Raw genomic sequence first — 57,671 nt, 5'->3', positions numbered from 1 at the left:
GCAGCGGACGCCCACCACGGTGGTGGCGGCCACGGCCGTCAGCGCCGGCGGGGTGTCGGCGTCCGAGCGCCACCGCCGCCGGTTGCCGAGCAGGCGGACCAGGAATTCGCCCGCCAGCAGCACCCAGCCCAGTCCGGACAGGGCGAACAGGACCAGGGAGACGGCCTCGTGCCCGGCCAGCCGCAGGCCGATCGACAGGGTGCAGGTGGCCATGACCGCGGCGCCCGCGGCGGGCGGCAGCTCAGCCCACCACGGGCCGGTACGGTCGTACATCCCCCCAGCGGACCCCACCGCACCGGCCTGCGCCACCCGAGCGCCGCCCCCGACCCGCGCACCCCCCGGTAGGCTCGGCCCATGGTGCGGAGCGAGAGCGTGGACGTCGACGGCTACCTCGCCGAGGCGGCCGGACAGCGGCAGCCGGCCCTGGCACGGCTGCGCGACCTGTGCAGGGGTGAGCTGGCCGGGTTCACCGAGGTGATGAGGTACGGCATGCCGGTGTACGAGCGGAACGGCACGGCCGAGATCGCCTTCGCCGCCCAGAAGCAGTACATCTCGTTCTACCTGATGCGCACCGACGTCCGGGACGCCTTCGCCGAGCGGCTCGCCGGACACGACATGGGCAAGGGCTGCCTGCGGTTCAGGAAGCCGGAACAGATCGACTTCGACCTGGTGCGCGACCTCCTCAGGGCGACCGCCGCCGCCCCGGGGAACAGCTGCTGACGGTCACCCTCCCGCCGGAGAGCAACGACAAGAGGGCCTGCCGGCGCAGTGGCTCCGCGCCAGTCCACCTTTCGCGAATTGGCCTTGGTAGGGCGTGCCGGTGCATCCCTACGGTCCTGACATGCGTATTCATGTCGTCGATGCCTTCACCGACCGTCCTTTCGCAGGGAACCCGGCGGCCGTGTGTCTCCTGCCGGCCGGGGAGTGGCCGCAGGACTCCTGGATGCTCCGGATCGCGGCCGAGATGAACCAGTCGGAGACCGCGTTCGCTCTCCCGCTGCCCCCGGCAGCCGATGCCGCCGCCGAGTGGGCCATCCGATGGTTCACCCCGCTCGTCGAGTCCCGACTGTGCGGCCATGCCACGTTGGCCACGGCACACGTGCTGCGCGTTGAGCGCGGAATCATCGGCACCGTGCGGTTCATGAGCCGGCAGCACGGCGTCCTCGTCACGCACGCCGACGAACGCGGCAGCATCACGCTGGACTTTCCCGCAGGGCCCAGAACCGCCGTGCCCGTGCCGACCGGGCTGTTCGAGGCGCTGGGAACCACCCCCGAGGCCACGTTTCGTTCCGATGGAGTCGGCGATCTGCTGACCGTCCTGTCCGATGAGGCCGCTGTCCGAGCCGTGACTCCCGACATGGACGCGGTGGCGGCTCTGACGCGCCGCGAGGGCCTGCGCGGCGTCATCATCACGGCTCCGGCGGCCGAGGGGGGTGGGGAGTACGACTTCGTCTCCCGCTTCTTCGCGCCGGCCAGAGGCATCCCCGAGGACCCGGTCACGGGCAGCGCCCACACCGTGCTCGCCCCCTTCTGGTCGGCGCGGCTCGGCCGCAACGAGCTCACCGGCCTCCAGGCGTCCGCGCGTACGGGCCTGGTCCGCACGGCCGTGCACGGCGACCGCGTGCACCTCACCGGCAGCGCTGTCACGGTGCTGGACGGCACCCTGCACGCCCACCAGGGCTGGCGCTCCGGATCATGAACGAAGCTGCCTCGGGTGGTCGAGCACGGTCCTCGTCGCACGCGCCGGCCGGGGCAGCAGCCGGGCGGGCACGCCGGTCGGCGCGACCGCCCCGCTCCGGGTCGTGGGGTCAGCTTCCGGGGCCGTCCGCCTCGCCGTTGGAACCGCCGATCAGCCAGGCGAGCATCGCGGGGGTGGCGTCGAAGTGGCCGCCGTGCCCGGCATCGGCCTGTCGGGTCAGCGTTGCCGTCGGCATGCGTGCGGCGAGCCACTCGCCGTGCGCAGGGGGCACCAGGGTGTCGAGGCCGCCGTGCCAGATCCGCGCCGGGACCGTGATGTCCGCCGGGTCGAATCCCCATTCCGTGCCGAAGAGCGCGGTGACGTCGTCCACCCAGCCGTCCAGTCCCGGCCGGACCGCTTCGGCGAACGCCGGGCCGATCATCGCGCTGATCTCCGGTCGGGAGAGGACTGCCTGTTCGATCTCGGGCAGCGGCGGAAAATCGGCCGTTCCGAGGTTCGCCAGGTGCTCGTTGACGGCTCGCCTCCCGGTCAGTGCCACGGCGGCGCTGTGGCGGTTCCCCTCGCTCATGTCGGCGGTCCAGTCCAGCCCGGCCGCGTCACGCGGCGCCAGGCTCGCCAGCGCCCCCAGCCGTGTCACTCGTTCGGGATACCGGGCAGCGACGGCCAAGGCGTGCGGGCCGCCCCCGGACACCCCGAACACCGCGAAGCGCTGCATGCCGAGTGCGGCCGTGATGGTGGCCACATCGGCGGCGGCGTCGACGACCCGGCGCCCCGGCCTCGGCGTGGAACCTCCGAACCCGGGCCGGTCATAGGTGATCAGCCGGATGCCGAGCTCGTGGAACAGGGAATCGTCCGGGTACCGGGCCAGTCGGCTCATCGGGCTGCCGTGCAGGTAGACGACCGGTATCCCGGTGGGGTCGCCCCATTCCTCCACCGCCAGTGTCCGACCGTCGTCGGTGATCAACTCGTGCATGGCGGCAAAGCTAGCCTCGGCGCTGATCGACGGCCAACGCATTTCATCCACAGCGCAACATCCCCGGACCGCACTGCCGTTGGGACGTCAGCGCAGTCCACCGTAGGCGGCCATGATGATCTCCATGCCGCGGTCGTCCTCCCGCCGTTCCCTGTCGATCATCTGGTTCATGACGTAGGCCACCGTCATGCGTGAGTCGGGATCGCTCATGACCAGAGAGCCGCCCCAGCCGCCCCAGCCGAAGGTGTTGCCGAACTTGCCGAAGCCCATGGTCCAGGACATGGGCGTCCGCAGGACGCGGTCGTCGCCGCGGAACACCTCCTGCCACGCGGGCTCGCAGCCCTGCGGGGACAGCAGTCGCACACCGCCGGCCGATCCCCGGTTGGCCAGTACCGAGTGGGCGAGGGCGACCGACCGGGCGTTGCCGAAGCCGTTCACCGCAGGGATCTGGGCGCGACGCCAGGCCACGGAGTTCACGTCCCCGACGCTGATCGCGGCGCCGGTGTACTCCCGGCGAGCGCCGTCCGGTCCGGGCGGCGCGCTGGAGGCGTACTCGGAGGTCAGTGACGGCGGCGGGATCAGCGGCGCGACGCGGTGGTCGTGCTCCGCGGGGAGCCCGACGTGGAAGTCCGCGCCCAGCGGCTCGGCCACCTCTTCGGCGAGGAACTCGCCGAGACTGCGCCCGGTGACGCGGCGGACGATCTCACCGACGAGGAACCCGAAGGTGAGCGCGTGGTAGCCGGCGGCCGTTCCCGGTTCCCATTCGGGGGCCTGCGCGGCCAGCCGTGCCGTCACGCTCTCCCAGTCGTACAGCTCCTCGACCGCCGTCAGCCCGGACAGGTCCGGCAGTCCCGCGGTGTGCGACAGGGCGTGCCGCACCAGCACGTTCTCCTTGCCGGCCGCGGCGAACTCGGGCCAATAGGCGGCGACCGGCGCGGACAGGTCGAGCCGGCCCCGGTCGGCCAGGATCAGCGCACACAGGGCGATCATGTTCTTGGTCGTCGAGTTCACACAGGCGAGGGTGTCGCGCTCCCAGCTGACGGAACGGTCCGCGTCGGCGTACCCGCCCCAGATGTCGACCACCGGCTCGCCGTCGACGAACACGGCCACCGAGGCACCCACATCGTCCTTGTCGAGCAAAGCCGCGAGTACCTCGCGGACTGCGGCAAACCGCGGCTCGCACACTCCTGCAATATCAGTCATGGGTGTAAGCCTCGGGCAACGCGGGGCTTCCGGCCCGACAGTTCCCGCACCGGTTTTGTCGGGTGGGGCGCGATCGAATTCTGCCGACTCCGTCAAGGACGGCCCCGTTGCGGCTCCTGCGGCTCTGCGATTGCGGCCGGTCGGCAGGGTGGGCGTTCATGTGGTGGAGACACGAGGAAGAAGGACGGATACCCGTGCTGGAGCGGCTGAATCAAGCGCTAGACAACCTGGAGACCTGCCTCGACCGGGAGGTCGACATGGCCGAGGTGGCCCGGATCGCCGGGGTCTCGGAGTACCACTTCCGGCGGCTGTTCTCCGCGCTCGCCGGGATGACGCTCCCGGTCTACGTGCGGCGCCGGCGGATGACGCTCGCCGGGGCCGAGGTGCTGGCCGGGGAGCGGACGCTGCTCGATGTCGCGGTGCGGTACGGGTACGGCTCCGGCGAGGCGTTCGCCCGGGCGTTCCGGTCGGTCCACGGCATCGGGCCGGGCGAGGCCCGGCGCACGGGTGCGGCGCTCACCTCACAGCCGCGCATGTCCTTCCGTGTCGTCGTCGAAGGGGGCACGACCATGCGGTACCGGATCGTGGAGAAGGAGTCGTTCCGCGTCGTCGGCAGGAGGGCCCGGGTCCCCCTCGTGCACGAGGGGGTCAACGCGGCTGCCGCGGAGCACCTGGCGAGCCTGGACGAGCGGGCGATCGTACGGATGAAGGAGCTGGTCCACCGCGAGCCGGAGGGGGTCCTGTCAGCGGTGGTGTACCTGACGGACAGCCGGGAGGAGGGCGCCGAGGTGGACTACTGGATCGGCGTGGTGACCGGTCCCGAGGCGGCCGCCGAGGAGCTCGACGCCCTCGACGTGCCGGCCGGGACCTGGGCGGTCTTCGACAACCACGGGCCCTATCCGAGCGCCCTCCAGGACCTGTGGCGAGACGTGTTCACGCAGTGGTTCCCCTCGAACCCGTACACGAGCCGGCCGGGTCCGGAGCTCCTGCGGACCCAGCCGGTGGAGATCGGCGCGGAGACCGGCTCCCAGCTGTGGATCCCGGTCGAGCGGGGCGCCAGCGGCAGCGCCGGGGCGTGAACTCCGCCACCCGGACGTCGGCTCCCGCAGCGCCTTCTCTGTCCGGCCCTACCCGGCTCCGCCCGCTTCAGGAGAGCGGCGGCAGGGTGTCGTGGATCTCGCGGACGGTCTCGTCGAGCCCGTGGGTCTGCGTCTGCCCCGATGCGCCGCCGCCGCGGTTTCTCATGGCCCTGAGATAGCGGGCCGCGGCCCAGTCACCGGTGTCGGGCGTCGACTCCGCGAACACCCGGAGCGGTACGTCCGGGATGTCCGTGTCATAGGGGGAGCCGGGGTGCTTGAGGTAGAGGGTGACATCGAGCGTGTACCTGTCCGCCGCGGGGTCCGCCTCGGTCCAGGTGGGCTGGGTGATCCTGATGGACTTGATCTGGTCGAGGCCGGTGGCTTCGAGTGAGTACGTCGCGCTGTTCGCGGGGACGGCGCAACTGGCCCCGTGGTAATCGGCGCCGCTGTACAGGGTGATCTCTCCCGGCTTTCCCGGCTGCTGCATCGTGCGTCCGTTCCCTCGGTGTCTCTTCTTGCGCGTCTCTTCGTGTGGTTGTCCCGTGCGTCCGTCCATCTGATCGCGTCCGGACGGATCCGAGGGCCGTCGTGTTCCGCACGGGCGGATGGCTCACCCGATCTGATGAGCGCGGCGGAGCCCACGGCCCAGCGCGCCCCGGGCCGCGTCGCGCGGGGGCACCGGCCCCCGCGCGACGGAGGTCAGGCCGGCGGGCACTCCCGCCAGGCCAGGTGGTACACGGTGCTGATGTCGCCGTCCGTGGAGTCCATCGTCATGTAACTGACGGAGCCGGGGGCCGAAGTGCCCGGACGGACGCGCAGTTCGGTGTTGATGTTGAAGTTCCGTTGGACCCCGCACGGCGCCCACACCAGCTGCGCCCAGTCGGTCGAGTCGGTGGCCTGCCAGTTGTCGTCGTACGGTCCGCCGAACGGGTGCTCGCGGGACGCCGTCTGCGGGGAGCCCTGGAAGTAGTACGAGGCCTTCGCCGTGCCGTTCGCGCCGCGCGCGAGGGAGGCGTAACCGCGGTAGTCGGCGCTGGCGATCGCGTAGGTGAAGCCGTGCGGTACGTGAACGACGAGGTTGAGCTGGCAGTTCCGGCGCGCGGCGGTGGCCGGGACCCCGCCGCCGACCTGGGCGAGGTACTGGCTGTACGTGACCGTGAAGGCGGTGTTGTCCTGGGAGACGGCCACGGCCGCGGTGTCCCTCGGACAGCCGGATCCGTTGACGGTCGCGATGTCGATGACGATCCGGTCCGTCGGCGGGTCCGTGATCGCCTCCGGGCCGTGCTGCGTGGGCAGGGCCGCTGTGAGCAGCACGGCGATCGCGCCGCTCACCATCAGTCCTCCGGCCATGATTCTCCAATCCGCTGCTGTGGGAAGCCGGGTGCGGCGATGTACCGCGTCCGGCTTTTGATGCGGGGTGGGGGGAACCAGCCGGCGGGAGCTGGCGGAGCTGCGGGTGGTGGGGAGCGAGGTACGGGGGAGCCGGGGCAGAAGGTCGTACGCGCACCACGCGGGCCGGCCCGCCGATGACGGGCACGTTGCGGAATCGGTGGGTCCGAACAGGGGGAAGCGTAGGAGCCGGTGGGTGGCCGGGGCAGCTCGCGGTCCGGCCATTCGTGCGGCACGGGTCTCGGCCGCGCTGACCGGAAGACCGCTCCGCCGGGGCGTCGACGTGCCCCTCGTCCGCGGGCCGTTTCCGCAGCTCCGCGCCGGCATCCCGGCCCGCGTGCCCGGCCCGGGTCCCGCGTACCGCTGCCGGGGTACGCCGGACTCGGCCTCGCCGACGCCCTTTCGGACACCGGCGCGGATGACCGGAGTCCGTCCGGCACCCGCCCTCCCGATGCCGCGGGTGTCGCCCCCTCGCCCGGCCGGGGCCTGCACACCAGCGTGCCCGCCTACGCGGACCGGATCCGGAAGACGAGCAGGCGCAACGCCTGACCGCTGACCGCCGCCACGTCGTACCGCGCCCTGTGCGACGTGGCGGCGACCACGCCGGATTCCACGGACCCGGCAACCTCCGGACCCGTCGGACGTCTGTCGGATCGAAGCCGTCGTCCGGCGCCCGCCGGCGCGACCACCCACCGCTCATGGAGACCGTCCTTGAAGCACCACGACACGCCCACACCCACGGCTGCTCGCCGCCGCTCGCTCCGAGCCTGCACACTCGCCGCGTCCGCGGTGGCCCTCCTCCTGCCGCAGGCCCTGCCGGGGGGCACCGCCTCCGCCGCGACCCCCGACGCCGGGGCCCGCGAGCTAGGAGCCCGGGAGTCGCAGGGCGTCGCCGCCGTCACCTACAACCTGGGCGACCAGGCCTACCGGCTGCCGGGAACCGGGGAGCCGGTCGAGATCGCCGCGATCGTGCACTACCCGAAGGACCTCGGTGCCGCGCCGCGGCCACTCGTCGTCCAGCTCCACGGCTGGCACGAGACCTGCGCGGACCGGGCGGCAGCGGCGGCCCGCAGCGCCGCCGAACGGGCCCAGGACTGGGAACGCGTACGAGGCCGCCAGCCGGAAGCTGTTCAGCTGGCCCTGCGCCCCCGGCACCCGTCCCATCGCCAACGAGCGCGGCTACGACTACCTCGGCAGGCAACTGGCCGCCCGCGGCTTCATCGTGGTGTCCATCCGTGCCAACGGCATCAACGCCGCGTCGGTGTGGGGCGACGAGAACGCTTCCGCACGGTCCGACCTGATCAACAAGCACCTCGCCCTGTGGCAGCGGCTCAGCACCGCGGGCCGTGGCGGTCTAGTCGGCGCGTTCCGCGACGCGGCCACGGGCAAGCCGCAGCCTGTCGACTTCAGGCGCCGCGTCGACCTGAACAAGGTCGGGACCATGGGCCACTCCCGCGGCGGCGCGGGCGTGACATGGCAGGCGGCCGACCGCCACAAGGCCCAGTGGCCCGCCGGGGTCAAGGTCAGGGCGGTCATGGCGCTGGCCCCCGCGTACAACGTCATGACCGAGGACGTGTCCGCGTACGAGATCACCCGGACGCCCGTGGCCGTGATGCGCGGGACCTGCGACGGGCAGGTCGGCCGTGAAGCCCTCTCCTTCGCCGCCGACGCGACCGCCAAGAGCACCGCCGGGTTCCACCAGGTCGAGATACACGGTGCGAACCACAACTACTTCAACACGCGGTGGTCGCCCGCCGGCGGAGAGGTCGCCGCCCGCGACGATGCCGGTCACGACGCCGACCACCCCGGCCAGTGCGCCGAACCCGGTGGCTCCGCCTACGAGCCCCAGCTGACCGAAGCCGGTCAACGGCGGGTCGGCGCGGCCTACATCGACGCCTTCTTCCGTCGGTACCTCACCGGCGACGAGCGGTTCGACGGAGTACTGACCGGCAAGCGCCACCCCATGGCGCACATCGCCCGTGTGGACGTGACGGCCCGCCGTCGCTGATCGCGCGGCGTCCCTGCCACCGCCGGGGCGCGGCGAAGTCCGCGCCGCGCCCCGGCCGGCGCGGCACCCTCCGATGTGGGGAGCCGGCGGCCTCCTTGGACGTCCGTGAGTCACCGCCCGCGGGGGAGACCGGCGACGAAGAGGGCCCCCGACGGGTTGGCGGCCGCGTGCAGGCTGCCACCGTGCCGGGCTGCGATCTCACGGGCGATGGCCAGGCCCAGCCCGGTGCCGCCGGTGCCGCGGGCTCGGGCGCCGTCCAGCCGGGTGAAGCGTTCGAAGACCCGCTCGCGGTCGGCGGGCGGGATGCCGGGGCCGTCGTCCCGTACCTCCACCCGGGCCAGGCCGTCGGCGCCGCAGGTGACGGAGATGTCCGTGACCGTGCGGGCGTGCCGCGCCGCGTTGTCGAGGAGGTTGCGCAGCAGCCGCTCCAACTGCACGGCGCTGCCGTGCACGACGACCGGGTCGTCGGCGTGGAAGGTGAAGCGCAGCGATTGGTGGATGCGGAGGTGGCGGAACTCCTCGACCAGGTCGTGGGCGAGCGAGGCGAGGTCGACGGGAGTGCCGGCCGGCGGGGCGGCGCCGTCCAGCCGGGCGAGCAGGAGCAGGTCGTCGGTGAGGTGCTGGAGCCGCTCGATGTCGGTGAGCGCGTCCCGTACGGTCTCGGGCCAGTCCACCCTCTCGGGGTGGGCGAGGGAAGCTTCGAGGGAGGTGCGGAGGTTGGCGATGGGGCTGCGCAGTTCGTGGGAGGCGTCGGCGATGAAGCGCTGCTGGCGGGCGACGCCGGCGAAGACGCGGTCGAGCGTGACGTTGATGGTGCGGGCCAGCCAGGGGACCAGCGCGCCGATCTCGGGGACCGTGATGCGCCGGTCGAGGGCGCGGCTGGTGGTGATCTCCTGCAGTTCGCGGTTGAGGGTCTCGACCGGGCGCAGCGCGATACGGGTCGCGACCCGGGCGGTGGCGCCGACGGCGAGTCCGCCGCCGATGGTGACGAGCCAGCGGGTGAGCGCGCCCGTGGAGTTCCACCACCAGGGGTGGGGCTCTCCGATGAGGACGATGAACCAAGCGGCCGCGGCCACCAGGGCCGTTGCCGCGGCACCGGTGACCAGGAGCCGGAAGGGGCGGTCCCGGTCCGTGGCCGGTGCGCTCTCCTGCCGCGGCGGCGCGGTCGCCCAGGCGGTGGCGCCGACGAGCAGTGCGGGAACCGGGACGGCGACGCTCAGGGCCAGCCACGGCAGGTAGGAGTACGCCCGGTCGGTGCCGGACATGACGACGCCGGGAAGCCAGCGCGCGTTGGCGAAGGTCACCAGCAGCGCGGTCGCGGCGGCGGCCGTCACCGCGCCCCGGCTGCGCGCGCTCCCGCCCAGCCTCCAGGTGGCGGTGGCCACGAAGGAGGCGGCCAGCAGCGCGCAGGTCGCCGACGCCTCTTCGATGAGCGCGAGAACGCGGTCGAGGAGACCGGAGTCCGAGTGCGCACCGGTCGGCGACGGCAGCATGCAGCTGATCAGCAGGAGGGCCGCGAGGCCCGCGCCGAGCACGGCGAGGGTGGCGAGGCCCGCTACGGCGGCGAGGCGGTCCCGGCCCGCGCGGGTGTCACCCACCGTCGGCCGCCAGCCGGTAGCCGCCGCCGCGCACCGTCTCGATCGCCGTGCGCCGGAAGGGCGCGTCGATCTTGCGCCGCAGGGCGCTGACGTAGACCTCGACGATGTTGAGGTCGCCGTCGTACGACACGTCCCACACGTCGTCCACGATGTCGATCTTGGGGACGACCTCGCCCGCCCGCCGGGCCAGGCACTCCAACACGGCGAACTCCTTGGCGGTGAGGGAGATCCGGTCGTCGCCGCGTCCGCAGATCCGCGCGGCGGGATCGAGCCACAGGTCGCCCAGGCGCAGCCGGGCGCGCACCCGCGGGCCGCCGCGGCGCAGCAGGGCACGGAGCCGGGCTTCCAGGACGACGTAGGAGAAGGGCTTGGCCAGGTAGTCGTCGGCGCCGGTGTCCAGCGCCTCGGCCTCGTCGTACTCACCGTTCTTGGCAGTGAGCATGAGGATCGGGGTGTCGACGCCGTCGGCGCGCAGGCGGGCGCAGACCCGGTAACCGTTGAGGCCGGGCAGCATGATGTCGAGGATGACCGCGCTGTACGCGTGCTCGCGGGCCATCCACAGGCCGATCCTGCCGTCGTGGGCAACGTCGACCGCGTACCCGGCGGCCTCCAGGCCGCGCTTGAGGGACGCGGCCAGCCGCTCCTCGTCTTCGATCACCAGCACTCGCATGGTCGCCAGTATCCACGGGCCGCGACGACCTCCCTGAAACGATCTTCAGGGAGCTTCAGCCTCTTCTCAGCAGGTCAAGGGCACTGTCAGGGCGTGATCATCACGACCCGTACCTCTCCCGACGTCTCGGACCCGACACGAGGTCCCCTGGGTGACCGCCGCGGCGGCCGGGGCCGGCAGCGCGTTCCCGCGCGTGGGCCGACCAGGGCGCGCACCTCCGAGGCGGGGCTGCTGGTCCTGGCCGTGAGCATCACCTTGTACGGCTACGCGTACCAGTCGCTCGCCGTCACGGGGTCGGTACCGGATGGCATGGCGGTGTTCTCCGTGAGCGTGGCGGGCGCCGCCCTCGTCGCGCATCTGGCGGTGCGGCGTTTCGCGGCGCACGCGGATCCGCTGCTCCTGCCCGTCACCGTCTTGCTGTCCGGTATCGGGCTGGTGCTGCTGCACCGTCTCGACGCGGCGTACGCGGTCGCGTACAACGCGCCGGCCGTGGCGCCGGGGCAGCGGATGTGGTGCGGGGTGGGAGTGGCCGCGTGCGCCGCGGTCGTCGCGCTGCTCAAGGACTACCGGCGCCTGCAGCGCTACCTCTATCTGACGATGGCGGCGGCGCTGGTGCTGCTGGCCGCTCCGGCGTTCTCGTCCGGAGACACGTACGGCGCCAAGCGGTGGATCGTGCTGGGGACGCTGTCGCTCCAGCCGGGCGAGTTCGTGAAGATCATGATGGCGGTGTGCTTCGCGGGCTACCTCGTCACCCACCGGGACGCGCTGGCGCTGACGGGGCGCCGGTTCCTGGGGGTCCGGTTCCCCAGCGGGCGGCAGCTGGGCCCGATCGCGCTGGTGTGGGTGGCATGCCTGTTCGTCCTGGTCTTCGAGCGCGATCTGGGCACCGCGCTCATCTTCTTCGGGCTCTTCGTCATCACGCTGTACGTCGCCACCCGGCGGACCGGGTGGGTCGTCTGCGGCCTGCTCATGGCATCGGTCGGGGCTGCCGTGGTGGGGTCCTTCGAACCGTACGTCCAGAGCCGCGTCGTGGCGTGGCTGCATCCGTTCGACTTCTTCCTGCCCGAAGAGCAGCGTCCGGAGGGGCTCGTCTCCGGCCAGTTGGCCCAGGCGCTGTTCAGCTTCGGCTCCGGCGGGCTGACGGGCACCGGCCTGGGGATCGGCCACCCCGAGCTGATCGGATTCGCCGGGCGCAGCGACTTCGTTCTCACCACCGTCGGCGAAGAGCTGGGGCTCGCCGGGGTCATGGCGGTCCTGCTGCTCTACACCCTGCTGGTGCAGCGGGGACTGCGGACCGCGCTGGTGGCCCGCGACCCGTTCGGCAAGCTGCTCGCGACGGGGCTGGCCGCGGTGATGGCCCTCCAGGTGTTCGTGGTCGCGGGAGGCGTCACCGGGCTCATTCCACTCACCGGCAAAGCGCTGCCGTTCCTGGCGCAGGGCGGCACCTCGCTGGTGGCGAACTGGCTGCTCGTCGCGCTGCTGATCAGGATCAGTGACGCGGCGCGCCGCCCGCCGGCCGAGGAAACCCATGCCCCTCAATGCCGCTAGTCGGGGAACTCCCTCCATGGGGCCGTGTCCAGGACGGTAGAGGTGCTCGCCCGCCTGCCGTGCACGAAGAATAAATTGAACGCGTTCAGCGCGGCTGGCAGAATGGATCCACACCGCCGGCCGGGCGGACGCGTTCATCTCGCCGTGCCACGAGGGGGGTTGGCCGTGCATCAGAAGCGGTCGTACGTCCGGATGCTGCTGGTCTCGGTGCTGGTGGGCTGCCTGGAGGTCGCGCTCGCCGTCGTGGTGGTCCTCCTGTACGTCCGGACCCAGCCGCCGCCGGACACCCCGGTCGACCACACTGCCCTGGTGGCGGGCCTGCTCTCCTTCGGCGTGATCGTCGGCGTGATCGCGTTCCCGCTGTCCCTGGTCTTCGTGCTGCCGGCGGTGGCGCTGGCCGACCTGCTCGGCCGCCGGATCGGCGGCCGCGAGGCGTGGTGGTGGGTGCCGCTGACGGTGGCGGCGCTGGTGGCCCCGCCGATCGCGGCATACGCGGCGTACAACCACGTGGAGACGCGGCGCGGGCTCGTCTTCTGGGCGGTGGCCACGGCCGCGCTCTCGGTGGGCGGCCTGGTTGCCCGGCCCCGACGCCCGGGGCTGGCCCGGCAAGTGGCCTTGTGGGGCACGGCGGTGGTGGCGGGGACGGGCCTCTTGGGCGCACTCGGGCTCTCCGTCGGCCTGCTGCCTGCGTACGCGCCGCCGGCGATCGGTCCGGCGACGGTGGCCGGCACCTGGGTCGACCACACGAGCGGAACGCTGGTCTTCACATCGGACGGCCGGGTCACGGCCTCCGGCGTCGGCCGGCACCGCCCCGACGACCACCCCAGCGGCCCGTCCCTTCGGTGCTCGGGCTCCGGTACCTGGTCGTACGAGCCGGGGCGGGACGTCTGGACCCAGGAGGTCCGCATCAGCGTCCCCGGGTGTTCCTGGCCGGCGTGGAGCGTCGGCGGCACCGACCGGACGCCCCGGATCTACCAGCACGTCGGTCACCCGGATTCCGGGAAGCTGTACCAGCTGCGGAAAGTCGCCGACGGCTCCTGACACCGGAACGCCGCGTCAGCGTCGCCGAGATGAGGCCCGCCTGAACCCGGCCCTGGACGGAACGGGCCGCCACGCTGTTCGCGGCGGCTCAGGATCGATCCTGGGAGCGGGTGTCGCGGGTGCCGACCGGGGCCAGGGCGTTCATCAGCGAGAGCAGCACCAGGTCCGGGTCGGCTTGAGGCCCTGTGCCGGGAGTGCGCGCGGCTACTTGTAGGCCGCCTTGCAGGCGGCCACCGCGGTCGCCCTGGTGACATCGTTCTCCGTCAGACCGGACACGCAGTGATCCTGCTCGCCGATCACCCCGAGGTAACAGGCTGCCCGGACTTCCTCCGGGGCATCGCCACCGCGCAGTTCCCGCTCGACCAGGTTGATGCAGGCCGAGACGTCCGCGTGGGCAGCGGGAGCCGCGAGGGCCGCGCCACCGAGTGCGAGGGTCAGTCCGGTGAGGACGCTTGCGATACGGGTCGTCATGCGCATGGGACGTACCTGCTCTCCGGGATCGCTGCGCGGTCCGGTCCAGGAGGAGGGTGCGTGCCGGACCTGCGCGGGACCGGCGCCTGCGTACGGTGCGGTCCTACGGCCGTGCCGCCAGACCGGGTCTTCGAGCCGGACCGGCTCGGCAGGGTCTTCCCTCACCTTTGACGCTAGATCAGCCGGCTGCCGCGCGCACCTGCGGCGGGCGGCAGCCATGCCGGGGGAGGAACCACTCGACGTCGGGTCGCTCCGATTCGAGGGTTGGAGGGTGGGGGAGCCGTCGCTACCTCCCTGCATGGGCACCGCCGGTCGGTTCATCCACGCCGGGCCCGACGGCCGGGTGCGCACGGCCACTGGTAGACGCCTTGCGGGGCTGTGGCGGGCGGTTGGGAAAGCGGTGTTCGATGCGTCGGTTTCCTTCGATTCTGGGGGCGGAAGTGGGCCGGGACACACCCCTGAAAGGGGTACGGGCGGTCACTCGGGGTGAGATCGGGGGCCTGTGGCGGTGAGGCGGCCCACAGGACCCACGTCACATACGAGCCGCGGTAGTAGCCCCCCGGCCCGCCGCCGGACCCCCCTTCACGCCGGTGCCGACCTGCGCGGATGCGGCCCCGGCCCGCGGGGGGCCGTTGGGCGGCGGCTGCGATCGGGGCTAGTACCGGGCGTCGTTGCCAGGCCGCCGGCGGCCTGGCTAACTGGTTGATGTCGCCAGCCGGCCCGGGTGCAACACCCGCCGCGGACGAACCCCTCTCCTTTGCGTGAGTGGCTCACGCATGTCTTCGGCATGCGGCGACCGCCCTTGTTCCCGATGGAAGGCTTTCCGTGTCCCACGCCGTCATCCGCCGTATCGCCGCTTCCAAGAAGGCCCTCGCGGGCACCGTCGTCGCTCTCGGCGCCGCCGGTTCCCTGCTTGCCGCCGTTCCGGCGCAGGCGGCTCCCATGGACGCCAAGGCGATCGCGCACCGGATGATCCCGGACGCGGCCCAGTTCCAGGCCTTCAGCAACATCGTGTCCCACGAGAGCGGCTGGAACCACACCGCCACCAACTCCGCCTCCGGCGCGTACGGCCTGGTCCAGGCCCTCCCGGCCTCCAAGATGGCCTCCGCCGGTTCGGACTGGAAGACCAACCCCGCCACCCAGATCAAGTGGGGCCTGGACTACATGAACGACCGCTACGGCAGCCCCGTCGGCGCCTGGAACTTCTGGCAGCAGAACCACTGGTACTAAACCACCAGCGGCAGCAGCCACCACACGAAAACGCCCGGCCGGGGCTTCCCCGGCCGGGCGTTTTCGCGTACCCGGCCGGTGACACACGTACGAAAACGCTCGGCCGCTTCCCGGCCGGGCGTTTGTGCGTATCTGGCCGGATCCACCCACGGGCGGCCCCTCGTTCACGGGCGGGGAGGCAAGGCAATCGGGCCTGGTCACCGGCCCCGCTGTCGGCGGATCTTTCGCATCGCCACGCCGTGCTGCTCGTGGTGTGATGAAAGGGGGGCCGAGAAGGAGAGAGCGATGTCCTCACCGGCAGCGGAGCGGAAGACCGTCACGGGCCCGGTGTCAGTCCGCCCGTTGGCCGAGGCGGACCTGGATCGGGCCGACGAGATCTTCCGGGTCGCCTTCGGGACGTTCCTCGGGGTCCCCGATCCGAAGACGTTCTTCGAGACCGCCGATTACGTCCGCACACGCTGGGCGGCCGATCCGCACGCGGCCTTCGCTGCGACGATCGAGGGTGAACTCGTCGGATCGAACTTCGCCGCCAACTGGGGCAGCGTCGGGTTCTTCGGACCGTTGACCGTGCGTCCGGACCTGTGGGACCAGGGCGTCGGCAAGCGCCTCATGGATCCGGTCATGGACTGCTTCGACACCTGGGGGAACCGCCACCTGGGCCTGTTCACCTTCTCGCACAGCCCCAAGCACCTCGAGCTCTATCGCAGGTACGGCTTCTGGCCCCGGTTCCTGACGGCCATCATGAAGAAGCAAGGGGGCGCCGCGGACAACTCCGCGGTCCCCGGCCGGGTGATGTACAGCGAGCTGCCCGCCGCCGAGCAGCCCGCCTGCCTCGGTGCCTGTCGCGCACTGACCGGGGCCGTGTACGAGGGCCTGGACCTGGAACGCGAGATCGTCGCCGTGCACGCGCAGGGACTCGGTGACACCATCCTGCTCCAGGGCGGCTCCGAGCTCGACGGCCTGGCCGTCTGCCACTGCGGAGCGGGATCGGAGGCCGGCGAGGACGTGTGCTTCGTCAAATTCGGCGCCGTACGCCCTGGCCCGCAGGCCGCCGACCGCTTCGAGCGGCTGCTCGACGCGTGTGAGCAACTGGCGGCGGAGCGCGGGCTGAGTCAGCTGGACGCCGGGATGAACCTGGGCCGCCCGGATGCCTATCGGCGCATGATCGACCGCGGTTTCCGCACGGGGTTGCAGGGCGTCACGATGCACCGGCCCAACGAGCCCGGTTACAGCCACCCCGACGCCTATGTGATCGACGACTGGCGCTGAGACCACCGCCCGGCCTGGTCACCCGGGGGGTCCGGGCGCTCCCACGACGGAAACTCGGATGCGGGTGTCGCACGGCCGTCCTACGCTGCGCCCGCGGGGACGGCGGGCGCCGTATCGACCGCCGGTGGATCGGAGATGCACGCGGTATGACCAGTCAACTGTTCGCGATCTGCTTCAATGCGACCCGGCCGTCGGGCCTGGCACGGTTCTGGTCCGGGGTCCTGGGCTGGGAGTTCGCCGACGGGCCGGACGACGACGTCGCGATCCTGCCCCCTGATAACGCCGGGTTCCGCATCCGTTTCCTGCCGAGCCGGGAGCCGAAGACCGGTCGGAACCGGGCGCACTTCGACCTGACGAGCACCTCCCCGGAGGATCAGGTGCAGACGGTGGCCAGGGCGCTGGAATTCGGCGGGAGACACATCGACGTGGGCCAACTCCCGGAAGACGGGCATGTGGTGCTCGCGGATCCGGACGGCAACGAGTTCTGCGTCATCGAGGCGGGCAACGAGTTCCTCGCCGACACCGGCTTCATCGGAGCGCTGGCCTGCGACGGTACTCAGGCGGTCGGTTACTTCTGGAGCGAGGCTCTCCGGTGGCCGCTGGTCTGGGATCAGGACCAGGAGACCGCGATCCAATCGCCGAACGGCGGCACGAAGATCACGTGGGGTGGTCCTCCGGTGGCGCCGAAGACGGGCGAGAACAGGCTGTACCTAGAGCTGGTGCTGCCCGCCGGCGCCGACTGGGAGGCGGAGGTCGACCGCCTGATCTCCCTCGGCGCGACACGCACCGACATCGGCGAGGGCGACGGCGGCCGGGCGCTGATGCTCGACCCCGACGGCAACGAGTTCTCTGTACAGATCCCCCGGTAGCGGGCTGTTGCCGGATGGTCCTGAAACCCATGGCGGCCACTGACCGGCGCTGGCGCCGACGGGGCGGCCGGGCGGATCAGCGGATCGGCTGCTTGTTGTACTTGCCGCCTTTGCAGGTCCACTGGCCGGTGTCGGAGTCGTATTCGACGGTGCCGCCGCCGGTGACGCACTGCTGGGCGTCCGTGGTCGAGCTCGGCTTCGGTGACGGGGCGGCCTGGGCCGCGGGGGCGGTGAAAGCCAGGGAGGCCGCGAGGAGGGCGGCGGCCAGGCCCGGAAGGCGGGTGCGCATACGGACTCCTGAGGGTCGGTCCGGGGCGGGTCCCCTTCCATTACCGCGCGGGGGCCGCGGTTCGGCCACTCCGGAGGCGAGCAGCGGACGGCGGCAGCAGACTGGGGGCATGGAGCACACCCCCACGGTCGCCGTGGGGCCGCCGGATGACCTCGGCTTGCGGAAGGTCTCCGTCGAGGGGAAGACGCTGGGCACGGTGATGTCCGCCGGCGAGCTGCAGAGGCTGCTCCGGCGTCACGGTCTGGCCTTCGAGCACGACGTGCAATGGCACGGCGGAGACAGCACCGTCTGGCCGGATCGCGCGTGGCCTCGCCGCGTCACCGGCGCCTTCATGGCACTCGGCCTCCTGGCGACCGCAGCACTGCTCATCAGGTTCGGCATGGCGGACGCCTCCGGCGCCCTCACCTACGCCGGGCGCCTCGCGGGAGCGAGCTTCGTGGCCGCGGGTGGCGTGGAGGCGCTCGGCGCCGTCGCCGCCTTCGACTACTGGACCAAACGGCAGTCGCGGTTCTCGGGCGGCGTCGTCCTCCTCGCGGTCTCGATCTCGCTGGTCATCAATGTGGCGCTGCTGGTCGTACAGATCGCCGGCGGCATCTACACCCGGTACCTGTGGGTCTGGATCACGCTCATCGTCTGGTCGGTGTGGGGGCTGTGCGTGCTCGTCCGCGCCCGCGCCTGGAAGGGGCTTCACCATCCGCAGCGCATCGCGGTAGGAGCCGTGCTCTCCGGTGTCCTCGCGGGCGCGAACCTGCTGTATTCGCAGGTATACGTTCCACAGGCGACCAAGCCCATGGTGGAGAGCAACGCCGCATTCCAGCCGACCAGCTTCAGCCAGGACGGGAAGAGGCTGTACATGCCGGTGCACCTCACCGTGCGGAACTCCGGGAACATCCCGGTCTACGTGCTCGGCAGCATCTACTGGATCCACGGCAAGCTCAGGAACAGCTCCGAGTACAAGCTGATCACGTCCCTCGAATTCATCGCGCCGCCGGGACGGGCCCTCAACCCCGGAGAGGAGTTCTCCGGGGACGCCGTCGTGCCCATCAACGACCCCGTCCACGCCCCGTACGAAACCGTGCGCGCCCAGACCGAGGTGTACATGGTGAGGCAGGACCGGACGACCATCGACCCCGCGTTCGAGACCTCCAAGCGCTTTGCCGGAGGGCTGAGGGAACAGGGCCTGGACAAGGACCCCGAAGGGCCTCCCGGAGACTACTTCCGCTATCAGGCCACGGTGTCGAACAGCAACGAGATCCTCAACGCGACCCGCGGCCGACACCGGGTGACCCTGTGGTGGATGTACAACGCCAAGAGTCCGTACCTGTACGTGCACGTGGGGCCGTCCGGGGAGAAGAAGGCGTTCGACCCCGACCACCCCAACGCGAACAAGGAGGAGAACGACCGTTACGGGCTCACGCGGGTCCGCGGCTCGAGGGCCGAGAAGCCTCTCGCGGAACTCCTCGACCACGCACAGGACGAGCGGCAGCGCTGATGACCGGCGCCCCCGGCCGGGCGCGTTCTCGGAGGTCGGAGCTGCCCACAAGCTGCGATCATTGCCTGCATGGACCACTCCGTTCCCCTCAGCAGTTTCGGACTGCGGGTCGTCGTACCGCACGCTCAGGCGATGGAGCAGTGGGCGGAGGTACGTCCGTTGGTCGAAGGCCGGGACCTGCTGGCGGACGTCCACCCGGGCGGCACGTCGAGCTGCTCGCGCCGGCACTTGCTCGGCCCCGCCGAGACGTGGCCGTTCGCGGCCTCCGGCGAACCGCGCCGGGTCGAGCTGTCCAACAACGACTGCGTCACCGCCTGCTGCGGAGGCATCTTCGTCACCATCCGACGCCACGGCGACCGGGTGCTCTGGACGTCCTGGGAGAACACGCACGACATCCGGGTTCCGGTCCCCGCCGACGTGCACTTCGACGCGGACCGGTACGACGCCGAACTGGCCAGGGCAGCGTCGGACGTCAGCTGGGAGCAGCCTGTGGACACCGCTGCCCGACTGCTGGCGGAGGAACTCGCCGCCCACACGGGCACGGAGCACGGGGCCCGCGTAGTGATCGCCGTCACGCCCGAGCGCACGGAGCCCGCACGCGTGACGGTGCGTTTCGGCCGCCGCGGTGTTCCCTCGGCGCCGGGGGAGCGTTTGGTCCGTGAACTGCTCGTGGCCGGTGAGGAACCCGTTCGGGAACTCGTCCGGCGGTTCGCCCTCCGGATCCTGGCCGAGGACCTCGGCGCCACGCTCGGCTCGCGGTGAGTACCGGGTGGCCCCGGCCCGAGCCCGGCCCGAACCCGGCCCGAACCCGGGCCGCGGCTGTCGGCAGTGCTGCCGGCGACCGTGAACGACCTGTTCCGCCCCTCGCCTTTGGTGCGCGCCCGGACTTCGCTGCTCAGCTCTTGCGGGCCAACGGTTGTCCGGCGAAGCGCACGCCCGCGAGGCCATGGGCCATGAGGTTGCGAATGTTGCCGTGATCAGTGTCGTTCGGCGTCGCCAGCACACTGCGATAGTGCTCACCGAATGCCAGCAGCGCCTCTTGGTCGCTCAGCCCTTCGAGGAGGGCCAGTCCCAGCGTCTTGCAGGAACCCTCGTTCTCACCTGCGGCATTTTCCAGTTCGCCGTTGCGGAACGCCTGCGGCCGATACGCGTAATGCGCGGCAATGAAGGCCAAGGTGTCGGCGAACTCGTGCTCACCCGACGCAAGGCTTGCCCGCAGCGAGTCCAGATCAGTCATGTCGGGTCCCCCGGGTTGGACAGACGATCCGATTGCCGTCCGTGACCGGACGACGATACCCCCTGTGTCAGCCGGTGATCGCGCCACACGTCCGAACGGTCGGCGCCGCCGCCGTACCGACCCCTCGGCCGCCCGACCCCGCCTTGCCGCGGGGCGCAACCGAGCCGCCGTGCGGTGCAGAGAACGCCACGACCGCCCCGGTGGGCGTGGCCGTCGACGGCCGGGACGATTCACTCCCGCCGGGCAACCGCCCGGCACTGGTGCGGACGTATCTCCGGTGCAGGCCCTTCAGGCTGCCGGGCGGTGGGGGAGGGCGGCTTCGGCGGTGGCGTAGGTGACGGCGTGGTCGGCCAGGGTCTCCGCTACCGGGCTCGGGCGGGAGATCAGGGCCAGGAGCAGGTGTTCGGTGCCGATGTGGCGGTCGCCGCGGCCCAGGGCGATGCGGAGCGACTGTTCCAGGATCTTCTTCGCGCCGGGGGTGAAGGGGCGGTGGTTCGTCCAGCGGCGCCGGCGAGAGCCGCGTGCGGGTGCCAGGGCGCCTTCGCCGTGGGTCTCCTCGATGCGGGAGACGATCTGGGCCAGATCGATGCCGATGCCGGCCAGGGCTTCCTGGTCGGCCTTGGACAGCCCGCCGCGGCGGCGGGCGGCAGCGAGGTCGGCGGTCAGCCGCACCGGGTCCACCCCGAGAGGGGACAGGGTGCCCAGATTCAGCAGGGAGAGCAGAAGGTGCTGCTCGTCCACCGTGTCGGCGCCCGCCAGCCGAGCCTGGTCGACCGCGCCCTTGACCGCGTCCCGAGCAGTGGTCGTGAACCTCTCGAACATCAATGCCTCCCGTATTTCTTGTGCACGGCCTGCCGGCTCACGCCCAGTTCGGCCGCGATCTCCTGCCAGGGCCAGCCGTGCGCCCGGGCGCTGCGTACCTGTACTGCTTCGAGTTGTTCCAGCAGCCGGCGCAGGGCCGCGACCGCGCGGAGTCCCACCCGCGGGTCGCGGTCGCCGGCGGCGGCAGCGAGGTCGGTTGCTTCCGTCATGATGTCAACTTAGGTTGACGCGTCGATTCTGTCAACCGTGGTTGACATCAGAAGGTGGCCGCCTTGCGGGAGCGCTCTGCGGACTCCGGGTTCCGCCGCCTCTGCTAGTGCCTCCACCAGGCGCCGGAGGTGTCGCGCAAGGTGTTCGTGCCGCAGTGCACCTCGCCCATGCCGAGGTGGTACGTGTCCCAGTCGTCGATGTACGAGACCTTCAGGCCCTCGCGCGTGTAGGCCCTGCTGACGGCGGCGGTGAAGATGTCCTTGCCGCCGATCACCGGACCCCACTGGCGGGGTGCGAGGTAGCGGTCGCGGCCGAGCAGGATGCCGTTGACCGCGCCGGGGACGTACGCGCTCGTCATGACCCTGCCCCGGACCCGCCCCGCGGTCTCCGGAGCGCTGCAGCTCTTTCTGCTGGCCGTACTCGCGCACCGCGTCCGGCACCGGCAGGTCACCGGCGCCCATCCGCGACAGCCGCGGTACGCGCGTGCCCTGCTCGCCCTGCTCCGCACCGCGGGTGTACAGCGCGGGGATCCGTACGACCTCGGCGTCCGTCGCGCCGGTCTCGCGCTGGAGGACCGCCAGGTTCGCCTTGATCCGCCGGGCGGCCAGGGCGTTGTCGGCCACCAGCCACCGGGAGGCGAGCGCCTGCTCGACGGTCTCCTTCGGCGCCGGCGTCCCCGGCCTGTCCGGCACCGAGAACATCCGCGCCCGGCCGTGGCCCGCCGCCTTCGCGTCCCGCAGCAGCTTCAGCCCCGCCTCGGGGTCCGCGATCCCGATCTTCCAGCCGCGCGGCGTGTCCGCCGGCAGGAACTGCACGAACTCGTCCACGTGGCCCACGTGCAGCCACGACGTGTCCAGCAGCAGCGGGTCCTGGAAGCCCTGGGACTTCAGCAGCGTCCGCATCGCCTGCGCGGGCCTGGAGCCGCTGTCCCGCCGCTCGCCCATGATGATGCGCCCGGCCGGGAAGGACCGGCCGCCCCGGGCGTACGGCGGGAGGGTCTCCAGGTTGCCCATCGAGTTCAGCGTCCACTCCTCCGAGTCGCGGACCCCGGACACCTGCACCACGCCCACGCCGTTGCCGCGCAGCTTCTCGAACAGCTCCCGCCCGGCCGGGCGGTCCGCCTGCGCGGAGCGCAGCATCACACGGATCACCTGACGGCGGCCGCCGGGCCCGGACATGCTGACGTAGCCGGGCTCGACGAAATCCTGCGCCCAGACGTCCCCGTACTTCTCGAAGGTGATCAGCGGCTCGTCGATGCCCGCCGACTTCGCCTCCGCGGCCAGGCCCTTGACGAACGCCTGCTGGCGCCGCGCGTGAGGGGCGGTGCCGGGCACCTTGGTCACCATCACCTGCTGGGCCTTCTGCAGGTGATGGTGGGTCAGCAGCGGGGCGACCCGCAGGGTGACCTCGTCGGAGGCGCTCTTCCCGCGGTCGGTCACCGTCAGCCGTACGACGGTACGGCCGCTCCAGGTCTTTGTGTCGCGTATGACGTCGGTGCCCTCGACGCCCAGCTCCACCCCGGAGCGGAGCTCCGCGGCCGTCAGTCGGGTCCGGGCCGTGACGTGCGTCCAGCCGTCGCCGCGCTTGAGGAAGACCCGGGACTTCCTGCCCCCGGCCACCAGGCTCAGCGAACCCTTGGCGGATGCGGAGACGCCCGCCATGGGCACGGAGCGCACCCGGGCCAGGTCGGCGGCGTCCGCGGCGCCGTTCACCACGGCGTCGGCCGCGTCGTTGCAGGCCGCCAGCTTGGCGTCCGGCAGCGGCCGGCCGTCCGGGCCGGCGGCCTTGCAGCGCTTCGTGTCGTCGTCGATGTTCGGCAGGAACACCGCTCCGCGTCCCGCGCTCCAGCCGTCCTCGCCGGCCGTGTCGCTCGCCCCGGCGAGGTCCACGCGCCCGTCCCGGTTCACGTCCGCCCGCAGGTCCACCGGGGGCGGCCCGGCGGCGAGCACCGGGGCGGCGGGGGTCAGTACGGCGCCGATCGCGGTGATCGCCAGCGTCGCGCGCCTCGCCTGGTTTGCGCGTTTCGTCTTGTTCGTACGTTCTGTTCGGTTGTTCTGGCTCGTACCCAACGGGGTCCCTTTCGTGGGTTGGGCTGTCGGGCCGGAAGAGGGTGCGCGCGCAGGATGCGTTGCCTGCCGGACCCCGGATCATCCCGCGGTCGGGAGCCGCTGCGCCCCGAGAACGAGACGGCCTCGCCCCCGGGTGTGATGACGCGACGGGGCGGGTTGCGCTATGGCGGGCCGGGTTGCCGTCGAGTGGGGCAAAGGCTCTTTTCGGCCATCCCCTGGCCGTGGTTCGGTCATCCGTTATGCGGTACGCGACGCCCTCGGGCGGTGATGGCGCGTCCGGCAGGATGGCCGAAAATCAGGCGTCTGATCCTCTTTGATCATCTCTTACGTTGATAATGTCCGTGTAGGTGGCTTGACCAACCATCTTGAGGCGGCGGGGTGTTACTGGTTCCACCGCGCCGCGCAGACCGTCGTTCATCGGGTTCCGGGGGAGCCTGCCACAGGGGGAAGTCGTCGCGCTGCCGCGCGTTCCGGCGCCCGCCGTGCGCGCCGTCGTGCCGCACGGGCGGGCCGGTTCGCCGTACGCCCGTCACGACCCCCGCCGGTTCCCCGCAGGACCGTGCGGCCTCCGTGAGGCCGCGGCGCCGGTTCACGATCCGGACCATTCCTGACGGGGGATTTCACAGCACCATGCCCAGTAGAAGACAGCGGGCCGCCGTCCGTCGCGCCTTCGCCGCGACCGATGCGGCCGCCTCCGCCGCCCGCGCCATCTGAACCGGAGCGTCGCCTCCACGCGGTGCGAGCCGCCGCCCTCTCGCGGGAGTTCCCGCACCGGTAGGCAACGGGCAGACCTGCACCGGGAGTCGACCGGCCCGGCGGAGTGACCTCCGCCGGGCCTGCTGACGCACCCGGCGTCCCGGCCTGCCCTCCTGCCGGCATCCCATCACCTCATCACCCCATCACCCACCAGATTTTTCATCTCTTCAGGGGAATTACTCATGAATGACGTATTCCGGCCGGGGGCCGGAAGACGCCTGCCCGGCCTGCGCGCACGTAAGGCCGTCAGAGCCGTGTCCACGGCGGTGGCCGTGGCCCTGCTCACGGGCCTGGTCGGACAGGCATCCGCAGCCGGCGCCGAGCGGCCCGCCGCCGCGGTCCTCGACCCTCAGGTCCTGGAGCTCGTACAGCGCGGGAACGCGGCCGTCGCCCGGGCGCGGGCCGCGGCCCCGCCCGCGCCCGGCCGCTCCGAGCTGGACCGGATCAGTGACGAGCGCGACCGGCAACTCGTCGAGGACTATGCCGAGTTCGACCAGGAAGAAGAGGTACGCGAGGCCGCCCGCAAGGCGCTGGAGAGCACCGACCCGAACGCGATCCGGGAGTTCCTGGAACGCGGCGAGGCCGAGGCGCGCCAGCGGGCGAAGGACAAGCGGAACGCGGCCGACGTCGAGAACCGGCGCACCATCGAGGCCCTGCGCGGCACCGGCGGCACGCACTTCAACGCCGAGGTCGAGCGCGTGCTCGGCGGCACCCCGCAGGACCGCGCGGACTTCCTGGCCTTCGGTGCGGACATCGCCCGTCAGCGCGACAAGGCCGCGGAGCAGAACGACCAGCAGCGCGCGGCCGAGAACCGCAAGCGCGTGGAGACGCTCGCTGCGATCGGCGGACCGGAGGTCAAGCGCGCCGCGCAGGCGGCACTCGCCACCGGCGACGACAAGGCGATCGCCGAGTTCCTGGACAAGGGCTACCTGGTCGCCGCGCAGCAGGACGCCGACGACCGGGCCGCGCACGAGAAGGCACAGAAGGAGGCCCTGGAGGCGGCGGAGCGGCTGCGCACGCTCGCCGCGAACACCGCCCGCGCCGCCGAGGCCCGTACCAAGCTGATCGCCGCGCACGGGGACGCGGTCCGCGCCCTCAAGAACGCCTCCAACGCCATGAGCATGGCGGCCGCCTCCTCGCGGGAGGCCGACCGGCTGCTGGCGGGGGACCGGGCGGGCAAGCGCCTGTCGGACTACTCCCAGGTGAAGAAGGCCGTCGCGCTCCAGGTGGGCTTCGCCGACACCGCCGCCAAGCAGGCCCAGGTGGCCGCGGGGCAGGCCAAGGTGCAGGCCGACGTCCTGGTGGAGACCGGCCTGCCCCACGGGGTGCAGTGGGCCGAGGTCGCCGCCGGCATCGCCGCGGCCTCCGACGCCGCGTCACGGGCCGCACAGACCGCCCGGCACGCCATCGACGCCTCCGCCGCGGACGCGGCCGGCCTCAACGCGCAGAACCGGGCGGAACTGCACGAGCAGCAGGCCAAGGCGTGGCGGGCCAACGCCGCGCAGCACGCGAAGGCCGCGGCCGAACTCGCCCGCCAGGCCGACAAGCAGGCCAAGATCGCCGCGGACGCGGCGGCCAAGACCCGGCAGGCCCGGATCGAGGCGGAGCAGGCCGAGAAGGCTGCCTGGGAGCACGCGAAGAAGACCCGCGACGCCCGGCTGGAGGCCGAGCGCCAGGCGAAGATCGCCGCCGAGCAGCGCGCGATCGCCGAGCGCGAGCGCGCACTGGCCGCGGCCGCACGTGCGCGCGCCGAACGGGAGAAGGAAATCGCGGCGCAGGCGCGGGCCCGCGCCGACGCGGAGGCCCGTACCGCCTCGGCCATGCGGGCCGAGGCGCAGGCAGCCGCGGCCACCGCGGCCGAGATGCGCGGACGCGCCGCCGTCCAGGAGGGCAACGCCTCCCGCGCGGCGAAGAACGCCGGTGACGAGGAGACGAAGGCCCGCAACGCCCGCAACGACGCCTTCGAGGCGGAGCGGCAGCACAAGGCCGACGAGGCCCGCGCCAAGGCCACCGAGGCGCTCGCCGCCGCGGTCAGGGGCACCTCCGAGGAAGGGCTGGCCCGCCAGGCCGCGAACCAGGCGCGCTCGGACGCGAACGCCTCCGGCCAGGCGGCCGGGGCCTCCCGCAGTGCCGCCGACGCGTCCTCCGGTGCCGCGCAGCGTTCGCGCGCCGCGGCCATCGAGGCCTCCGGCGCCGCCGCCCGTGCGCGGGCAGCGGCCAACGAGGCGACGGCGCACGCCGCCCGCGCCAACGCCGCCGCCAACAAGGCGGAGGCGGCGGCCCACGCGGCCAACGCCGCGGCGAACAAGGCCGAACGCGAGGCCGCGCTGACACGGGCCGCCGCCCACCGCGCCCTCACCAAGGCCGCCGAGGCCACCGCGCAGGAAGGCCGGGCGGGCATCGCCGCCCACGAGGCCTCCCGGCTCGCCGGTCTCGCCGCCATGCACGCCAACCAGGCCTTCCAGGCAGCCGGCCGTACCCGTGACGAGGCCGAGGGCGCCGTCCGCGAGGCGGCCATGGCCCAGCTCCAGGCCGTCACGGCGGTCCAGGCCGCCACCGCGGCCCGTACGACCGCAGCCGGCATCGCCGACCCTGCGAACAACGCCATCGCGCTGGTCGCGCCGTTCGCCGGTACGGACGTCGACGCGGACTTCGCACTCGCGGTGGCCAACGCCGCGGTCAAGACGGGCCAGGAGCAGGTCGCTTCGGCCCAGGCCAAGGCGGCGGAGGCCCTGAAGGCGGCGGAAGCCGCCGAGGCGGCCGCGAAGAGCGCCAACGCCCAGGTGGCCCCGGCCTTCGCGGAGGCCGCGGCAGCGGCACGCTCCTCGGCCGACGCCGCACGCTCCTCCGCGGCCGCGATGGTCTCGGCGGCGCAGGCGGCGCAGGACGGCGCGAAGGCCCGTGCGGCCGCGGGCCGCGCCCTGCAGGCCGACGCCCAGGCGCAGGCCGATGCCAAGCAGGCCCGTCAGGCCGCGAGCGCCGCGTTCGCGGACGCGGCGGCGGCCCGCAATGCCGCCACCGCGGCCGAGGGCGAGGCGCAGCGCGCCCGTGGCGCGGCCACCGAAGCGGAGAACCACGCCGCGGCCGCAGCCGCCTCCGCCACCCACGCGGAGCGGGAGGCGAGCACGGCCCAGGCCGCCGCCGCCCAGGCGGAGAAGGACGCCGCCGACGCCGCCAAGCTCGCCGACTCCGCCGAGCAGCACGCCAAGTCCGCGGAGGCCGCGGCCGCCAACGCCCGGCAGTACGCCGGCGAGGCCGACGCCGCCGCCAAGAGGGCGGAGGAGTACCAGCGGGAGCAGCAGCGCAAGGAGCGCGAGGAGGCCGGAAAGCCGCAGCAGGGCGATCCCGCCCTCGACGACCAGGTGAAGAAGGCCCTCGCGGAGGCGGGCCTGTCGCCCGAGCAGTTCAAGGAGATCCAGGCCCTCGCGGAGAAGGACCTGATCGACTACCTGCTGGAGAACGGCGGGGAGATCCTCGTCGAGCTCTTCCTGGAGGACATCAAGGCCTGCATCGACGACCCGGACATCGGGACCTGCCTGTGGGCCGTCATCCAGAACATCGGCCCGGGCAAGGCCCTCAAGCTCGCCAGCAAGATGCCGAAGATCGCGAAGGCCATCGCCGGCATCAACTCCTTCCTCGACAAGGTCGCGGACGCGCGCAAGAACCTCAAGAAGTACGAGAAGGCGCTGGACCGCCTCAAGTCGGCCGCCACCTGCCTGGTGGGCGGCTCGGGGGGCAAGAAGTCGAGCGCCCGGCGCGTCTCCGCGGCGTCGTTCGCCGTGCCGGCCGTCTGGTCCGGCTCCGGCAACGCCAAGGCCCACCAGTGGAAGCCGACCCGGGCCGCCTCCGGCCTTCCCGTCAACGACCGGCGTACGTACGCCGTGCCCGCCGGCGTCATGGCGGTTCCGGCCGCCGACCCCGGCAAGACCGAGGGCTGCTTCCTCAACGACGGCGACCACCTGGTGCTGGGCGTCAACGGGGAGGGCAGCGGCGACAAGCTCGCCGCGGCGCTCAAGAAGGAGCTCGGCAAGGAGTACTTCACGCTGAACGGCGGTGTGTGGGGCAACGAGAGCTCGGCCGACAAGAACAAGCCGCTGTGGATGGTCGCGGTCGAAGAGGCCGCGAAGAAGAAGGGCGTCAAGGTCACCTTCTCGCTGGACCACCTGACGAAGGCCGACGGATCGGCGTTCGAGACGGCCGAGGAGGCCCTCCGGTACACCGTGGCGCGGGGCAGGACGTACAACACCCCGCAGGTGGTCCGGCAGTCGGGCAACCAGACCGCCTGGGAGCTGGCGACCATCGTCAAGTCCTCCGTACTGGACGAAGTACGGGACCTGAAGGACATCGACTGGTACTGGAACGGAAAGAAGCTGGACGGCCCTCCGGCGTTCGACTGGATGAAGACCTTCAGCATCGAGAACTAGCCGCGACCTAGCCGAGAACCACGAGACTGGACGCGACACCCCCTGCCGGGGCAGCCTGACCGGGCTGCCCCGGCAGTCCCTTCCCACAGCAGCGCTCACCACGCCCAACACCCACGGAAGACCCATGCACCCCGAGCCCGCCGCCCCCAGCGCCGCACTGGACCCCCGCACCTACCCGGAACTCGCGCCCGACGCCGGCGACCCCCTCGTCGGCCTCGACCGCATCGCCGCCGCCGAAGGCGTCACCCTCGCCCCCACCCGCCCCTGGGGACACTGGGACGCCGCACAGGACCCGCTCTCCGTAGCCGTGGACAGCGACCGCGGAACCTGCGTCGTCGAATTCGAACGCCAACAGCACGCCATCCGGGTCCGCTTCACCAGGCCCTGGATCGGCGACGCCGCCACGGCCGCGAACCCCACCCTCCACGACACCGTCGCCCTGCTCGACGCCTGGCACCGGCACCTGCCGCTCGAGGACATGGCCCGCCGGTGGCCCGCCCTCGCCGTCGCGCCCTTCGCCCTGGCACTGGAACAGGGCCGAGCCCTCTCCTACCGGTGGCAGGAGGTCCGCTCGCTGCCCGACCACACGATCGACAGGAACCTCATCGAAGCGGTGTACGCGGCCCCCCGCCTGCGCGCCCTCTACCCGCTCGTCTCCCACGGCTCCCTCACCTTCAGCGACACCCCCCTCCCTCCCCACCCCCACCACTTCCCCCGGGCCAACCCGCACGGCGAACACGGCTGGCTCGTCGGCGACCCGCGGCAACCCGCCTCCGCCCACACCCCCGCCGCCACCGCCGAAGCGGCCGTCGCCGCCCTCATCCGCCTCCTGCCGGACGCCGGCGACGAGCACGGCGCCCCGGAAGGGAACCGCTGAGGCGAGTCCCCCGCACGGGCGGCGAGGAGCACGCGCACGCGGGCCCGGGGCGGTTCCCGGGGACCGGCGTGCTCCGGGATTCCCCGAAACCCCGTACAACCATCCGCCCCGACCGGCAGTCCAATTCCTTGATCCAACGCTGAGATCCGCAGCTCGGATCGACGAACGAGTCACGGGGAAAGGGATTCCGCCTGATGGGCGCACGTACAAGCACGCACAGCCGACTGGCCGCCGCGGTCGCCACGGCCGCGATGGTCGTTTCCGGGGGCTTCGCGGCCCCGCTGCTCACCTCCGGCACGGCGCACGCCTCCGCCCTGCCGATCTGGAACCTCCCCGTCCAGGTCGGCGGCGGACAGGACCGACAGGCCGCGGAACTCACCGCGCTGGCCGACGGTTCCTCACTCGCCCTCTGGCGCGAGCAGGACAAGCTGACCGCCACGGTCCAGGCCGCCGACAGCGACGGATGGAAGGACTCCGGCTTCTCGGCTTCCGGCGTGGCCTCGCGCCTGCCCGTACGCGTGGCCGCCGACCCGGCCGGCGGGGCCACCGTGACGTGGGCGGAGTCCGCCGATCCGGCGGCCGGGGAGCCCGCTCCGGCCACCCGGCTCCTGACCGCGACCCTGCGGGGCGGGGTGTGGTCGGCACCGAAGGAGCTCCTCGCCGCGGCCGACGGCCGTGTCGTCGACGCCTTCCAGGTGGCCGCGGGTCCGCAGGGCACCGCGGTGGCGGTCTGGTCCGCCGCGTCCGCGGACGGCGCGTCCTCCGCCGTGTACACCGCTTCCCGCGGCACGGACGGCAGTTGGTCCGAGCCGGCGCCGGTGGCGACCGCCTCGACCACCGACCCGGCCGGAGCCGGCAAGGTCGACGGGGCCGACGTCGCCGTCACCGCCGCCGGGCACGCGGTCGTCGCGTTCCGCCGCACCGCCCAGGACGGGACCGCCGGCATCCTGACCTCCGAGCGCACGGCCACCGCCGGCGCCTGGAGCACGCCCGCCCCGGCAGCCGCCCCGGCCGCCGGTACGGAGGTCCCGAACGCCGGCGCGGGCCCGGACGGCACGCTCGCGGTGACCTGGTCGCTGACGCACCAGGATCCTCGGTACCCGTTCACCTCGAAGGTGTTCGCGTCCGTCAAGCAGCCCGGCGGCTCGTGGACCGTACCGGCACCGGTGCCGTACTACGGCTTCGAGACGGACGTCTCGGCACCGGAGCCGCTGATCGCCCCGGACGGCGACGTGACGCTGGCCTGGGAGGAGCACTGGGAGGGCGACGACCAGGTCGAGGACCCCGTGTTCTCGGGGGTCGTCACCGCCACCCTGGCCAAGGGCGGCTCCGGCTGGCAGCACAAGCAGCTCAGCACCCAGGAGGTCGGCGCCGGCTTCGACGCCGCCATCGGCGCCGACGGCACCGTCCGCGTGTCCTGGTCCGAGGTGCGATGGTTCGGGAACGACGCGCGCTACAACGTGTTCACGGCCGCCCGCACCACGGACGACAACGCCTGGACCGGGCCCCGCCGTCTGCTGCACGCCGACGGCTCGGGGCCGCGCACGGGCGCCGTCCAGACCGCGGCGGGCGCCGCCCGCTCGGCGGCGGTCCTGTGGACCGCCGCGGAGGGACCGCTGTCCACCCGTACGGCCTTCAGCACCCCCAAGGTCGCCTCGGCCTCCGTCCCGGCCACGGCCGTACTGGCGAAGAGCACCTCCGCCAGCGTGGTGTGGGCCCCGGTGTGGAAGTTGGACCGCCCGGCCGACGCGTGGCGCCTCACGCTCACGGACCGGCGCGGCAAGGTCTTCCACAACCTCACGGGCGTCGCTTCCGGAACCGGCAGCGCCACCATCGCCCCGAAGTGGAACGGGCGCAGCGAGCAGGACCAGACCGTCCTGGCCGCCAACGGCCCGCTCTCCTGGCGCCTGTCGGTCGCCGGCCGGAACGCCTCCGAGCAGACCTTCCTGGCCTCCGGCACGGTCACCGTGCAGGGCGGCGCCGCGGTCCACCGCGACTTCGGCTCCCGTGCCGGCACCCCGGACGGCACCGGAGACTTCTTCCAGACCACGACCTCCGGCTCCCTGCGCATCGCCTACGGCAACCCGGCCACCGGCAACTTCAGCGGCAGCAGCACGACCACCGGCTGGCCGAAGGGCTTCCGCCCGATCCCGTTCGGGGACACCAACGGCGACCGCTGCAACGACACCCTGGTCCGCCTCGCCACCGGCGAGATGCGCCTCTACACCCCCGCCTGCGGCGAGGCCCTCAAGCCCACCACCAAGCACAAGGTCCTCGGCAAGGGCTGGAACGCGTATGACGTCCTCACGTCGTCCGGCGACGTGACGAAGGACGGCCGCCCCGACCTGATCGCCCGCGACCCGAAGACCGGCGATCTCTACCTCTACACCACCACCGGCACCGGCATCCTCGCCCCGCGCGTACGCATCAGCGCCGCCTACGTGGACTACAAGAAGGTCGTCGGCGCGGGCGACCTGAACGGCGATGGCGTCGGAGACCTCCTGCTCCACAGCGACACCAACAAGCTGTGGCGCAGCTACGGCCTCGGCAACGGCAAGTTCGGCCCCCGCACCCTCCTCTTCGACGACTTCAGCCCCTCCTACTCCACCCTCGTGGGCCCCGGCGACCTGACCGGCGACAACCGCCCCGACCTCCTCGCCCGCGACACCGCCGGGAACATCTGGCGCTGGACCGGCACCGCCCGGGGCACCTTCACCGCCAAGAAGAAGATCGCCACCGGCTGGAAGGTCTACAACGGCGTCCACTGACGGATGTCCCTGAGGCTCGGCCCGCAGCGTTCCGCCCGCACGGGCGAACGCTGCGGGCCGAGCCGCTGCTGCGGTGCCGTGACCGGCGCGGAGTGGCAGTCTCCACGATCGTGAAACGGCCGGGCCCGTCGCGGGCACGGACCTGATCCGTACCCGGATGCGAGATCGTCCGTGTGGGTAGGGTGACGCGTATGACTGCTGAGGAACTGGTGACGATCCGGGCTGCCGAAGTCATGGACGCGGCGGACATCGCGCGCACCCACATGGCATCGCGGGCGGCGTCCATGCCGTATCTCCCGCCCCAGAAACGCAACCACGAGCAAGTGACCCAGTGGGCGGAGAACGTCCTGCTGAAGGAGTGCCGTACGTGGGTGGCGGTCAGGGACGGGGAGTTACTCGGCTACGCCGCCCTCGACGGTGACATGCTCGAGCACCTGTACCTGCGACCGGACGTCCGCCGCCAGGGGGTGGGGACGCTGCTCCTGAACCAGGTGAAGCGGCACAGCGCCGGCCGGCTGCGCCTGCACGTGTTCCAACTGAACGTCGATGCGCGGGAGTTCTACAGGCGTCATGGCTTCACCGTCCTGGAGAGCACCGACGGGAGCCGCAACATGGAGAATCTGCCCGACCAGACGTTGGAATGGACCGCTCCCGCAGGGGAGTAGAGACCTCTCTGCCAGCGGCCGGAACTCAGGAGTGGGGAAAATCCCTTGTGCGGAATCGCCGCGATCATCGCCCCATGGATCGCTGATGAAACTCCCCGGGCCGTCGCGCACCGGGATGCGCAGTTGGTCGACATGCTCGAACGGATCAGACACCGAGGCGACCAGGAATGCTTCGCGGAGCGGGTGTCGGAGCCCGGTGTGTCGCTCGGTACCAACCGGCTGGCGATCGTGGATCGTGACCACGGCCGGCAGCCGCAGTCGGATGTCGACGGGTTCGTCGAAGTGGTGTTCAACGGCGAGCTGTATGAACACCACCTACTGCGGGACGAGTTGGAAGGGTTGGGTCGCAAGTTCCGTACGGGATCCGACACCGAGGTCCTGATCCACGCCTATCTGGAGTGGGGGGAGACGTTCGTCGGCCGGCTCGACGGGATGTACGCCTTCGTGCTGTACGACCGGCGTACGCGGACGTTTCTCGCGGCGCGTGATCACATCGGTGTCAAGCCGCTGTACCACGCGGTGCGGGACGCGGTTCACTACTTCGCCTCCGAGCAGAAGTGCCTGCTCGGCAAGGCGGATCACGTCGATGAGATCCCGCCCGGCACGTACACGGTCGACGGCGGAGAGCCCGTACGACACTTCGACCTGGGTACGGAGCCGCCCGGCGGCTCGGACCGGGACGCCGTGGCCCGTTACCGGGATCTGTTCGACGCCGCCGTACGCAAGCAGACCGACTCCGACCTGCCGATCGCGGTGCTGTTCAGCGGAGGGATCGACAGTGCGGCCGTGCTGGAGGCGGCCCGGCGCTTCCATCCGGCGGTGACGGCGTTCACCGTGGGGTACGAAGGCGCGGCCGACATCGAGGTGGCGAAACGCTACTGCGCCGAGATGGGCATACCTCATGTGGTCGAGTACCTCGACCACATCGCCGTGGCGGACGCCATACCCGAGGTGATCCGGGGCGGTGAACTCTTCGAGGCGATCGACGTGATGGATTCGTGCGTCGCCTACTTCGCCTACCGGGCCGTGCGGGAGCACGGCTTCAAAATCGCCCTGTGCGGTGAGGGCAGCGACGAAGTGCTCGCGGGATACGCCCTGTTCAAGACGCACCCCGACCCCGCCGAGCTGATGAGCTACCGCGTGCGCAACCTGTACCGCACGGACCTCCAGCGCGTGGACAGGATGAGCATGCTCCACTCGGTGGAGACCAGGGTGCCCTTCATGGACCGGTTCGTCCTCGAATTCGGCTACCGGCTGCCGATGTCCCTGAAGCTCCGCGACGGGGTGGAGAAGTGGGTGCTGCGCGAGGCGTGCCGGGACCGGCTGCCGGCCTACATCACGGACAGGACGAAGAGCCGGATGTCGGACGGCAGCGGTCTGACGGACGCGGTCATGGAGCGGGCGCGTCGCGCCGCCGTGGCCGACCGGGGGCCCGCGCACGACCTGGGCATCGACACCGCGGGCGGTGTGTACTTCCTGAGCGAGTACGTGAAGGCGGGCTTTCCCGCTCCGCGGGAGCGGTACAAGCGGGCCGGGTTCGACTACCCGCACGAGGACTACTTCGAGTTCACTCCCTGACGGCCTCGGACTCGTCAGGCACCCGCGGAACGAGCCGTCGCGGGTGCCTGGCGAGCAGATCGGCCGCGCCGAGGGGCGAGGCCCAACTGACTCGCGCCGTCAGTCCTGTTCGGCGGCGACCGTCGAACAGGACCGAGCCCGCCCCGTTGCCGTCGTGCCGAGATTCGACGGGCACCGGGGCGGGCAGGATGCCGCCGTCACGCCAGAGGGGCCGGCTCCTGGGAACTCTTCATCCAGTGCATGCCGTCCGCCGACTCCACGAGGCCGCTCTCGCGCAGGGGGACGTCACCGACGACTTCGCCGAAGGTGGCCTGCAGCTGGATCCGCTGTCCTTCCCAGTGCATCTGGGGCACGTGGTCGAGCAGGTCGGCCCTGCGCTGTGCCTGGTACGCCTCCGAGATGAGGGCGCCCTCGTCGGACGCGCCACCACCGACCAGTTCGACGAAGGACACGGCCTCGGACGCCGCGCCCTTGGAGACCCGCTTGGCCTCGCCGAAGTACTCCTGCTCATCGCGGTTGACGTCGTAGAACGCCGTCAGGAAGTCGTGGAAGAGGCCGTACTCCTTGCGGTACCGCGCCTCGTACTCCGTGAAGCATTCCCTCTCGTCGATGTCGCCCCGCAGGGAGGTGTTGATGGAGCGCGCCGCCAACAGCGCGCTGTAGGTGGCGAGATGGACACCGGAGGAGAACAACGGGTCGATGAAGCAAGCGGCGTCGCCGATGAGCACCATGCCCGGACGCCAGAACGTGTCATGGAGGTAGGAGTAGTCCTTGCGGATGCGGACCTCGCCGTACGGGCCGCTCCGTACGCGCCGCGCCTCGCACAGGAAGTCCGACAGCAGCGGGCACTCCTTGATCAGCGCGGCCAGGGCCTCGGCCCGGTCGCCGCGCACCCGGTGCGCCTGGTCCCGGCGCAGTACCACGCCGACGCTGGTGAGGCTGTCGCTGAGCGGGATGTACCAGAACCAGCCCGATCCGAAGGCGACGCAGGTGATGTTGCCCGAGTTGGGTGAGGGCATCCGCTTGCCGCCCTCGTAGTAGCCGAAGAGCGCGATGTTCTGGAAGAACTCCGAGTACTCGCGGCGGCCGCCGATCCGGCCCTGGAGCCGGCTCTGATTGCCGGAGGCGTCGACGACGAACGAGGCGCGTACCGAGTGCCGGACACCGTGCTCGTCGTCGTAGGTGACCCCTCGGACGCGACCCTCCTCCTGCACGACGTCGAGGACGGTGCTGCGCTCCCTCACGTCGACACCTTTGGCGCGGGCGTTGTCGAGGAGGAGCTTGTCGAACTTCATGCGTTCGACCTGGTACGCGAAGGACGTCGGGCCGGCGAACTTGGGAGAGAGGGCGAAGTCGAACGACCACGGCTCCGCGTTGGACCCCCAGCGGAAGGTGCCGCCGTGCTTCACCATGAAGCCTGCCTGGCTCATTGCCTCCGAAACGCCCAGTAGTTTGCAGATTCCGTGCACGGTGGACGGCAGCAGCGACTCGCCGATCTGGTGCCGGGGAAACTCCTCTTTCTCCAGCAGGAGGACCCGGTGGCCCTGCATCGCGACGAATGACGCCACCGTCGACCCGCCGGGCCCGCCGCCGACCACAATCACATCGAAGTCGGAATCAACGGTATGTGTCATAGCAGGAAGGCCTTCCGTGTGTGTGGATCAAGGACCGTTCATGTATGTGAATGGGAAGTCGGATCGACTCACGGGTATCCGAAGCCATCAGTTTCTGGCAGTCATGGTCAAGGGTCAACCGGGCTTCACGTTAATTGTCGATCACGTCAAAAACGCGTGATGCGTGGTGGTTAAACGTCTTGTATCGGCCATAAATCTTCGTCCACTGCGGGGGTGTGTGCCGTCGGAGAGCCGGTAATCCGAAATGCATAGGCGCACGTGAACTGGGCTGCGGGGGAGCCGGATCGCGTAGTGGACGGGATCATTCACTGGTGTCTGAAAATAACCCTATAGCCGAATGACGCGATCTTGATAGCGTGATCAATTGCTGCCGGTGTGCGGTTCATTCAGCGGGCTGAATGTCAGTTGCGTGTGGTCTGGCAAGCCCGCTTTGGTGATCCACCCAGAGCGTTCTCTTGTTCTCGTTTTTCTACGGCGTCTGCTGAAAGTAGGGGAATCCGCAGAATGCGCACGTCGGGTATGTCGTTCGAACCGGGAAAACGGGCGATCCCGCCGCGCCCGGAACCCAACCGGGCCCCACTGTCGTACATACAGCGATCGATCTGGCGTGCCGAACAGGTGCTTCCCGGCAGCGCCCTGCACAACGAGAGCGCGGCCTTCCGGCTGCACGGCCCCCTCGACGCCGACCGTCTCGTGCGTGCCGTGGACGAGGTGACCGGCCGTCACGAGGCACTGCGCTGTCGCATCTCCGAGGGAGCCGGCGGCGAGCCCGTGCAGGTGTTCCCCGACACCGCAGGCTCCTCGGTCGAACGGATCGACCTCACGGGGCTGCCCGAACACGAGCGCGACGGCCGCGTCGCCGAACTGTTCGCCACGGCCACCACCGCGCCCTTCGAGCTGAGCCGGGTGCCGCCGGTCCGCATCCTGCTGGTCCGGCTGGGCGCGGACGAGCACGCGCTGCTCCTGGTGGCGCACCACATCGCGGTCGACGCCTGGGGGTTCGGCGTGTTCCTCGACGAGGTCACCGCCGCCTTCACAGAGCACGCGCACGACACGCAACACACGGAACCCACGGAACCCGCGGAACAGACCGGCGGCCCGGCCGAGACGCCGGAGGCGGCGCCCGGCTTCGGTGACTTCGCGGCCTGGCAGCAGACCCGGTTCGACGCCGAGGAGCACCTGGGCTACTGGCGCGGCCGCCTCTCCGGTGACCTGCCCGCGGTGGACTTCCCCGCGGCACCGGGCCCGACGTCCGCCTCGGGAACCGACAACGGCAGCCAAGTCGCCGGCCGACTCCACCACTTCACGGTGCCCGCGGAACTGGCGGCGGACCTCGCGGCGTTGGGCCGTACGGAACTGTCCAGCCTGTCCACCGTGTTGCTCACGGCCTTCTGCGCCGTCGTCAAGCGTCGCACCGGACAGGACGTCCTGAACCTGGGCATGCCGGTGGCCACCAGGAACGCACACGGTCTGAGCGGCGTGGTCGGCCCGCTGCTGAACGTGATGGTCCACCGGGCCGACCTCAGCGGCGATCCGACCTTCCGAGAAGCCCTGCAGCGCACCAGAACGGCCCTGAAGAACGATCTTCGGCACCGTGACACGCCGCTCGACCTCATCCTCCAGGACCTCGGCATCGGAGCTCCGTCGCTGTTCCGGCTGATGTACGCCTTCCACAGCGGACCGGCCACCACCTTGCGGCTGCCGGGAGTGGACACCGTCCCGATGCCGTCGCACAGCGGCACCGCCAAGCACGACCTGTCGCTCTTCGTGCGCCCCCGGCCGTCCGGTCGACTGGACCTCAGCCTGGAATACCGCACCGCCGTGCTCGACGACGCGGCAGCATCCGACCTCGCCCGGTCACTGGTGTGCCTGCTGCGGGCCGTGGTCGAGGACGCCGGACGCCCCCTCGGGGAACTGCCGTTGCTGACGCAGGCGGAGCGCCGGCGCGTCGTGGTCGACTTCAACGTCGGCTCGCAGGACCGACCGTGGTGGCCGGCCGTGCCCGCGGTGCTGCGGGACCTGGCCCGGCGGAACGGGACCGCGGGCGCCGTGAGCTCCGGGGCGACCCGTCTGAGCCGGGCCGATGCCGATGCCGCGGCCGACCGGGTCGCCGCCCGCCTGGCGGCGCAGCACGCGGTCGGACCCGGAGACCGGGTGGCCCTGCGGGTGACGCGCGATGCCGCGCTCGTCCCGCTCATGGTGGGGGTGTGGCGCGCGGGCGCCGTGCTCGTCCCCCTCGACGAGGCGCTGCCGCCCGAGCGCGTCGCCCACATGGTGGACGACAGCGGCGCGAGGGCAGTGATCGTCGACGTGCCGGCGGACGAGGACCGGGGGGCCGCGCAGATCCGCGCCGACGCTCTCCTCGCGGAGGGCGAGACGGAGGACGGATCCGGCCCTGTCCCGTTCCCCGACGGGCCCGCTCCGGCGGACCTGGCGTACCTCATGTACACCTCCGGCTCCACGGGAGCGCCCAAGGGCGTCGCCGTGACCCACGGCAATCTGGCCAACCTGCTGCACAGCGTGATCCGCGAGCCCGGCATGTCCGAGGACGATGTGCTGCTCGCCGTCACGTCCATCGGCTTCGACATCTGCATGCTGGAGCTCTTCGCGCCGCTGGCGGCCGGGGGGCAGGTCGTGATCGCACCCCGGGAGGCGGTGCTCGACGTCGATGCCCTCGCGGCGCTACCGGCGGACTGCGGCGCCACACTGATGCAGGCCACCCCTTCGCTGTGGCGCGCGCTGACGGATGACGAACGCCCGCCGCTGCGACCGGGACTGCGCGTACTCAGCGGTGGCGAGCCGTTGGACGCACACCTCGCCGACCGGTTGCTCAGCCGGTACGAGGAGGTGTGGAACCTCTACGGCCCCACCGAGACCACCGTCTGGTCCACGGCGGGCCGCGTCCACCGGGGCGAGCCCGTCACGGTGGGCCGCCCGATCGGGCGCACCAGGTGCTATCTGCTGGGCCGCGACGACCGGCCCGTACGCCCCGGCAGCGTCGGCGAGTTGGTGATCGGCGGCGCCGGGGTGAGCGCGGGCTACTGGAACCGGCCGGAGCTCACCGGATCCGCCTTCGTTCCGGATCCGGTGGACCCCGCGGCCGGGCCGGTCTACCGGACGGGCGACCTGGGCCGGTACCTCCCGGACGGACGGATCGTGATCCTCGGGCGGGCCGACGCCCAGGTGAAGATCCTCGGACACCGCATCGAACCGGGCGAGATCGAGGCCGTCCTGCTCGACCACCCGGCCGTGCGGAACGCGGCCGTGGTGGCGGACCGGTCGTCGGAAGGCGCGCCACGGCTGGCGGCCTTCGTGGTGACCGACGGCGACACGGACGGGAGAGAGCCGCACACCGCGCTGCGGGCCTGGCTGCGCCGTCGGCTGCCGGCCGCGGTGGTGCCCGCCGCGCTCTTCGTGCTGCCCGCGCTGCCACTGAACACGAGCGGCAAGGTGGACCGTCCGGCCCTGGTCCGTATCGCACGCCGGCCGGCTCCCGAGCCGTCCGGCGCCGAGCCCGGCAGCCCGCTGGAGCGGACCGTGGCGGGTCTCTGGGCCGAGGCGCTGGACGTGGACCCCCACCGCGTGCGCATGGCGGACGACTTCCTCACCGCGGGCGGAAACTCGCTGAGCGCGACCCGGCTGCTGGCCCGGGCGCGCCGGACCGTGGGCGCCGCACCGTCACTCGCCGACTTCTATCAGGACCCCACTCCCGCGGCCCTGGCCCGGTCGGCCGCCGGTGCGGGTGCCGCGATGGCCGAAACGGAAGCGACCGATACGGCAGCGGCCGGGACCTCGGTGGCCGACGCCGCGCCGGTCGGGCCGGTCCCGCTCACCGACCAGCAGCGCCAACTGTGGCTGCTGCACCGCCTCGCGCCCGCTTCCCCCGCCTACAATCTGGCAGCCTCCGTCCACCTGGGCGGCCCGGTGGACATCGCAGCGCTCGAAGCCGCTCTCGCGGAACTCGCCGCACGGCACGAGATCCTCACGGCACGCTGTGAACTGCACGACGGGCGGCCGGTGTTCTGGCGCCAGGACCACCTCCCCGTGCCCCTGGACGTGCTGGACGCGGACGGGGACGGGGACGGCAGCGGGGCGGACGACGCGGTGACCGCACTGGCCGCGGCGGAGGCCGCCCGCCCGTTCGACCTGGCGGCCGGACCGCTGATGCGCGCGACCGTGGTGCGGACCCGCGACCGGGGCTGGCACCTGCTGCTCAGCGCGCACCACATCGCACTGGACGGATGGTCCGCGGGCGTGGTCCTGCGCGACCTCGGCGCCCTGTACGCGCATCGGACCGGAGCCGCCGAACCGCCGCCGCGCATCCGATCCGGATTCTCGCGGTACGCGGCCGAGGCCGCCGGGCCCCGCGGAGAGGCGGTGCGGACGGACCAGCTCGCCTACTGGGCCGATCGGCTCGACGGCTGCTCGGGGGTGCTGCAGTTGCCCAGCGACGCCGCGGGCGTCGTGGGGGGCGAGGACGGGACCCTGCCGGTCGCCGTACCCGAGGAGCTCACCGCCCGGCTGCGCCAGACGGCCGTGGACCTGCGGACCACCCCCTTCACGGTCCTGCTCACCGTGTTCGGATCGCTGCTGGGGCGGTACGCCGGGACCGACGACGTGGTGGTGGGAGTGCCGGTCGCCAACCGCGACCGGCCCGAACTCGACACCGTCGTCGGTTCGTTGGTCAACATGCTGCCGGTGCGGATCGACCTGTCCGGCTCCGCGACCTTCGCCGGGCTGGCAGCCAGGACCGCCGGCGTACTCGCCCGTGACCTGGACCACGCGCTCGTTCCCCTGGACCACCTGGTGTCCCGGCTGCGCCTGGACCGCTCATCGGCCCGGACTCCGCTGGTCCAGGCGACGCTGACGCTCCAGGACGCACCGCCCGGTGAACTCGGGCTGGGCGGCGCATCGGGGCGACTGCGTCCGCTGAGCCCGGGGGCGGCGAAATACGACATCGCTCTCTCCCTGGACGAGCACGCCGGCCGGCTGGACGGACGCCTGGAGTACAGCGGCACCCGGTTCGGCCCGGCGTCGGCCGCCCGCGTCCTCACCCACCTGTTCACCCTGCTGCGAGCCGCCCTCGACGACCCCGACCGGTCCCTGGACACGGTCGATCTGACGGATGACGTACAGCCGTCGCCCCGCCCGGTGCGGCGGCGCGGTGAGGCGCGCCGCGACCACTCCCTGCCCGTGCACGAGGTGTTCCGGCGGCGCGCCGCGGAGAACAGGGACGCCGTGGCCGTCCGCCACGAAGGTGTCGCGGTCGGCTACGGGAGCCTCGACGACTGGAGCGATCGCATCGCGGGCCGGCTCGGAGCGCTGGGCGCAGCTCCCGGACGGTTCGTCTCGGTCCTGGTGCACACCGGTCCGGTGCAGGTCGCCGCGGCGCTGGGCGTGGCCAAGGCGGGGGCGGCCTTCTGCGTCCTGGCCCCCGGCGACCCGGACCACCGGCTGACCGAACTGCTCGCGGACGCCGATCCGCTCTGCCTGCTCGCGGAGGAGGCGGCGCTGACCGCGCATCCCGGTCTGTGGGACCCGGCCGGCCGGCGCTTCGCCGGTGTGCCGGTCGAGGTCGTGGAGCCGGACTGCCCCGGCGCGCCCCCCACGGGTCCGCCCCCGACCCCGGCCGCCGTCAGCGGCGCCGACCCGCTGTGCCTGGTGTACACCTCGGGGTCCACCGGCACCCCCAAGGGCATCGTGCTGCCGCATGCGACCTTCTCCCAACTGGCGGACTGGGAAAGGGAGTACTACGGCATCCGGCCGGGCGGCCGCATCGCCCAGTGGGCCCCCTTCACCTACGACGCCGCCTACTCCGACATGTTTGCGGCGCTGTGCGCCGGGGCGACGCTGTGCGTGGTGCCCGAGGACCGGCGGCGCGACCCACTGGCGGTGGCCGCATGGCTGCGGACGGAGCGGATCACCCGGCTCGGCACGGTCCCGGCCTTCTTCCAGCTGATCACCGAGGCACTGGAGGCGACCGGGGCGCACCTGCCCGATCTGGAGCATGTGCAACTCGCGGGAGAGGCCGTTCCCGTGCGGCTCGTCGAGGCGTGGGCGCACCGCCCCGACCGGCCCCGACTGCACAATCTGTACGGTCCCACCGAATGCGTGATCGCCACGTACCGCGAGCTGCTGCCCGAGGAGACCTTCCCGTCGTCGGTGCCCGTCGGAGTGCCGATCCCGGGGCGGGAGGTACTGGTCCTGGACCACCGGGGCAGGCCGTGCCCGGTCGGTGTACCGGGGGAAATCCTGCTGCGCAGCGACTTCCTGGCCGGTTCCTACCACCGGAGGCCGCAGGAGAGCGCCCGCGCCTACGTTCCCGACCCGTGGGAGCCGGAGGGGAAGCTGTACCGCACCGGCGACCTCGGCTGCCATCTGCCCGACGGGCAGCTCGGCTTCGTCGGAAGGCTGGGCAGCCAGGTCAAGATCCGGGGCAACCGGGTCGAGCTGGAAGGCATCGAGGCCGTTCTCGAAAGCCACCCGTCGGTCCGCGAGGCCGCCGCGACCGTGCACCACGTCGGCGGCGTCCAGAGACTCGTCGGATACGCCGTCGTGGCCCCCGGTGTCGACGGCGCGCAGCTGCGCGACCACCTCGCCGCGCGGCTGCCCGCCCCGGCCGTCCCCGACACCGTGATGCTGCTGGACGCCCTGCCCCGGACGCGCACCAACAAACGCGACCGGACCCGGCTTCCGCTGCCCGCACCGCCGGCGGCCGCGACCGCCTCGCCGCTGGCGGGCGTGGAGCAGCTCGTCGCCGACGCGTGGCGCCAGGTCCTGGGCGGCGGCCCGGTCGGACGGCACACCAACTTCTTCGAGGCGGGCGGTGATTCGCTGCGCGCGGCTCAGCTTCAGCTGGAACTGAGCCGTGTGCTGGGACGGGAGATCCCGCTGGTGGACCTCTTTGCCCGCCCGACCGTCGCGGAGTTCGCCGGGGGACTCGTCCCGGTCGCCGCCGACCGGATGGACACGGACACCACCGAGGAGCGCGGAAGTCGGCGGCGGGCCGCCGTCCGGGGCCGGGCCGCGGCCCGCCGCCGGGCCCGCGGCCCGGTCGACGACGACGCAGACACCCGGGCGGAAACCGCACGGGACACGGACGCACCGACCCGAGTACCGAGAGGAAGTTCCTGACGTGGATATCGATGAGGTGCTGGCGGAGCTGCGACGGACGCTCGACGCCGACGGCCTGGAGCGCGTCGAGGAATGCCTGCGCATCCTCGTCGGGCAGCGGGCCCCGCAGTATCTGCACGACGACCAGGAACCCACCCGGCTGTTCTTCCCCGGCATCAGCGCGCTGCCCTGGCACGACACCGCCGACCTGGCCTGGGTGGCCGAGATGGAGCAGGCCTATCCGCGCATCCGGGAGGAGTTCCTGGCGCTGCGCGCCGAGCGGGCCGCGTTCGCTCCGTTCGAGGACCACTACACGAAGGAACTCGGCTGGCAGGGCTGGGACACGTACCAGCTCTACCGCAACGGTGCCTGGCGCGAGGAGGCCCGCGAGCGCTGCCCCGCCACTCGGCGCGCCCTGGACCTCACCCCGCACGGCCCGCGGGACGCCATGTTCACCGTGCTCAATCCCGGCGTCCACATCACCCCGCACACCGGCGGCGTCAACCTTCTGCTCACCGCGCACCTGCCCCTGGTCGTTCCGCCGGGATGCCGGATCAAGGTCGGCGACGAGGAACGCGGCTGGCAGGAGGGCAAGGTGATCCTCTTCGACGACAGCTTCATCCACGAGGCGTGGAACCGCGGCAGCGACCAGCGAGCGGTCCTGCTCTGGGACATCTGGCACCCGGAGCTGACACCCGTCGAGATCGAAGCCCTGGAGATCCTGATGCCCCGCTTCCAGCGCTACCTGATGGCCGTCTGACAGCCCACCACCATGGAGCGGATCTTGAACGCACACCAGACCGGCCCGGACGGCACGGACGGCCCGGACGAACCGGACGGCCGCATCGCGATCATCGGCATGGCCGGGCGATTTCCCGGAGCGGAGTCACCGGACGAGCTGTGGGACCTGCTCGTCTCCGGCCGCGAGGCGCTGAGCCGGTTCACACCGGAGGAACTGCGCGCGTCCGGTGTGCCCGACGCGGAGGCGGCGCAGCCGGGCTACGTACCGGTGAAGGGCATTCTCGACGACATCGCCGGATTCGACTCCCAGCTGTTCGGCTACAGCGGACTCGAGGCCTCCGTCATCGATCCGCAGCAGCGGATCTTCCTGGAGAGCGCCTGGGCAGCGCTGGAGGACGCCGGGTGTGATCCGGAGCGGTTCACCGGATCCGCCGCGGTCTTCGCGGGCTCCATGCTCAGCACGTATCTGATCCACAATCTGCTGCCCCGCACCGATCTGAAGGCCTCGCTCGGCGTCCCGCTGATCTTCCAGGGCAATGCTCCGGACGGGCTCGCGCCCCGGGTCGCGTACAAGTTCAACCTGCGCGGCCCCGCGGTGAACGTGCAGACCGCCTGCTCCACTTCGCTCGTCGCCGTCCACCTGGCAGCGCAGAGCCTCCTGTCGCAGGAGTGCGACCTGGCTCTGGCCGGGGGAGTCTCGGTCACCGTGCCCCACCGCTCGGGCTACCTGCCCGCCGCGAGCGGCATCGAGTCGCCCGACGGGCACTGCAGGCCCTTCTCGGCCGACGCCAACGGCACGGTCTTCAGCAACGGGGCGGGCGTCGTCGTCCTCAAACGGCTCTCCGACGCCCTCGCCGACGGCGACCGGGTGCACGCCGTGCTGCTCGGCTCCGCGATCAACAACGACGGTGCCGCAAGGGCCGGTTACACGGCACCGGGAGTCGCGGGACAGACCGCGGTCATCCGCGAGGCGCTGTCGATGGCGGGGGTGAGCCCGCGGTCCATCGGGTACGTCGAGGCCCATGGCACCGGCACTCCCATCGGCGACCCCATCGAGACGGCCGCACTCACCGCCGTCTACGGTGCGGCCGCGACCGGCGAGGACGAGCGGGCCTGGTGCGCGCTGGGGTCGGCCAAGGCGCACATCGGCCACCTGGACGCGGCGGCCGGGGTCACCGGTCTGATCAAGACGGTGCTGATGCTCCGGCACCGGCGGATTCCGGCGTCTCCGCACCCGGTCCGAACCCACTCCGGATCAGGCCTGGACGGGAGCCCGTTCTTCGTCCCCGAAGGACTCGCCGAATGGCCGCCCGCCGAAGGGCCCCGGCGCGCCGCGGTCAGCTCGTTCGGCATCGGCGGCACCAATGCCCACGTCATCCTCGAACAGGCCCCCGACCCCGCTCCCCGCGCCGCCGCGCACGCCCCCGTCCTGCCGGTGGCGCTGCCGCTCTCCGCTCGTACCGAAACCGCCCTGGGCACCCTGGCGGTCCGGCTCTCGGACCACCTGACCGCCCACCCGGGGCAGCGGATCGACGACATCGCCCGCACCCTGCGCACGGGACGCAGGCAACTGCGCCGCCGCCGCGTCGTCGTGGCCGGCGACACCGCCGAGGCCGCCGAGGCGCTCCGCGCGGCGGGCCGGCACACCACGGTGGAGGCGACCACCGCCCGGGACGACGCACCCGTCGGCTTCATGCTGCCGGGGCAGGGCGCGCAGTTCCCCACCATGGCGGTCGGGCTGCACCGCGACCATCCGGTGTTCAGGGCCGCCCTCGACGAGTGCGCCCGCCTGCTGACGCCCGACCTCGGCCACAACCTGGTCGAACTGCTGCGCGCCGGTAGCGCGGACGTACTGCGCCGTACGTCCGTCACCCAGCCCGCGGTGGTGGCCGTCAGCTGGGCCCTGAGCCGCCTGTGGGAGCACTGGGGCGTACGGCCGCGGGCCCTGCTCGGGCACAGCCTGGGCGAGTACACCGCGGCGCTGCTCTCCGGCGTACTCGAACTCCCCGACGCACTGGCCCTGACGTCCGCCCGGGGCCGACTGCTGGAACAGACCGGGCCCGGGGCCATGTTCGCGGTGTCGCTGACGGAATCGGACGCCCTGGAGGCCGCGGAGCGGTACGGGCTCGACCTCGCCGCCGTCAACGGGCCGCGGGCGACGGTGCTGTCCGGTACGGAGCAGGCGGTGGACCGGGCGACGGCTGCACTCGCCGGGAACGGGCTGCGGCCGGTGCGGCTGCCGGTCGACCGTGCGTTCCACAGCGCCCTGTGCGAGGGCGCCGCCGAGCGGTTCGCCGACCAGTTCTCCGGTCTCACCCTGCGCTCGCCCCGGACGCCCTTCGTCTCCAACCTGACCGGAGACTGGATCACCGACGAACAGGCAACCGACCCCGGCTACTGGGTGCGGCAGATGAGGGCCCCGGTCCGCTTCCACGACGGCGTGCACCGCATGACGTCGCTGGACGACGACCTGGTCCTCGTGGAGAGCGGTCCGGGCGGCGTCCTCACCGACCTGGTCAGAGGGGCCGGCGACAGCGGCTCCGCGCGGCCCCGGACCGCCCGGCCCCCGCTGCCGTCGCGCGGCCGGCGATCGGACCGGGACGAGGCCCGCGCCGCCGTGCTCTCGCTGGCGGACCTGTGGACCCGCGGGGTCGACGTCCGCTGGGAACCGCTCGGCACCGACGCCCGGGTGACCGGCCTGCCCGGCTACCCGTTCGAGCGCCGACCGCACTGGATCGAGCCGTATCCGTCGGGCGGGCCCGCCGCCCCCACCGCAGCCCTCGCACAGGCCGAGGCGGCCCCCGCGCAGGCCGAGGCGGTGGTCCCCGCGCAGGCCGAGGCGGTGGTCCCCGCGCAGGCCGAGGCGGCCCACGCACAGGTCGCCTGGCGCCCGCTGCGCGTCGACGACGGCGCCGACCCCCTCGACGGCCGCCGGTGGACCTGGCTCGTCCTGCTCGACCGGCAAGGGCTGGCCCAGCCGCTCGCCGACCTGCTCACCAGCCGCGGTCAGATCGTCACCGTCGTGCGGCCCGGCACCGGCTACCGACGGGTCCGACGCGGTGTGTACGAGATCGACCCCACCGATCAGGCCCAGTACACCAAGCTCCTGGCGGAGCTGCGGTCGCTGGTGCGCACCCCCACCGCGGTCCTGCACGCCTGGGGCCTGGGCCCCGTAGGGGCGGACGAGACCGAAGGGTACTTCGGGCTCATCCGGCTCGCCCGCGCCATGGCCGCCGAAAGCGTCGTCCACGAGGTCCGGCTCGGCGTCCTCACCGCCGGCGCGTTCCGCACCGGGCCCGGCGAACGGCCCGACCCCGCGGCCGCCCTCATGAGCGGACCCGTGCAGGTGCTGCCCGAGGAGTATCCGAATCTCCACTGCACCCAGCTCGACCTGGCGCCAGGCGAGATCCCCGACGAGACCCGCGCCGCGGACCTGGTGCGCACGGTGCTCACCGCCCCCGCCCGGCTGATGGCCCTGCGCGAGGGGCAGTGGCTCGGCCGCGCGGTCGAGCCCGTGGACCGCCCGGTGCCCGCCACCCCCTCCCGGCTGCGCCGCGGCGGAACGTATCTGATCACCGGCGGGCTCGGCGGGATCGGACTCGTCCTCGCCGGTCAGCTGGCGCGGACCTGCGACGCCCGGCTCGTGCTCGTCGGCCGCCGGGCAACACCCGACGAGGGCGACGGGTCGGCAGCCGCCCTGCGCGAACTGCGGGCCTCCGGAACCGAAGTCCTCACCGTTCGGGCGGACGTCACCGACCGCAGCGAGCTGGCCCGGGCACTCGACGCCGCCCGCGACCGCTTCGGGTCCATCGACGGTGTCGTCCACTGCGCCGGGATCCCCGGCGGGGGCTCCGTCGAACTGCGTAGCGACGACGAGATGCGCGCCGTCCTCGCCCCCAAGACGGCAGGAGTGCGCCATCTGCTCGCCGAGCTGCGGCCGGGCGAGGCCGGGCTCCTCGTCCTGTGCTCCTCCCTGGCCACCCTCGTGCCCACCTACGGTCAGGCCGACTACACGGCCGCCAACTCTTATCTCGTGGCCGTGGCGGAGGCGGAGAACACCCGCGGCGAGCGCCACGCCGTCGCCGTGGACTGGGACATGTGGGCCCGGGTCGGCATGGCCAGCAGGGCACAAGTCCCCGCCGACCTGCGGGACTTCCAGCAGACCATGATCGCCGGCGCCCTGAGCCCCGAGCAGGGTGCGCGCGCCTTCACCGCGCTCGTCGAAGGGCCTGGGGGCCGGGCCGTCGTGGCCCGCGCCGGGACCGGCACGGGCCCGGACGGAACGGTCGCCTTCACGCCGGCCCTGGCACCGCGTCCCTCGGCCCTCCAGCCGAGGCCCGAACTGGCCACGGAGTACGTCGCTCCACGCACCGCGACCGAGGAGCGCCTGGCCGCGGTCTACGCCGAACTGCTCGGCCTGGAACGGGTCGGCGTCACCGACGACTTCCTGGAACTCGGCGGGCATTCGCTGCTCGCCGCCAGGGTCGTGGCCAGGCTGCGCACCGAGTTCGACGTCGAGGTGCCCGCCCGGCTGTTCTTCGAGGGCGGACGCGTCGCGGACCTCGCCCTGGAAGTCGAAGAGTTGATCCTCACCGAACTGGAGGGCCAGTGAGCGCCACACCGGACCGGCCGCCCGGCAGCGGCCGGCAGGACCGAAACGACCGGCTGGCCCGGCTGAGCCCCCGGCAGCGCGCCCTCTTCGAGGAACGCGTCGGCGGTCGCGGCAGCGCCGGCCGCGAGCCCGGGGCGCCGGTGCCACCGCGCGACCGGGACGCGCCCGCCCCGCTGTCCCCGGGCCAGGAACGGCTGTGGTTCCTGGAACAGCTGGCGCCCGGCCACGCCATGTACAACGAGTACGTGGCGCTGAGCCTGACCGGACCGCTCGACGTGGCCGCACTGGACACGGCCCTGCGTGAACTGACGGTCCGCCATGAGGCGCTGCGCACCGTGGTCGCCATGGCCGGCCAGACCCCCGTGCAGAGGGTTCTGGAACCCGCCGCTTCGGTCCTGCGGATCGTGGAACTGGACGAAGACCCGGCAGGCGGCCTCGACGACGCCGAGCGGGAACTCGCCCGCCATGAGGCCGCCGCCCCTTTCGACCTGGAGCGGGGCCCGCTGTTCCGCGCCCTGCTGATCCGCTCGGGCCCCCGGCGCGCGCTGCTCGTGGTGGTGAACCACCACATGGTGGGCGACGCCTGGTCCAGGAGCGTCCTGGTGGACGATCTGTGCGCGTTCTACCGTCCGCATCCCGGCCTGCACCCGGCACCCGAGCCGCTCGCCCTCCAGTACGCGGACTGGGCCGCCTGGCAGCGCGACCGCACCGACGACGAGTCGCTGTCGGCCTCACTGGCCTACTGGCGTCGGCAACTGGACGGCGCACCGGGCCTGCTGGACCTGGCGACGGACCGCCCGCGGCCGCCCGTGCGCTCGTACCGCGGCGGACAGGTGCGCTTCACCCTCGACGAGGCGCTCACCGCAGCGGTCGAGGAGACCGCCCGGGCGGCACGGGCCACCCCCTTCATGGTGACCCTGGCGGCCTGGCAGGCCGTGCTGATGCGCCACTCCGGACAGGAGGACGTGGTCGTCGGCGTGCCCACGGCCGGCCGCGACAGGCCCGAACTGGAGCCGCTCGTCGGCATGTTCGTCAACAGCGTGGTGCTGCGCACGGACCTGTCGGGCAACCCCGCGTTCGGAGACCTGATCGCACGGGTACGGGAGGGCGCGCTGGGCGCCCTGGCGCATGCCCAGGTGCCCTTCGAGCGCATCGTCCGCGAACTGCAGCCCGAGCGCGACCTCAGCCACGACCCGCTCTACCAAGTGCAGTTCGGCTACCGCAACGTCCCCGCGCACGCGTTCTCGCTGACCGGCCTGACGGTCGAGCCGGTCGACCTCGACAACGGAACCTGCCGCACCGACCTCGGTCTGGAACTCGGGCTGCACGGCGCGACCACCGAGGGAATCTGCGAGTACAGCGGCGACCTCTTCGACGAGGCGACCGTGCGGGGCTTCACCGACACCCTGGTCCGCGTCCTGCGCAGGGGGACGGCCGACCCCGGCCTCCCCCTGTCCGAGCTGCTCGCGCTCACCGACGCGGAGCGCGACGCGATCGACGCCGCCGGCGAAGGGCCGCCGCTCCCCGCCGACGCGGCGGACATCGTGGAGACGTTCGCCGCGACCGTACGCAACCGTCCGGACGACGAAGCGCTGATCACCGTGGACGGCGCCGAGCGCCCGGTGCTGACCTACCGCGAGCTGGACCGACTGGTGGACCGGGTGCTGCGGCAGCTGCGCGCGGCAGGAGTGGGACCGGGGGACCGGGTGGGACTGTGCCTGCGGCGGGGAGCCGAACTCCCCGCCGCCATGCTCGCGGTCCTGCGGGCCGGAGCGGCCTACCTGCCACTGGATCCGGACTATCCGGCCGCCCGCATCCAGTACGTGATCGACGACGCGGCCCCCGCCGTCGTGGTGACGCACGCCGCCACCCAGGGCGTCGTCGCCGGCGACGTACCCCAACTGGACCTGGACGCGGCCCCGGAGCGTGACGGCCGCGCCGGACCGGTCGAACCGGCGGCGCCCGATCCCGAGAGCGCCGCCTACGTGATCCACACGTCGGGGTCCACCGGAGAACCCAAGGGCGTGGTGGTCAGGCGCCGCAACCTCACCGCCTTCCTGGCCGCGATGGACGAGACGGTCGGCGACGACGGGGAGCGCACCAGCTGGCTCGCCGTGACCAGTACGTCCTTCGACATCTCGGTACTCGAACTGCTGTGGACCCTGAGCAGGGGACACCGCGTCGTACTCGGCCCGGACGGCGGCGCCGCCCCGACGCACACCGGGGAGCCGTCCGCGGCACCGGACTTCAGCCTCTTCTACTTCGCCAGTGACACGGCCGAAACGGCGGCCGGGCCCGACAGGTACCGGCTGCTGATGGACGGCGCGCGGTTCGCCGACACCCATGACTTCAGCGCCGTCTGGCTCCCCGAGCGGCACTTCCACGCCTTCGGCGGTTCCTATCCCGCCCCCTCGGTCCTCGCCGCGGCTGTCGCCCAGGTCACCGAGCGGATCGGGATCAGGGCCGGCAGCGTGGTCATGCCCCTGCACCACCCGGTGCGCGTCGCCGAGGAATGGGCGGTGGTCGACAACCTCTCCGCGGGCCGGGTCGGGCTCTCCTTCGCCTCAGGCTGGCACGTCGACGACTTCGTCCTGGCGAAGGACGCCTACGACGACCGCCAGGCCCGCACCCTGGAGGGCCTGGACCAGGTGCGCAGGCTGTGGCGCGGCGAGAAGGTCGCGTTCGAAGCGCCCGGCGGCCGCGTCCTGGACACCGCGGTGCTGCCCACTCCCGTCCAGGCCGAACTGCCGTACTGGCTCACGTCCTCCGGCAGCCCGGACACCTGCCGACGGGCCGGTGAGGCCGGGGCAGGACTGCTGACCCATCTGCTCGGCCAGGACACGGACACGCTCGCGCAGCGGATCGCAGAGTACCGGGCGGCCTGGAAGCAGGCCGGGCACCCGGGTGACCCGCACGTCACCGTGATGCTGCACACCTACGTGGGGGCCGACGCGGACGACGTGCGCGCGGTCGCGTGGCAGCCGTTCCGCGCCTACCTGCGGTCTTCGGTCGGGCTGATCGCGAACCTGGCCCGCGGGCTCGGCATGGACGTCAAGGCCGCCGATTTCACCCCCGAGGACGAGGAGGCCCTGCTCGACCACGCCTGCTCCCGCTATCTGGGCGAGGGCTCGCTGATCGGCACCGTCGACCAGTGCCTGCCCCTGGTGCGACGGCTCGGCGCGATGGGCGTGGACGAGATCGCCTGCCTGCTGGACTTCGGGATCCCCGCCGAGGCCGCCCTCACCGGGCTGTCCCGGCTGGACGAACTGCGCCGCGCCGCCGGGCGGCATCCCGTCACCACCCCCGCCGCGACCACTGCCCCGAGCACCTTCGAGACCCCGCTGACGAGCCTGATCGACACCCACGGGATCACCCACCTCCAGTGCACCCCCTCGCGAGCGCGCACCCTGCTCGACGAACCCGCCCCCGGGGCCCTGCGGTCGCTGCGCCGCATCCTGCTCGGAGGCGAGCCGCTGGACGCCGAACTGGTACGGGAGCTGGCCCGGCACACCGGCGCGGAACTGCGGAACATGTACGGACCGACCGAGACGACCGTCTGGTCCACCACCGATGTCCTCGACCCGGACGGTGCCGTCACCATCGGGCGCCCCATCGCCGGAACCGCCGTGAGGGTTCTCGACCGGTACGGGCGCCGGACACCGGTCGGCGTGCCGGGAGAGCTGTACATCATGGGTGCCGGGGTCACCGCCGGATACCTCGGCAGGCCCGAACTCACCGAGGAGCGGTTCGTCCCCGGCCCCCGCGGCCGTCCCGACCTCCTGGGCCCGGATCGCACGATGTACCGGACCGGCGACATCGTCCGCACCCGCGGAGACGGCCGGCTCGAATACCTCGCGCGCAACGACCAGCAGATCAAGATCCGTGGATTCCGTGTGGAGACGGGCGAGGTCGAGGCGGCCCTGGCCGGGGCGCCCGGCGTCCGCCAGGCCGCGGTCACGGTATGGGACGCCGGTCCCGGAGACCGGCGGCTGGCGGGCTACCTCGTACCCCAGCCCGGCGCCGCACCCGATGTCGCCGACGTACGACGCCATGTCGCCGCCCGGCTGCCGGGCTACATGGTCCCCACGGTCCTGACGGTGGTCGAGGCGCTGCCGCTGACGGCCAACGGCAAGCTGGACCGGGCCGCGCTGCCCGAGCCCTCCGCCCCGGCACCGCGACCGACGGGCGGGCGAGGGGCGAGGACCACGCGGGAGCAGATCCTGCAAGGGCTGTTCGCCGAGACCCTCGGCCTGCCCGACGTGGGAATCGACGACGACTTCTTCGCGCTGGGCGGTCACTCGCTGCTCGCCATGCGCCTGATCAACCGCATCAGGACCGTACTGGACGCCGAGGTCGACGTGCGGGCGCTGTTCGAAGCGACCACCGTGGCGGCCCTGGCCGGACGGCTGGGAGACGGAACCGTCCGCAAGCGCCCCGAGCTCAAGCCGTTCACCCCCCGCCCCGAGCACCTGCCGCTGTCACCGGGGCAGTGGCGCCTGTGGTTCCTGGACCAGCTCGAAGGCGCCGGCGCGGTCTGGAACGACCCCATGGTCACCCGGATCGAGGGCGAACTCGACCAGGCGGCCCTCCGTGCGGCGGCGCGCGATCTCGTCGCCCGCCACGAAAGCCTGCGCACGGTGTTCGACGAGCACGACGGCGAGCCGGTGCAACGCGTCCTGTCCCCCGAGGAAGCGGGAGCGGACGTGCGGGTCACCCGCTGCGCCCCCGACGAGGTGGCCGCCGTGGTGGCCGCCGAGAGCGGCCGTCCCTTCCGGCTGGCCCGGGACGTCCCCATCCGGTGGCACCTCATCGAGTACGGAGCCGACACCTACACGCTGGTGATGGTCGTGCACCACATCGCCATGGACGGTTCGTCCATACGGCCGCTCCACCGCGACCTGTCCCAGGCCTACGCCGCGCGCCGCGAGGGCCGGGCTCCCGACTGGGAGCCGCTGCCGGTGCAGTACGGGGACTACACGCTGTGGCAGCGGGAACTGCTGGGCGAGGAATCGGAACCCGACAGCGAGGCCGCACGCCAACTCGCCTACTGGCGCGAGACCTTGGCGGGCAGCCCCGACGAGCTCAACCTGCCCGCCGACCGGCCCCGTCCGGACCGCGCCTCGCACCGCGGCGACGCACTCGAACTCGCGATCACCGCCGCCACGCACCAGGGCATGCGGGAACTGGCGCGGCGGCACGGCGCCACCGCGTTCATGGTGGTGCAGGCCGCAATCGCGGTGACGCTGACGCGGCTGGGCGCCGGCACGGACCTCCCGCTGGGCACCGTCGCCGCGGGACGCGCCGACGAGTCACTGCGCGATCTGGTCGGCTACTTCTCCAACACCCTGGTCCTGCGCGCCGATACATCGGGCGACCCGGCCTTCACCGAGCTGCTCGCCAGGATCCGGGACACCAACCTGGCCGCCTACGACCACGCGGACCTCCCGTTCGACCGCCTGGTGGAAGCCCTCCGGCCGGTACGTACGCTGTCCCGCAATCCGCTGTTCCAGGTCGTGCTGTCCTGGGCGGGGGACAGCGGAGGCGACCTCGGTCTGCCGGGCCTGCGGTGCACTCCCACACCCACCCGCTCCCAGGTGGCCAAGGTGGACCTGGGATTCCAGGTCGACGACCAGCCGTCGGACGGGGACGACGCGGGCGGTCTGAGCCTGCTGGTGCGCTACGCCGTCGACCTGTTCGACCAGGACACGGCCCGTGCGCTGGGGGAGCGGGTGATCCGCGTGCTGGAGCAGGCCGTGGCCGAAGAGCACCGGCGGGTCGGCGAGTTCGACCTCCTGTCGCCCGAAGAGCGTCGGCACGTCCTCGTGGACTGGAACGAGACCGTCGCCGCCACCGTGCCGGGCACCGTGGTCTCCGTGTTCGCCCGGCAGGTCGCCGCGCGCCCCGACGAGATCGCGGTCGAAGCAGCCGACACGGCGCTGACGTACCGGCAACTGGACGCGTACGCCGACCGGTTGGCCGACGTCCTCGCCGGTGCCGGAGTGGGCCCCGGTTCGGTGGTGCCGATCCTGATGGAGCGCTCGACGGACGTCGTGGCCGCCTTCCTGGGGGTGCTCAAGGCAGGAGGCGCGTACCTGCCGCTGCACACCGCACACCCTCCCGCCCATCTGGCGCTCACCCTCGCGCAGAGCACGCCCGAGGTCCTGCTCGTCGACCGGGCGCTGGCCGGACACGACCTCGTGGCCGAGCAGGAGCGGGCCGGCCGGCGCATCGTTCTGGTCGAGCCCGGCCCGACCGGTGCCCGGGCGGAGGCCGGGGAGCCGGCCGCCCGGCCCGCCGTGCGCCCCGGGGACCTCGCCTATGTGATGTACACGTCCGGGTCGACCGGAGTGCCGAAGGGGATCGAGATCACCCACGAGGACGTGGTGGGCCTGGCGCTCGACCCGTGCTGGGAGGTGGACCGCACCGACCGGATCCTGTTCCAGGCTCCGCACGCCTTCGACGGCTCCACCTACGAGATCTGGGCGCCCCTGCTGGCAGGCGGCCGCGTGGTGGTCGCCCCGCCCGGCGGGCTGAACGCCGCCCGCCTGCAGGACCTCGTCGAGCAGCACGGCATCACCCGGCTGAGCCTGACCGCCGGCCTGTTCCGGGTGATCGCGGAGGACGCCCCGGAGGCGTTCCGGGGCCTGGCGGAGGTGACCACGGGCGGGGACGTGATCTCTCCCGCCTCCGTCTCACGCGTGCTCGACGCCTGCCCGGAGACCGTGGTCAGAACCACGTACGGTCCGACCGAGATGACGCTGTGCGTCACCCAACGACCCTGGCGGGCCGGGGACCGGATCGGCTCGACGGTGCCGCTCGGCCGCCCGTTGGACGACACCCGCCTGTACGTCGTCGACGCATGGCGGCGACCGGTGCCACCGGGCGTGGCGGGGGAACTGTGCGTCGCCGGTGCGGGCACGGCCCGCGGCTACCGCGGCCGCAGCGACCTGACGGCCGAGCGGTTCGTCGCGAACCCCTTCGGCAAACCGGGCGAGCGCATGTACCGCACCGGTGACCTGGTGCGCTGGTCGCACGAGGGCGAACTGGTCTTTCTCGGCAGGATGGACGACCAGGTCAAGATCAGCGGATACCGCATCGAGATCGGTGAGGTGGAGGCCGCCCTGGCCGACGCACCGGGTGTGCGCGAGGCCACCGTGACCGTCAGCGAGGACCGCCACGGGAACAAGCGGCTGATCGGCTACATCGTTCCGCAGGGCGACCCGGCGCCGGACACGGCCGCGGTGGCGCGCGGCCTGACCGGCCGACTGCCCGCGTACATGGTGCCGTCGGCGCTGGTCGTGCTCGACGCACTCCCGCTGACCGCCAACGGCAAACTCGACCGGGCCGCGCTGCCCCCGGCCCCGGACAGGCTGCCACCGCAGGGCCCCGCGCGGCCGGCCCCGATCGGTGACGGCCCCGAGCCGACACCCGCCCCCACGTCGGCACCCGGCCGACTGATCCATCGCATCCGCACCGCCGCCGGTCGCAACCGGCGCGGTCGGCCCGGCACATGAAACAGAGGGAGGACAAGGTGAAGATCCGCGGGTTCCGCATCGATACCGCCGCGGTCGAGGCCGCGCTGACCCGAGCGCCCGGAGTACGACAGGCCTTCGTGGACGCCCGGGAGGCCCGGAGCGGAGAGCTCCGCCTGGTCGGCTACCTGGTGCCGCACCGCGGCGCGGCCGTCGATCCGGTCGAGGTGAAGACGTACGTCCGCGACCGGCTGCCGGAGTACGCGGTTCCGTCCGCGCTGGTGGAAATGGAGGCTTTCCCGCTCGTCCCCAACGGCAAGCTCTGCCGTCACCGGCTGCCCGCCCCCGACTTCACCGCGGTCGCGAACCGTCCTGCGAGGACACCGGGCGAGCAGACCCTGTGCGCGCTGTTCTCCGAGGTGCTGCACCGCCCGGCCGTGGGCATCGACCACGACTTCTTCGACCTGGGCGGGAGCCCGGATTCGGTGGCGGAGCTGGTACGGAGGATCCAGGCCGAACTGGGGACGGAGCTGCGCACCGGCATGCGGCCCGAGCTGCTGTCCCGGGCTCCCACCGTCGCGCAACTGGCCCAGCTCCTCGGAGTGGGCAAGCCGGTCCGGCCCCCGCTGGGACCCAGCCGCTGGCGCAGCAAGGTGAAGATCGGCGGCCACGCGATCGCGCCCTGCGAGGTCGCGGCAACCGTGATGGCCACGCCCGGCGTGAAGCAGGCGGTGGTCGCCGTGCGGGAGGACCGCCCGGGGGAGCGCACCCTGGTCGGCTACCTCGTCCCCACGGACGACACCACCACGCTCGACGTGGCGGCCGTGCGGAGCCATCTGAGCGGTCAACTGCCGGACCACATGGTGCCGTCGGCATTCGTGTTCCTCGACACCATCCCGCTGACCGAGCAGGGCACCCTCGACCGCCCGGCGCTTCCGGCTCCCGACTACCAGGGGACCGCCGCCGGCTCCCCCCGGGCGGCCCGTACCGCCGGAGAGGAACTGCTGTGCGGGCTGTTCGCCGAGGTCCTGGACCTGCCCGAGATCGGCGTCGACCAGGACTTCTTCGAGCTGGGCGGAAACTCCCTGCTGGCGATCCGGCTGACGAACCGGGTACGCGCCACCTACGGCGTCACCATGGAGGTCAAAGAGGTGTTCGAGGACCGTACCGCGGCCGCCCTGGCACGCCGACTCGCCGGCGCGACGCCCGTGGTAGCGCCCGCGCAGGGCACACCGACGGCGGAGTCGGGGGGCCGGCGTTGAAAGCGGACGCGGCAGAGCTGGACCTGACGGAGCTGCACGGCTCCCTGCGGTCGCCCATCAGCGAGTCCATGAACTTCCTCAACGAGGTCGCGCACCGGTACCCCGATGCGATCTCCTTCGCGGCGGGGCGCCCCTACGAGGGCTTCTTCGACCTCGACGCGGTGCACCGCCACCTGGAGACGTACCGCGAGCACCTGCTGACCACGACCGGATCCGACGAGACCCGCGTCCTGCGCACCCTCCTGCAGTACGGGAGGACCAAGGGGATCATCCACGAGCTGATCGCCCGGAACCTCCTCGTGGACGAGGACATCACCGTCGACCCCGAATCCATCGTGGTCACGGTCGGCTGCCAGGAGGCCCTGTACCTCACACTGCGCGCCCTGCGCAGCACGGACCGGGACGCCCTGCTCGTCGTACCGCCCACCTACATCGGTGCCTACGGGGCCGCGCAGCTGGCCGACATGGCGCTGTTGCCGGTCAAGTCGGCCCCGGGCGGTGTCGACTTCGACGATCTGAGGTCGGTCGTGGAGCGCGCCCGGGGCCGTGGGCTGCGGCCGCGCGCCTGCTATCTGACCCCCGACTTCACCAACCCCACCGGGG

General features: G+C 72.3%; 36 protein-coding genes and 1 pseudogene (2 of these 37 only partly in view). 22 read left to right on the top strand and 15 right to left on the bottom strand.

Going from position 1 to position 57,671, the window contains the following annotated elements; all coding sequences use genetic code 11:
* Positions 1 to 273: the 5' end (the start) of a tellurite resistance/C4-dicarboxylate transporter family protein gene (locus tag OG764_RS02345; protein WP_328966676.1), read on the bottom strand. 714 nt of this gene lie to the left of the window's left edge; 273 of the gene's 987 nt are visible here — the first part of the coding sequence; it begins with the start codon at positions 271 to 273; the stop codon falls past the left edge of the window.
* Between the two features lie 81 nt (positions 274 to 354).
* Between OG764_RS02345 and OG764_RS02340 the strand changes: the two genes are divergently transcribed.
* Together OG764_RS02340 and OG764_RS02335 are read left to right on the top strand one after the other, a co-directional pair.
* On the top strand, positions 355 to 720 hold the full coding sequence (locus tag OG764_RS02340) for an iron chaperone (protein WP_328966675.1): 366 nt from the start codon (positions 355 to 357) through the stop codon (positions 718 to 720).
* Between the two features lie 121 nt (positions 721 to 841).
* Positions 842 to 1,699, top strand: coding sequence for a PhzF family phenazine biosynthesis protein (locus OG764_RS02335; RefSeq protein ID WP_328966674.1), 858 nt, complete (start codon positions 842 to 844; stop codon positions 1,697 to 1,699).
* Between the two features lie 109 nt (positions 1,700 to 1,808).
* On the opposite strand, the gene OG764_RS02330 is transcribed toward OG764_RS02335, so the two are convergent.
* Positions 1,809 to 2,672, bottom strand: coding sequence for an alpha/beta fold hydrolase (locus OG764_RS02330; RefSeq protein ID WP_328966673.1), 864 nt, complete (start codon positions 2,670 to 2,672; stop codon positions 1,809 to 1,811).
* 87 nt (positions 2,673 to 2,759) lie between these two features.
* On the bottom strand, positions 2,760 to 3,875 hold the full coding sequence (locus OG764_RS02325; protein WP_328966672.1) for a serine hydrolase domain-containing protein: 1,116 nt from the start codon (positions 3,873 to 3,875) through the stop codon (positions 2,760 to 2,762).
* 194 nt (positions 3,876 to 4,069) lie between these two features.
* On the opposite strand from OG764_RS02325, the gene OG764_RS02320 reads away from it, so the two are divergent.
* A complete protein-coding gene (locus OG764_RS02320) occupies positions 4,070 to 4,954 on the top strand; it encodes an AraC family transcriptional regulator (RefSeq protein WP_328972853.1) in 885 nt (294 codons plus the stop codon).
* 67 nt (positions 4,955 to 5,021) lie between these two features.
* Here the strand turns inward: OG764_RS02320 and OG764_RS02315 are convergent, their stop codons facing one another.
* Positions 5,022 to 5,441, bottom strand: a complete 420-nt coding sequence (locus tag OG764_RS02315; RefSeq protein ID WP_328966671.1) for a hypothetical protein — start codon at positions 5,439 to 5,441, stop codon at positions 5,022 to 5,024.
* 212 nt (positions 5,442 to 5,653) lie between these two features.
* On the bottom strand, positions 5,654 to 6,304 hold the full coding sequence (locus OG764_RS02310) for a DUF4360 domain-containing protein (RefSeq protein ID WP_328966670.1): 651 nt from the start codon (positions 6,302 to 6,304) through the stop codon (positions 5,654 to 5,656).
* A gap of 1,030 nt (positions 6,305 to 7,334) precedes the next feature.
* On the opposite strand from OG764_RS02310, the gene OG764_RS02305 reads away from it, so the two are divergent.
* Positions 7,335 to 8,351 carry an alpha/beta hydrolase gene (locus OG764_RS02305; RefSeq protein WP_328966669.1) on the top strand — a complete coding sequence of 339 codons (1,017 nt, stop codon included), beginning with the start codon at positions 7,335 to 7,337 and terminating at the stop codon, positions 8,349 to 8,351.
* A gap of 110 nt (positions 8,352 to 8,461) precedes the next feature.
* Here the strand turns inward: OG764_RS02305 and OG764_RS02300 are convergent, their stop codons facing one another.
* Positions 8,462 to 9,949: a sensor histidine kinase gene (locus OG764_RS02300; RefSeq protein WP_328966668.1), complete on the bottom strand. Its 1,488-nt coding sequence runs from the start codon at positions 9,947 to 9,949 to the stop codon at positions 8,462 to 8,464.
* On the bottom strand, positions 9,942 to 10,619 hold the full coding sequence (locus OG764_RS02295) for a response regulator transcription factor (RefSeq protein ID WP_328966667.1): 678 nt from the start codon (positions 10,617 to 10,619) through the stop codon (positions 9,942 to 9,944). The genes OG764_RS02300 and OG764_RS02295 overlap by 8 nt, the downstream gene beginning before the upstream one ends.
* A 93-nt stretch (positions 10,620 to 10,712) precedes the next feature.
* Between OG764_RS02295 and OG764_RS02290 the strand changes: the two genes are divergently transcribed.
* Both OG764_RS02290 and OG764_RS02285 read left to right on the top strand, forming a co-directional pair.
* On the top strand, positions 10,713 to 12,167 hold the full coding sequence (locus tag OG764_RS02290; RefSeq protein WP_443055842.1) for an FtsW/RodA/SpoVE family cell cycle protein: 1,455 nt from the start codon (positions 10,713 to 10,715) through the stop codon (positions 12,165 to 12,167).
* 165 nt (positions 12,168 to 12,332) lie between these two features.
* Entirely contained in the window at positions 12,333 to 13,208 is an 876-nt protein-coding gene (locus tag OG764_RS02285) for a hypothetical protein (RefSeq protein WP_328966666.1), read from the top strand.
* Between the two features lie 204 nt (positions 13,209 to 13,412).
* On the opposite strand, the gene OG764_RS02280 is transcribed toward OG764_RS02285, so the two are convergent.
* Positions 13,413 to 13,679: a hypothetical protein gene (locus OG764_RS02280; protein ID WP_328966665.1), complete on the bottom strand. Its 267-nt coding sequence runs from the start codon at positions 13,677 to 13,679 to the stop codon at positions 13,413 to 13,415.
* 825 nt (positions 13,680 to 14,504) lie between these two features.
* Here OG764_RS02280 and OG764_RS02275 point away from each other — a divergent pair.
* The 3 genes from OG764_RS02275 (at position 14,505) to OG764_RS02265 (ending at position 17,047) form a co-directional block, all read left to right on the top strand.
* Positions 14,505 to 14,909, top strand: a complete 405-nt coding sequence (locus OG764_RS02275; RefSeq protein ID WP_328966664.1) for a transglycosylase SLT domain-containing protein — start codon at positions 14,505 to 14,507, stop codon at positions 14,907 to 14,909.
* 285 nt (positions 14,910 to 15,194) lie between these two features.
* Positions 15,195 to 16,178, top strand: coding sequence for a GNAT family N-acetyltransferase (locus OG764_RS02270; protein WP_328966663.1), 984 nt, complete (start codon positions 15,195 to 15,197; stop codon positions 16,176 to 16,178).
* A 146-nt stretch (positions 16,179 to 16,324) separates the two neighbouring features.
* Positions 16,325 to 17,047, top strand: a complete 723-nt coding sequence (locus OG764_RS02265; RefSeq protein WP_328966662.1) for a VOC family protein — start codon at positions 16,325 to 16,327, stop codon at positions 17,045 to 17,047.
* Between the two features lie 76 nt (positions 17,048 to 17,123).
* On the opposite strand, the gene OG764_RS02260 is transcribed toward OG764_RS02265, so the two are convergent.
* Positions 17,124 to 17,336: a hypothetical protein gene (locus tag OG764_RS02260; protein WP_328966661.1), complete on the bottom strand. Its 213-nt coding sequence runs from the start codon at positions 17,334 to 17,336 to the stop codon at positions 17,124 to 17,126.
* 109 nt (positions 17,337 to 17,445) lie between these two features.
* Between OG764_RS02260 and OG764_RS02255 the strand changes: the two genes are divergently transcribed.
* Both OG764_RS02255 and OG764_RS02250 read left to right on the top strand, forming a co-directional pair.
* Positions 17,446 to 18,828: a hypothetical protein gene (locus tag OG764_RS02255; protein WP_328966660.1), complete on the top strand. Its 1,383-nt coding sequence runs from the start codon at positions 17,446 to 17,448 to the stop codon at positions 18,826 to 18,828.
* 69 nt (positions 18,829 to 18,897) lie between these two features.
* Positions 18,898 to 19,590 (top strand): hypothetical protein, encoded by a 693-nt coding sequence (locus tag OG764_RS02250; protein ID WP_328966659.1) that lies wholly within the window; start codon positions 18,898 to 18,900, stop codon positions 19,588 to 19,590.
* A 133-nt stretch (positions 19,591 to 19,723) separates the two neighbouring features.
* On the opposite strand, the gene OG764_RS02245 is transcribed toward OG764_RS02250, so the two are convergent.
* The 5 genes and pseudogenes from OG764_RS02245 to OG764_RS02225 form a co-directional block, all read right to left on the bottom strand.
* Positions 19,724 to 20,065 carry a HopJ type III effector protein gene (locus OG764_RS02245; protein ID WP_328966658.1) on the bottom strand — a complete coding sequence of 114 codons (342 nt, stop codon included), beginning with the start codon at positions 20,063 to 20,065 and terminating at the stop codon, positions 19,724 to 19,726.
* A gap of 288 nt (positions 20,066 to 20,353) precedes the next feature.
* Entirely contained in the window at positions 20,354 to 20,887 is a 534-nt protein-coding gene (locus OG764_RS02240; protein WP_328966657.1) for a Clp protease N-terminal domain-containing protein, read from the bottom strand.
* Complete coding sequence (locus tag OG764_RS02235; RefSeq protein WP_328966656.1) at positions 20,887 to 21,096, bottom strand: helix-turn-helix domain-containing protein; 210 nt, start codon at positions 21,094 to 21,096, stop codon at positions 20,887 to 20,889. The genes OG764_RS02240 and OG764_RS02235 overlap by 1 nt, the downstream gene beginning before the upstream one ends.
* Positions 21,097 to 21,200: 104 nt before the next feature.
* Positions 21,201 to 21,455, bottom strand: a complete 255-nt coding sequence (locus tag OG764_RS02230) for a protein-arginine deiminase family protein (RefSeq protein ID WP_328972851.1) — start codon at positions 21,453 to 21,455, stop codon at positions 21,201 to 21,203.
* A 196-nt stretch (positions 21,456 to 21,651) separates the two neighbouring features.
* Positions 21,652 to 22,758, bottom strand: a pseudogene (locus OG764_RS02225) (protein-arginine deiminase family protein); the annotation flags it as partial.
* A 1,346-nt stretch (positions 22,759 to 24,104) separates the two neighbouring features.
* On the opposite strand from OG764_RS02225, the gene OG764_RS02220 reads away from it, so the two are divergent.
* From OG764_RS02220 to OG764_RS02200, 5 genes are all read left to right on the top strand, one after another.
* Positions 24,105 to 28,346 (top strand): polymorphic toxin type 27 domain-containing protein, encoded by a 4,242-nt coding sequence (locus tag OG764_RS02220; RefSeq protein ID WP_328966655.1) that lies wholly within the window; start codon positions 24,105 to 24,107, stop codon positions 28,344 to 28,346.
* A gap of 124 nt (positions 28,347 to 28,470) precedes the next feature.
* A complete protein-coding gene (locus OG764_RS02215; protein ID WP_328966654.1) occupies positions 28,471 to 29,223 on the top strand; it encodes a DUF6193 family natural product biosynthesis protein in 753 nt (250 codons plus the stop codon).
* 194 nt (positions 29,224 to 29,417) lie between these two features.
* A complete protein-coding gene (locus OG764_RS02210; protein WP_328966653.1) occupies positions 29,418 to 31,991 on the top strand; it encodes an FG-GAP repeat domain-containing protein in 2,574 nt (857 codons plus the stop codon).
* Positions 31,992 to 32,182: 191 nt separating this feature from the next.
* Positions 32,183 to 32,656, top strand: coding sequence for a GNAT family N-acetyltransferase (locus OG764_RS02205; RefSeq protein ID WP_328966652.1), 474 nt, complete (start codon positions 32,183 to 32,185; stop codon positions 32,654 to 32,656).
* Between the two features lie 198 nt (positions 32,657 to 32,854).
* Positions 32,855 to 34,234, top strand: a complete 1,380-nt coding sequence (locus OG764_RS02200; protein ID WP_328966651.1) for an asparagine synthetase B family protein — start codon at positions 32,855 to 32,857, stop codon at positions 34,232 to 34,234.
* A 197-nt stretch (positions 34,235 to 34,431) separates the two neighbouring features.
* On the opposite strand, the gene OG764_RS02195 is transcribed toward OG764_RS02200, so the two are convergent.
* Positions 34,432 to 35,868 carry a tryptophan 7-halogenase gene (locus OG764_RS02195; RefSeq protein WP_328966650.1) on the bottom strand — a complete coding sequence of 479 codons (1,437 nt, stop codon included), beginning with the start codon at positions 35,866 to 35,868 and terminating at the stop codon, positions 34,432 to 34,434.
* A 504-nt stretch (positions 35,869 to 36,372) separates the two neighbouring features.
* Here OG764_RS02195 and OG764_RS02190 point away from each other — a divergent pair.
* The 6 genes in view from OG764_RS02190 to OG764_RS02165 are tightly spaced (at most 24 nt apart) and all read left to right on the top strand, a layout consistent with a single transcriptional unit that may run on beyond the window.
* Positions 36,373 to 43,002: a non-ribosomal peptide synthetase gene (locus OG764_RS02190; RefSeq protein ID WP_328966649.1), complete on the top strand. Its 6,630-nt coding sequence runs from the start codon at positions 36,373 to 36,375 to the stop codon at positions 43,000 to 43,002.
* 1 nt (position 43,003) lies between these two features.
* Positions 43,004 to 43,741: an aspartyl/asparaginyl beta-hydroxylase domain-containing protein gene (locus OG764_RS02185; RefSeq protein ID WP_328966648.1), complete on the top strand. Its 738-nt coding sequence runs from the start codon at positions 43,004 to 43,006 to the stop codon at positions 43,739 to 43,741.
* 24 nt (positions 43,742 to 43,765) lie between these two features.
* The gene (locus tag OG764_RS02180; protein WP_328966647.1) at positions 43,766 to 48,334 is read left to right on the top strand and encodes a type I polyketide synthase; all 4,569 of its coding nucleotides are present in this window, start codon (positions 43,766 to 43,768) and stop codon (positions 48,332 to 48,334) included.
* Positions 48,331 to 55,848 (top strand): non-ribosomal peptide synthetase, encoded by a 7,518-nt coding sequence (locus OG764_RS02175; RefSeq protein ID WP_328966646.1) that lies wholly within the window; start codon positions 48,331 to 48,333, stop codon positions 55,846 to 55,848. The genes OG764_RS02180 and OG764_RS02175 overlap by 4 nt, the downstream gene beginning before the upstream one ends.
* A complete protein-coding gene (locus OG764_RS02170; protein ID WP_328966645.1) occupies positions 55,845 to 57,068 on the top strand; it encodes a phosphopantetheine-binding protein in 1,224 nt (407 codons plus the stop codon). The genes OG764_RS02175 and OG764_RS02170 overlap by 4 nt, the downstream gene beginning before the upstream one ends.
* A protein-coding gene (locus OG764_RS02165; protein WP_328966644.1) for an aminotransferase-like domain-containing protein crosses the window boundary here: on the top strand, positions 57,065 to 57,671 show its 5' portion. Its footprint extends 710 nt past the window's final position; only the first 607 of its 1,317 coding nucleotides appear in the window; the start codon lies at positions 57,065 to 57,067; the stop codon falls past the right edge of the window. The genes OG764_RS02170 and OG764_RS02165 overlap by 4 nt, the downstream gene beginning before the upstream one ends.

The organism is Streptomyces sp. NBC_00239 (genome assembly GCF_036194065.1).
In the GTDB taxonomy this organism is placed as follows: Bacteria; Actinomycetota; Actinomycetes; order Streptomycetales; family Streptomycetaceae; genus Streptomyces.
The sequence above is the reverse complement of the archived record's forward strand: the minus strand, read 5'-3'. Positions and strand labels throughout refer to the sequence as shown.

Coding starts and splice junctions, on each gene's coding strand:
- OG764_RS02270 (WP_328966663.1), top strand. CDS start 15,195: ATGTCCTCACCGGCAGCGGAGCGGAAGACCGTCACGGGCCCGGTGTCA.
- OG764_RS02210 (WP_328966653.1), top strand. CDS start 29,418: ATGGGCGCACGTACAAGCACGCACAGCCGACTGGCCGCCGCGGTCGCC.
- OG764_RS02280 (WP_328966665.1), bottom strand. CDS start 13,679: ATGACGACCCGTATCGCAAGCGTCCTCACCGGACTGACCCTCGCACTC.
- OG764_RS02310 (WP_328966670.1), bottom strand. CDS start 6,304: ATGGCCGGAGGACTGATGGTGAGCGGCGCGATCGCCGTGCTGCTCACA.
- OG764_RS02195 (WP_328966650.1), bottom strand. CDS start 35,868: ATGACACATACCGTTGATTCCGACTTCGATGTGATTGTGGTCGGCGGC.
- OG764_RS02265 (WP_328966662.1), top strand. CDS start 16,325: ATGACCAGTCAACTGTTCGCGATCTGCTTCAATGCGACCCGGCCGTCG.
- OG764_RS02260 (WP_328966661.1), bottom strand. CDS start 17,336: ATGCGCACCCGCCTTCCGGGCCTGGCCGCCGCCCTCCTCGCGGCCTCC.
- OG764_RS02340 (WP_328966675.1), top strand. CDS start 355: ATGGTGCGGAGCGAGAGCGTGGACGTCGACGGCTACCTCGCCGAGGCG.
- OG764_RS02170 (WP_328966645.1), top strand. CDS start 55,845: ATGAAACAGAGGGAGGACAAGGTGAAGATCCGCGGGTTCCGCATCGAT.
- OG764_RS02250 (WP_328966659.1), top strand. CDS start 18,898: ATGGACCACTCCGTTCCCCTCAGCAGTTTCGGACTGCGGGTCGTCGTA.
- OG764_RS02240 (WP_328966657.1), bottom strand. CDS start 20,887: ATGTTCGAGAGGTTCACGACCACTGCTCGGGACGCGGTCAAGGGCGCG.
- OG764_RS02325 (WP_328966672.1), bottom strand. CDS start 3,875: ATGACTGATATTGCAGGAGTGTGCGAGCCGCGGTTTGCCGCAGTCCGC.
- OG764_RS02295 (WP_328966667.1), bottom strand. CDS start 10,619: ATGCGAGTGCTGGTGATCGAAGACGAGGAGCGGCTGGCCGCGTCCCTC.
- OG764_RS02230 (WP_328972851.1), bottom strand. CDS start 21,455: ATGACGAGCGCGTACGTCCCCGGCGCGGTCAACGGCATCCTGCTCGGC.
- OG764_RS02205 (WP_328966652.1), top strand. CDS start 32,183: ATGACTGCTGAGGAACTGGTGACGATCCGGGCTGCCGAAGTCATGGAC.
- OG764_RS02235 (WP_328966656.1), bottom strand. CDS start 21,096: ATGACGGAAGCAACCGACCTCGCTGCCGCCGCCGGCGACCGCGACCCG.
- OG764_RS02335 (WP_328966674.1), top strand. CDS start 842: ATGCGTATTCATGTCGTCGATGCCTTCACCGACCGTCCTTTCGCAGGG.
- OG764_RS02255 (WP_328966660.1), top strand. CDS start 17,446: ATGGAGCACACCCCCACGGTCGCCGTGGGGCCGCCGGATGACCTCGGC.
- OG764_RS02315 (WP_328966671.1), bottom strand. CDS start 5,441: ATGCAGCAGCCGGGAAAGCCGGGAGAGATCACCCTGTACAGCGGCGCC.
- OG764_RS02330 (WP_328966673.1), bottom strand. CDS start 2,672: ATGCACGAGTTGATCACCGACGACGGTCGGACACTGGCGGTGGAGGAA.
- OG764_RS02215 (WP_328966654.1), top strand. CDS start 28,471: ATGCACCCCGAGCCCGCCGCCCCCAGCGCCGCACTGGACCCCCGCACC.
- OG764_RS02190 (WP_328966649.1), top strand. CDS start 36,373: ATGCGCACGTCGGGTATGTCGTTCGAACCGGGAAAACGGGCGATCCCG.
- OG764_RS02220 (WP_328966655.1), top strand. CDS start 24,105: ATGAATGACGTATTCCGGCCGGGGGCCGGAAGACGCCTGCCCGGCCTG.
- OG764_RS02245 (WP_328966658.1), bottom strand. CDS start 20,065: ATGACTGATCTGGACTCGCTGCGGGCAAGCCTTGCGTCGGGTGAGCAC.